Source organism: Peribacillus sp. YIM B13482 (assembly GCF_042787975.1).
In the GTDB taxonomy this organism is placed as follows: domain Bacteria; phylum Bacillota; class Bacilli; order Bacillales; family DSM-1321; genus Peribacillus; species Peribacillus simplex_A.
On sequence record NZ_JBHZPF010000021.1, the window covers coordinates 1 to 57671 of the forward strand.

Annotated in this window: 55 protein-coding genes, 2 pseudogenes and 1 riboswitch; of the genes and pseudogenes, 11 read left to right on the forward strand and 46 right to left on the reverse strand. The window is 39.3% G+C overall.

Annotated elements, in window-relative coordinates; genetic code table 11:
• Positions 1-194: 194 nt before the first annotated feature.
• From cuyA to speB, 17 genes and pseudogenes are all read right to left on the reverse strand, one after another.
• Entirely contained in the window at positions 195-1190 is a 996-nt protein-coding gene (gene cuyA / locus ACFX4L_RS11980) for a D-cysteate sulfo-lyase (protein WP_377384213.1), read from the reverse strand.
• 92 nt (positions 1191-1282) lie between these two features.
• A complete protein-coding gene (locus ACFX4L_RS11985) occupies positions 1283-1660 on the reverse strand; it encodes a RidA family protein (protein ID WP_089363567.1) in 378 nt (125 codons plus the stop codon).
• Between the two features lie 98 nt (positions 1661-1758).
• Entirely contained in the window at positions 1759-3237 is a 1479-nt protein-coding gene (locus tag ACFX4L_RS11990) for an amino acid permease (protein WP_061461815.1), read from the reverse strand.
• Between the two features lie 236 nt (positions 3238-3473).
• Positions 3474-4919 (reverse strand): sigma-54 interaction domain-containing protein, encoded by a 1446-nt coding sequence (locus tag ACFX4L_RS11995; RefSeq protein WP_377384218.1) that lies wholly within the window; start codon positions 4917-4919, stop codon positions 3474-3476.
• 62 nt (positions 4920-4981) lie between these two features.
• On the reverse strand, positions 4982-6163 hold the full coding sequence (locus tag ACFX4L_RS12000; protein ID WP_377384221.1) for a MalY/PatB family protein: 1182 nt from the start codon (positions 6161-6163) through the stop codon (positions 4982-4984).
• Positions 6164-6352: 189 nt separating this feature from the next.
• On the reverse strand, positions 6353-7786 hold the full coding sequence (locus tag ACFX4L_RS12005) for an MBL fold metallo-hydrolase (protein WP_377384224.1): 1434 nt from the start codon (positions 7784-7786) through the stop codon (positions 6353-6355).
• A gap of 38 nt (positions 7787-7824) precedes the next feature.
• Entirely contained in the window at positions 7825-9024 is a 1200-nt protein-coding gene (locus ACFX4L_RS12010; RefSeq protein ID WP_377384335.1) for an FAD/NAD(P)-binding oxidoreductase, read from the reverse strand.
• 125 nt (positions 9025-9149) lie between these two features.
• Positions 9150-9494 carry a thioredoxin family protein gene (locus ACFX4L_RS12015; RefSeq protein WP_377384227.1) on the reverse strand — a complete coding sequence of 115 codons (345 nt, stop codon included), beginning with the start codon at positions 9492-9494 and terminating at the stop codon, positions 9150-9152.
• A 524-nt stretch (positions 9495-10018) separates the two neighbouring features.
• A complete protein-coding gene (locus ACFX4L_RS12020; protein WP_377405258.1) occupies positions 10019-10405 on the reverse strand; it encodes a P-loop NTPase family protein in 387 nt (128 codons plus the stop codon).
• 304 nt (positions 10406-10709) lie between these two features.
• Positions 10710-11750: pseudogene (locus tag ACFX4L_RS12025) on the reverse strand (alkene reductase); the annotation flags it as partial.
• Between the two features lie 274 nt (positions 11751-12024).
• On the reverse strand, positions 12025-13452 hold the full coding sequence (locus ACFX4L_RS12030; protein WP_377384232.1) for an MDR family MFS transporter: 1428 nt from the start codon (positions 13450-13452) through the stop codon (positions 12025-12027).
• Positions 13453-13513: 61 nt separating this feature from the next.
• On the reverse strand, positions 13514-14086 hold the full coding sequence (locus tag ACFX4L_RS12035) for a TetR/AcrR family transcriptional regulator (RefSeq protein WP_284471676.1): 573 nt from the start codon (positions 14084-14086) through the stop codon (positions 13514-13516).
• Positions 14087-14351: 265 nt separating this feature from the next.
• Positions 14352-14444, reverse strand: a complete 93-nt coding sequence (locus ACFX4L_RS12040) for a putative holin-like toxin (protein WP_289320953.1) — start codon at positions 14442-14444, stop codon at positions 14352-14354.
• Positions 14445-14634: 190 nt separating this feature from the next.
• Positions 14635-15624: a D-2-hydroxyacid dehydrogenase gene (locus ACFX4L_RS12045; RefSeq protein WP_377405261.1), complete on the reverse strand. Its 990-nt coding sequence runs from the start codon at positions 15622-15624 to the stop codon at positions 14635-14637.
• A gap of 92 nt (positions 15625-15716) precedes the next feature.
• Positions 15717-16523: a class II aldolase/adducin family protein gene (locus ACFX4L_RS12050; protein ID WP_377384237.1), complete on the reverse strand. Its 807-nt coding sequence runs from the start codon at positions 16521-16523 to the stop codon at positions 15717-15719.
• Positions 16523-17962, reverse strand: coding sequence for a sodium:solute symporter family protein (locus ACFX4L_RS12055; RefSeq protein ID WP_377384239.1), 1440 nt, complete (start codon positions 17960-17962; stop codon positions 16523-16525). The genes ACFX4L_RS12050 and ACFX4L_RS12055 overlap by 1 nt, the downstream gene beginning before the upstream one ends.
• A gap of 100 nt (positions 17963-18062) precedes the next feature.
• Complete coding sequence (gene speB, locus ACFX4L_RS12060) at positions 18063-19061, reverse strand: agmatinase (RefSeq protein WP_377384241.1); 999 nt, start codon at positions 19059-19061, stop codon at positions 18063-18065.
• 310 nt (positions 19062-19371) lie between these two features.
• Here speB and ACFX4L_RS12065 point away from each other — a divergent pair, with 310 nt between their 5' ends.
• Positions 19372-20775, forward strand: coding sequence for a sigma-54 interaction domain-containing protein (locus ACFX4L_RS12065; RefSeq protein WP_377384244.1), 1404 nt, complete (start codon positions 19372-19374; stop codon positions 20773-20775).
• A 925-nt stretch (positions 20776-21700) separates the two neighbouring features.
• On the opposite strand, the gene ACFX4L_RS12070 is transcribed toward ACFX4L_RS12065, so the two are convergent.
• Together ACFX4L_RS12070 and ACFX4L_RS12075 are read right to left on the reverse strand one after the other, a co-directional pair.
• Positions 21701-21829 carry a hypothetical protein gene (locus tag ACFX4L_RS12070; protein ID WP_260398923.1) on the reverse strand — a complete coding sequence of 43 codons (129 nt, stop codon included), beginning with the start codon at positions 21827-21829 and terminating at the stop codon, positions 21701-21703.
• Positions 21830-22151: 322 nt separating this feature from the next.
• A complete protein-coding gene (locus tag ACFX4L_RS12075) occupies positions 22152-22331 on the reverse strand; it encodes an IDEAL domain-containing protein (protein WP_089363541.1) in 180 nt (59 codons plus the stop codon).
• A gap of 475 nt (positions 22332-22806) precedes the next feature.
• On the opposite strand from ACFX4L_RS12075, the gene ACFX4L_RS12080 reads away from it, so the two are divergent.
• Positions 22807-24105 (forward strand): MFS transporter, encoded by a 1299-nt coding sequence (locus tag ACFX4L_RS12080; protein WP_377384247.1) that lies wholly within the window; start codon positions 22807-22809, stop codon positions 24103-24105.
• Between the two features lie 90 nt (positions 24106-24195).
• Here ACFX4L_RS12080 and ACFX4L_RS12085 read toward each other — a convergent pair whose 3' ends face one another.
• Positions 24196-24891, reverse strand: a complete 696-nt coding sequence (locus ACFX4L_RS12085) for a YjjG family noncanonical pyrimidine nucleotidase (protein WP_284471682.1) — start codon at positions 24889-24891, stop codon at positions 24196-24198.
• A 116-nt stretch (positions 24892-25007) separates the two neighbouring features.
• Between ACFX4L_RS12085 and ACFX4L_RS12090 the strand changes: the two are divergent.
• Positions 25008-25139, forward strand: a pseudogene (locus ACFX4L_RS12090) (hypothetical protein); the annotation flags it as partial.
• Positions 25140-25336: 197 nt separating this feature from the next.
• Here ACFX4L_RS12090 and ACFX4L_RS12095 read toward each other — a convergent pair.
• From ACFX4L_RS12095 to ACFX4L_RS12135, 9 genes are all read right to left on the reverse strand, one after another.
• Positions 25337-26059, reverse strand: a complete 723-nt coding sequence (locus ACFX4L_RS12095; protein ID WP_377384249.1) for an anti-sigma factor domain-containing protein — start codon at positions 26057-26059, stop codon at positions 25337-25339.
• Positions 26060-26614 (reverse strand): RNA polymerase sigma factor, encoded by a 555-nt coding sequence (locus ACFX4L_RS12100; RefSeq protein WP_061465967.1) that lies wholly within the window; start codon positions 26612-26614, stop codon positions 26060-26062.
• Between the two features lie 78 nt (positions 26615-26692).
• Positions 26693-27163: a COG4315 family predicted lipoprotein gene (locus ACFX4L_RS12105; protein ID WP_377384252.1), complete on the reverse strand. Its 471-nt coding sequence runs from the start codon at positions 27161-27163 to the stop codon at positions 26693-26695.
• Between the two features lie 22 nt (positions 27164-27185).
• Positions 27186-27962 carry an extracellular solute-binding protein gene (locus ACFX4L_RS12110; protein WP_377405264.1) on the reverse strand — a complete coding sequence of 259 codons (777 nt, stop codon included), beginning with the start codon at positions 27960-27962 and terminating at the stop codon, positions 27186-27188.
• A 433-nt stretch (positions 27963-28395) separates the two neighbouring features.
• Positions 28396-29502, reverse strand: coding sequence for a GerAB/ArcD/ProY family transporter (locus tag ACFX4L_RS12115; RefSeq protein ID WP_377384257.1), 1107 nt, complete (start codon positions 29500-29502; stop codon positions 28396-28398).
• Positions 29503-29691: 189 nt separating this feature from the next.
• A complete protein-coding gene (locus ACFX4L_RS12120; RefSeq protein ID WP_377384260.1) occupies positions 29692-30792 on the reverse strand; it encodes a GerAB/ArcD/ProY family transporter in 1101 nt (366 codons plus the stop codon).
• Positions 30793-30848: 56 nt separating this feature from the next.
• Complete coding sequence (locus ACFX4L_RS12125; protein WP_250211754.1) at positions 30849-31052, reverse strand: hypothetical protein; 204 nt, start codon at positions 31050-31052, stop codon at positions 30849-30851.
• A 14-nt stretch (positions 31053-31066) separates the two neighbouring features.
• Positions 31067-32311, reverse strand: a complete 1245-nt coding sequence (locus ACFX4L_RS12130) for a Ger(x)C family spore germination protein (protein WP_377384263.1) — start codon at positions 32309-32311, stop codon at positions 31067-31069.
• Positions 32308-33900: a spore germination protein gene (locus tag ACFX4L_RS12135; RefSeq protein WP_377384265.1), complete on the reverse strand. Its 1593-nt coding sequence runs from the start codon at positions 33898-33900 to the stop codon at positions 32308-32310. Before ACFX4L_RS12135 ends, ACFX4L_RS12130 begins: the two co-directional genes overlap by 4 nt.
• 378 nt (positions 33901-34278) lie before the next feature.
• Between ACFX4L_RS12135 and ACFX4L_RS12140 the strand changes: the two genes are divergently transcribed.
• Positions 34279-36345: a Na+/H+ antiporter gene (locus ACFX4L_RS12140; RefSeq protein WP_377384268.1), complete on the forward strand. Its 2067-nt coding sequence runs from the start codon at positions 34279-34281 to the stop codon at positions 36343-36345.
• A gap of 432 nt (positions 36346-36777) precedes the next feature.
• On the opposite strand, the gene ACFX4L_RS12145 is transcribed toward ACFX4L_RS12140, so the two are convergent.
• The 4 genes from ACFX4L_RS12145 to ACFX4L_RS12160 all read right to left on the reverse strand — a co-directional run bounded on the left by ACFX4L_RS12145 (position 36778) and on the right by ACFX4L_RS12160 (position 40934).
• Positions 36778-37263: a PaaI family thioesterase gene (locus tag ACFX4L_RS12145; RefSeq protein ID WP_284471691.1), complete on the reverse strand. Its 486-nt coding sequence runs from the start codon at positions 37261-37263 to the stop codon at positions 36778-36780.
• Between the two features lie 310 nt (positions 37264-37573).
• Positions 37574-39367, reverse strand: a complete 1794-nt coding sequence (locus ACFX4L_RS12150) for a glycosyltransferase family protein (RefSeq protein ID WP_377384273.1) — start codon at positions 39365-39367, stop codon at positions 37574-37576.
• 38 nt (positions 39368-39405) lie between these two features.
• On the reverse strand, positions 39406-39729 hold the full coding sequence (locus ACFX4L_RS12155) for a hypothetical protein (RefSeq protein ID WP_284471693.1): 324 nt from the start codon (positions 39727-39729) through the stop codon (positions 39406-39408).
• Between the two features lie 20 nt (positions 39730-39749).
• Complete coding sequence (locus ACFX4L_RS12160; RefSeq protein ID WP_377384276.1) at positions 39750-40934, reverse strand: glycosyltransferase family 4 protein; 1185 nt, start codon at positions 40932-40934, stop codon at positions 39750-39752.
• Between the two features lie 605 nt (positions 40935-41539).
• On the opposite strand from ACFX4L_RS12160, the gene ACFX4L_RS12165 reads away from it, so the two are divergent.
• Complete coding sequence (locus tag ACFX4L_RS12165; protein ID WP_377384279.1) at positions 41540-42010, forward strand: YncE family protein; 471 nt, start codon at positions 41540-41542, stop codon at positions 42008-42010.
• 523 nt (positions 42011-42533) lie between these two features.
• Here ACFX4L_RS12165 and ACFX4L_RS12170 read toward each other — a convergent pair.
• The 8 genes from ACFX4L_RS12170 to ACFX4L_RS12205 form a co-directional block, all read right to left on the reverse strand.
• On the reverse strand, positions 42534-43016 hold the full coding sequence (locus tag ACFX4L_RS12170; RefSeq protein ID WP_377384282.1) for a GNAT family N-acetyltransferase: 483 nt from the start codon (positions 43014-43016) through the stop codon (positions 42534-42536).
• Between the two features lie 171 nt (positions 43017-43187).
• Complete coding sequence (locus tag ACFX4L_RS12175; protein WP_377384285.1) at positions 43188-43760, reverse strand: YdhK family protein; 573 nt, start codon at positions 43758-43760, stop codon at positions 43188-43190.
• Positions 43761-44081: 321 nt separating this feature from the next.
• The gene (locus ACFX4L_RS12180; protein ID WP_377405267.1) at positions 44082-44699 is read right to left on the reverse strand and encodes a hypothetical protein; all 618 of its coding nucleotides are present in this window, start codon (positions 44697-44699) and stop codon (positions 44082-44084) included.
• A 60-nt stretch (positions 44700-44759) separates the two neighbouring features.
• Positions 44760-45077, reverse strand: coding sequence for a hypothetical protein (locus ACFX4L_RS12185; RefSeq protein ID WP_089363514.1), 318 nt, complete (start codon positions 45075-45077; stop codon positions 44760-44762).
• 81 nt (positions 45078-45158) lie between these two features.
• Complete coding sequence (locus ACFX4L_RS12190) at positions 45159-45923, reverse strand: arylamine N-acetyltransferase family protein (RefSeq protein WP_377384290.1); 765 nt, start codon at positions 45921-45923, stop codon at positions 45159-45161.
• 144 nt (positions 45924-46067) lie between these two features.
• A complete protein-coding gene (locus ACFX4L_RS12195; RefSeq protein ID WP_377405270.1) occupies positions 46068-46352 on the reverse strand; it encodes a zinc-binding dehydrogenase in 285 nt (94 codons plus the stop codon).
• Positions 46353-46524: 172 nt separating this feature from the next.
• A complete protein-coding gene (locus ACFX4L_RS12200) occupies positions 46525-46911 on the reverse strand; it encodes an MDR/zinc-dependent alcohol dehydrogenase-like family protein (RefSeq protein ID WP_377405273.1) in 387 nt (128 codons plus the stop codon).
• Between the two features lie 323 nt (positions 46912-47234).
• Positions 47235-48077 carry a manganese catalase gene (locus ACFX4L_RS12205; RefSeq protein ID WP_377384299.1) on the reverse strand — a complete coding sequence of 281 codons (843 nt, stop codon included), beginning with the start codon at positions 48075-48077 and terminating at the stop codon, positions 47235-47237.
• A 301-nt stretch (positions 48078-48378) separates the two neighbouring features.
• Here ACFX4L_RS12205 and ACFX4L_RS12210 point away from each other — a divergent pair, with 301 nt between their 5' ends.
• From ACFX4L_RS12210 to ACFX4L_RS12220, 3 genes are all read left to right on the forward strand, one after another.
• A complete protein-coding gene (locus ACFX4L_RS12210) occupies positions 48379-48897 on the forward strand; it encodes a DUF2243 domain-containing protein (protein ID WP_089363512.1) in 519 nt (172 codons plus the stop codon).
• Positions 48887-49672: a cytochrome c oxidase assembly protein gene (locus ACFX4L_RS12215; RefSeq protein ID WP_377405276.1), complete on the forward strand. Its 786-nt coding sequence runs from the start codon at positions 48887-48889 to the stop codon at positions 49670-49672. The genes ACFX4L_RS12210 and ACFX4L_RS12215 overlap by 11 nt, the downstream gene beginning before the upstream one ends.
• A gap of 113 nt (positions 49673-49785) precedes the next feature.
• Positions 49786-50151 (forward strand): carboxymuconolactone decarboxylase family protein, encoded by a 366-nt coding sequence (locus ACFX4L_RS12220; RefSeq protein ID WP_377384304.1) that lies wholly within the window; start codon positions 49786-49788, stop codon positions 50149-50151.
• Between the two features lie 71 nt (positions 50152-50222).
• Here ACFX4L_RS12220 and ACFX4L_RS12225 read toward each other — a convergent pair whose 3' ends face one another.
• Entirely contained in the window at positions 50223-50852 is a 630-nt protein-coding gene (locus ACFX4L_RS12225; protein WP_377384307.1) for a spore coat protein, read from the reverse strand.
• A gap of 163 nt (positions 50853-51015) precedes the next feature.
• On the opposite strand from ACFX4L_RS12225, the gene ACFX4L_RS12230 reads away from it, so the two are divergent.
• Both ACFX4L_RS12230 and ACFX4L_RS12235 read left to right on the forward strand, forming a co-directional pair.
• Positions 51016-51159 (forward strand): hypothetical protein, encoded by a 144-nt coding sequence (locus ACFX4L_RS12230; protein WP_167555965.1) that lies wholly within the window; start codon positions 51016-51018, stop codon positions 51157-51159.
• 91 nt (positions 51160-51250) lie between these two features.
• Complete coding sequence (locus ACFX4L_RS12235; RefSeq protein ID WP_377405279.1) at positions 51251-51757, forward strand: DUF3231 family protein; 507 nt, start codon at positions 51251-51253, stop codon at positions 51755-51757.
• A 286-nt stretch (positions 51758-52043) separates the two neighbouring features.
• On the opposite strand, the gene thiC is transcribed toward ACFX4L_RS12235, so the two are convergent.
• The 3 genes from thiC to ACFX4L_RS12250 form a co-directional block, all read right to left on the reverse strand.
• A complete protein-coding gene (thiC, locus tag ACFX4L_RS12240) occupies positions 52044-53825 on the reverse strand; it encodes a phosphomethylpyrimidine synthase ThiC (protein WP_089363509.1) in 1782 nt (593 codons plus the stop codon).
• Between the two features lie 135 nt (positions 53826-53960).
• Positions 53961-54075, reverse strand: a riboswitch (TPP riboswitch).
• A 115-nt stretch (positions 54076-54190) separates the two neighbouring features.
• Positions 54191-54979: an HAD family hydrolase gene (locus ACFX4L_RS12245; protein WP_377405282.1), complete on the reverse strand. Its 789-nt coding sequence runs from the start codon at positions 54977-54979 to the stop codon at positions 54191-54193.
• A 175-nt stretch (positions 54980-55154) separates the two neighbouring features.
• A complete protein-coding gene (locus ACFX4L_RS12250; protein ID WP_377405285.1) occupies positions 55155-55688 on the reverse strand; it encodes a histidine phosphatase family protein in 534 nt (177 codons plus the stop codon).
• A gap of 102 nt (positions 55689-55790) precedes the next feature.
• Here ACFX4L_RS12250 and ACFX4L_RS12255 point away from each other — a divergent pair, with 102 nt between their 5' ends.
• Complete coding sequence (locus tag ACFX4L_RS12255) at positions 55791-56687, forward strand: PdaC/SigV domain-containing protein (RefSeq protein ID WP_377405288.1); 897 nt, start codon at positions 55791-55793, stop codon at positions 56685-56687.
• Between the two features lie 391 nt (positions 56688-57078).
• Here the strand turns inward: ACFX4L_RS12255 and ACFX4L_RS12260 are convergent, their stop codons facing one another.
• On the reverse strand, positions 57079-57537 hold the full coding sequence (locus ACFX4L_RS12260) for a hypothetical protein (protein ID WP_377405292.1): 459 nt from the start codon (positions 57535-57537) through the stop codon (positions 57079-57081).
• Positions 57538-57671 lie beyond the last annotated feature (134 nt).

Below are 57671 nucleotides of genomic sequence, written 5' to 3' on the forward strand. Positions count from 1 at the left end.
TGGAAAATCAACGGCCAAATTGTACAACTCATAAAAAATAGACAAACTCGATTTTCATCGAGTTTGTCTACAGTCTGCAGGGAGCCAAATTTATTGGCTCCCTCAGTTTGGAGTTTATTCCCTATAAGAGAGGATATCCCCTTGCCCATCTTTCTATTTGTTTTGATGGGTACACTATATAATATAATTATACTTCAATAAAAGAGGGAAGTATTGGCGTATAACGAAGAGGCGCCGCCAGAGTGTACGAATAGAATGTTATCCTCCGGTTTAAATGTGCCTTTTTTTACTAAATCAATGAGTCCCGCAGCCGCTTTACCCGTATAAACCGGATCCAGTAAAATCCCTTCTGTTCTGGCCATGAGCTTGACAGCTTCCACCATTTCAGGCGTAGGTAAAGCATAACCAGGTCCGACATACTCATCAAAACACACAACAGCCTCACGAGGGATTGAATTCGGAACGCCGATGTGTGCTGAAGTTTCTTTCACAAGCTGAAAAACTTTCTCTTCTTGTTCAGCTTTTCCTCTACTTACGTTTATTCCGATTACCGGTATTTTACTTTGATTTCCATAAAATCCAGTCACCAAACCTGCATGCATTCCCCCGCTGCCGCTTACACAAACAACAGCATTCACATTGACTCCTTGATCAAAGGACTGTGTCAAAATCTCCTGAGCACAAGCAACATATCCCGTTGCACCAATGGTATTCGATCCCCCTACCGGAATTATATAAGGTTTATATCCCTCTTCCGTTACCTCTTTAGCTACTTTCTGCATTTCTTTCATCAAGTCTGTTCCATTAGGAACAACCTTGATTTGTTCAGCGCCCAATAAATGATACAGAAAATAGTTACCGTTAAAATCCGGCTCTGAACTTTCAGAAAGGCCCTCTTCCAACACAAGGATGCAATTCATTTTCTCTTTAACGGCAGCGGCTAGTGTTAAGCGGCAATGATTTGATTGAATGCCCCCACATGTAATTAACGTATCCGCACCTTTTTCCATTGCATCGGCTACAAGGAACTCTAGTTTTCTTGTTTTATTTCCACCAGCCGTCAGCCCAAGTAAATCATCTCGTTTAATATAAATAGAAGGGCCCCCAAGTACTTCAGAAAAATGATGTAATTTCTCCATGGGTGTATTTGTTGGTGTATATCGACGTCTGGGAAATTGCGCTAAATTCATATTAATTCTCCTCCTGTATTCTCTGTCTAGGACTACCCTATGTAAAGTAAAGAAAAGAGAATATCAATTTGACGTTCTCTTTTCAATTATTATTAGATTATAGCAATTGCTTCGATTTCAATCAAAGCGTCTTTAGGTAAACGAGCAACTTCAATCGCACTTCTAGCAGGATAATCATCCAAAAAGAATTCTCCATATACATGATTCATTGCAGCAAAGTGACTCATATCGCTTAAAAAAACCGTTGTTTTTATTACCTGCTGTAAGCTTGCTCCCGCCGCTTCTATAACCTTCTTAAGATTCTCCAATGACACCCTTGTTTGCTCCTCAATATTATCAGGCATTTCTCCAGTTTCTGGATGAATGGGAAGCTGCCCAGAAGTATACACTACGTTTCCTACTTTTATACCTTGTGAATAAGGACCGATAGCCTTGGGGGCTTCATTGGTTATGATTGTTTCTTTTAACATATAAACCACCTCTTTTTTTTTTGTAATCCTATTAAAAAACGGAATTGAATTTAATTCTCCTTTGAATAAAACGCTTACATTCACACAAGCCTTCCCTCTTATTCTTTGCGCTCAAAATCACACTCCATCAGAGGAACTATTTTTGTTTTCTTAATGATTTTATAACCAAGCCAGAGAAGCAAGAAAATAGGAAGACCTATATACGTCGCTATAATTTCTGCCCAGCTAATTTGATCTCCGTAAAAAAAAGTCTGCCCAAAAATGAAAACCACAAAAAATAACAGTGTGATGACCGGGCCCAGCGGGTACCATTTGGCTTTAAACGGCAATTCATTGAGATCCCTGCCTTGGGCTACATAGGCTTTACGGAAGCGGTAATGACTAACGGCAATCCCGAACCATTTGATAAATCCGGTAAGGGCTGAAGCATTTATCAACCAAATGAAAACTGAACCATTTCCAAAAAGGGAAGCCAAAAAAGAGGCAAGTCCTATAAAAGCAGTTGTACAAAGGGCCCACATGGGAATTCCCTTTCTGTTAAGCCGTGCAAAGATTCGTGGTGCCTTTCCTTCTTTCGCCAGTGCCCATAGCATACGTGAAGAAGCATACATTGCTGAATTTGCTGCTGATAAAACAGATGTAAGAAGCACGGCATTCATGACGGAAGCGGCTAATGCCAACCCAGCTCTTTGAAGAACAAGCGTGAAAGGGCTGATAGATACATTTTGAACACCCGATTTAAGCAGGTTTGGATCCGTATAAGGAATAATTAAACCGATAACAAAAATCGTCAACACGTAGAAAATAAGGATTCGCCAGAAGATTGACCGAATCGCTTTCGGTACGTTTTTCGATGGATTTTCGGTTTCACCGGCTGCCGTCGCAATCACCTCAGTTCCCTGGAACGCAAAGCCCGCGATGAGCACTACACTAAAGATAGATACAAGCCCGCCATGGAAAGGAGCATCTCCTTGGGTAAAGTTACTGAACCCGACCGCATGTCCTCCCATAATTCCAAAAATCATGGCAACCCCAATAACGAGAAATACGATGATTGAGATGACCTTAATGCCGGCAAACCAGTATTCACTTTCCCCATATGCCTTGACTGATAAAACATTTAATATTAGCAACAAACCCAGAAATAGTGCACTCCACAAGATAGAAGGTGAGTCCGGAAACCAATACTTCATAATAAGAGTAGAGGCCACCAAATCTGCAGGAACCGTTATCGCGGTTGTATACCAATAGTTCCAACCTAACGCAAAGCCTAATGCAGGATCAATGTACTTTGAGGCATAGATGTCAAAGGCCCCCGGGAGCGGTAAGAAGGCCGATAGCTCTCCTAAACTATTCATAACAAAATAGACCATGATCCCTACCAGAATGTATGCAGCAAGCGCTCCCCCCGGCCCCGCAGTGCTAATCGTCGATCCGCTGGATACAAACAATCCAGTTCCAATAGCGCCACCTATAGCCATCATCGTTAAATGTCTGGATTGCAGCTTCCTTTGTAATGATCCTTTTGAATTTCGCTCTTCTAGGGTGTTACTTATCTCTGCTTCTAATTTCCCCATAGTGTATCCCCCTTTTTACTCATCGTTCAAATACAATTTGTATGAAAGGTTCATCTGGCTGTTATTTCAAAAAATTTCTTTATCAATTTTTTACAGAACTTTCAGTTATTTTATAAAATATTCTACCTTCCGCTTTTGTCCTCATCCTTCTAAAATTCAGGCGAGAAAATGATATGCACTCTCCCGCTTTTATTTTAAGAAACTTTAATTGAGAAAAATAGATATTTTCTATGAAGTTAACATAATTTATATTTTTCCAACTTGCGATAAAGAGTAGAGAGGCTAATCTGTAGTTCCCGGGCAATTTGTTCCTTATCATGCCGATATTTTTCAGCCAGGAAATAGCTCTGGATTACGTCTTTTTCATATTCAGAAATCATTTGTTCTAAACTTAACCCTCTACACTCTACAGAAAGAGGATCCTGTTGAAACAGATAGTCAGGTAAATCATGGAAAGATACGATATCTGATTCAGCCATATTTGCCATATATTCTACGGCGTTTTCCAACTGCCGTATATTCCCCGGCCAATCATAGCTTATAAGCCATCGTTCCAGCATGGGGTCAAATCTCAATGGGTGCCTTTGCATGATCTTACAATGTTTATGCATGAAATGTTCAAGATACAAAGCGATATCATCACGCCTCTCTCTTAAAGGTTTGGTATGGAGAGGGATGACATTGAGACGATAATATAAATCCTCGCGAAAAGTGCCGTTCCGCACCATTTCCTCCAGGTTTTGGTGAGTGGCTGCAATCACCCGTACATTAATCTGGATTGCTTTTTTTCCACCGATTCTTTCAAACTCTCTTTCTTGTAAAAACCGTAATAACTTTGGCTGCAAGAAAAGCGGCATATCGCCAATTTCATCAAGGAAAATGGTCCCGTTATGTGCTAATTCGAATTTCCCCATTTTCCCATTCCGCTTTGACCCGGTAAATGAGCCACCCTCATAACCAAACAACTCACTTTCCAACAAGCTCTCAGGAATGGCAGCGCAATTAACTGCCACAAATGAATGCATCCGCCGCTTGCTTTCAAAATGAATCGCTTTGGCTATTAATTCTTTCCCCGTACCGCTATCTCCCCTGATCAAAACAGTGGAAGGGCTGTTTATAATCCTTTTAGCTTTCTTAATAACATCTTTAAGCCCGGAATCTTTTCCAAGAATGTTTTCAAAAGTAAAAACCTTCGGGGGAATCGGAATCTCTTCTTGAATTTTGCAACCCGGTTCCTTCTCAGGGTCCAGCATTGCTAATTTATTGACCAACAATGTACTAACATAGCGTAAAAACTGTATTAGATTCTCTGATTCAATAATCATTTTCTCCTTTTGTTCATGGGAAAAACCAATCATGCCGATGACGCCAACTGGTTTGTCTTGCTTTACAATAGGAAACCCGATGGTAGCGAGTTCTTTGCATTGATTCACGAATTTACAACTCCTGCACTGCGACTCATCTCTTTTCACGTCGTAAACCACTCCAGGCTCCCCTGTTTCCAATATCATTCTGAAAAAGGAGCCTTCCGGAGCGGTTTTGCCAATGAGATCTTTATAGTAGCCAGTTCCGCTAATCCGAACGCCCTTTTCATCAAGCACGGTTATATCCAGACCAAGGATTCCTGCTGTGTTCTCCGCGTAATCTTGAATAAACTGCTGTATGCCGATAAAGCCTGCCATATTATCCTCCTCTGCTATAACGTTATATGCAATAATAAAATAATTTTATTATTGCATAAATTCTACGCTTTACACAAAGAGGAGATAGCTTTTTCTATGCCATCCAAAGCATTTTTCAACATCGAACGCGGACAAGCAATATTGAGCCGCATGAAGCCTTCACCTTCCATACCGAAAATGAGCCCTTCATTCATTGCAACCCTTGCTTTACGTAACATAAATTCATCCAATTCTTTAACTGAAAAACCCAGTTCCCGGCAATCCAGCCATACAAGGTATGTGCCTTCCGGCTGGATGACTTTAATTTGCGGGATGTTTTTGCTGAAGTAATTCAGAGTGAATTCCAAATTCCCCTGCAAATATTCAAGGAGCTGATCCAGCCATTCTTCTCCGTGTCGGTAAGCAGCCTCTAACGCAACAACGCCAAATATGTTCGGCGAACCAATGGATAATGTATTAAGTTCTCGATCATACCTATCGCGCAGTTGTTGATTTGGAATAATGATACTTGACGTCTGTACACCCATCAGGTTAAAAGTTTTGCTTGGCGCAATGCAGGTAAGAGAATGATTTGCAAACTCTTCTGATATAGAGGCAAATGGAATGTGAGTATGTGTCTTATAAACAAAGTCACAATGAATTTCATCTGCCACAACGAGAATGTTATGCTTCATGCAAATCTGTCCCAATCTCGTCAATTCTTCTTTGCTCCATACCCTTCCAATCGGGTTATGAGGACTACACAAAATCAGCATTTTTACCGTTGAATCTATCTTTGCCTCTAGGTCTGCGAAATCTATGGAATAATGTCCATTTTCAAGCTTAAGCGGGTTGTTTACAATTTCACGGCCGTTCGCTTGAATCACACGGGCAAAATGATGGTATACAGGAGGTTGGATAATTATTTTGTCCCCTGTCTGAGTGAAGGACTGAATCGCCAACGATAGGGCTGGAATCACGCCTGGGCTGTGGGTAATCCATTCTTTCTCAATGGACCATCGATGTCTTCTTTTTAGCCAACTTACAATCGATTCCATATACGAGTCCGGTCTAAGTGTGTAGCCATATACACCGTGCTCCACACGCTGTTTTAATGCTTCGATGATAGGTTGTGGAGACTGAAAATCCATATCGGCCACCCACATCGGTATAACATCCTTTACCCCAAATTGATTTTCAAGTTTATCCCATTTTTCACAATCAGTGTTCAGTCGACGGATTTCTTGGTCGAAATTATATTTCATCGAGTATCTCTCCTTCTCATGTTCGCTTGTGTACCTTGCCTCTTTATATATGCAATTGCCATGCCAACCTATTTCTTCTATAAAATTTCCTTATACCGCGGTAATTATTTAAAAAACTTTTCATCCTAAGCATTGGCACATTTGCAACTATGGTAAGTATTTTCGCATGTATGATAAAATTCAAAGAATTCATTTAGCATCTCTGGCAGGGCGCAACTTCTGCTGTTTTCTCCATTCCTCATATCCGCCTACAAGGCTTTGTACTTCTTTAAAACCATGAACTTGTAGAAGGCTTGCAGCGATGGCCGATCTTCCGCCGGTTTTGCAATAAACCAAAATTGGTTTATCATGCGGAATTTTGTGTGCCTGTTCTTGTAAATGACCAAGCATCACATGCTTCGCCTGCGGAATATGGCCTTCCTCCCATTCGCCCATGCTTCGGACATCAAGGACATATATACGGTCTGATTGAATAGCACCATCTATCTTGTCCATTGTCACTTCTTTATACTTCATTACACGCGAATCAATTTCTCCTGCCATCTCATTGATATATGGTTCCATTGTTGCAACGACGTGATCCAATCCAATGGACTGGAGATCATTCACAATAATTTCCACAACATCATTGCTTGCGAGAAGATATAAAGGTCGGTCATAGTCCAACAGCCATCCCGCCCAGGTTATAAATGATTTGTTATAAGGGATATTAATTACACCTTGTATATGCTTTTTAGCAAATTCACTGGCCGGACGTGTATCAATGACAATTCCCTGTTTCGCCCATTCCTGTACAATATCTATTGAAACCGCCATACGAAGTGGTGCTGCTATACTTCGAATTTGCTGCGGACCCTCTTTATTCAACCGCTTCATCATTGAAAAATAAGGGGGTGCCTCCGGCTGTCCAGCCAACAGCGCTTCTATAAAGCGCTCCTCATTATCATATTGCAGTGCCCAATTTGTCCGTTTTTCATATCCGATGGTTGATGATGGGATTGCTCCTAGCGCTTTTCCACAGGCACTGCCCGCTCCATGCCCTGGCCATACTTGCAGATAGTCAGGAAGATTTTTAAACTGCTGCAGAGACCGATACATCTTGCGTGCCATTTTTTCCGAGGACCCGTGCACCCCTGCGGCTTTTTCTAATAAATCGGGACGACCCACATCACCGACAAATACAAAATCTCCAGTAAATATCCCGAGTGGATCCTTGGTAACTGTACCCCCATCTGTTATAAGCAGTGATATATGTTCAGGTGTGTGTCCTGGTGAATGAATCACCTCAAAATGGATATTTCCAATCGTAAATACATCTCCATTTCTTAGAAAGCGGTGTTCATCCCCAGTAACGTACTCATATTTCCAGTCCGGCCCTCCCTCATCAGATAAATACAATGTTGCCCCAAGCCTTGAAGCCAGCTCCTGTGAACCAGACAAAAAATCGGCATGGATGTGTGTTTCCGTTACACCCACGATCCTCACACCATTTGCTCTTGCCGTTTTTATGTAAGGTTCTACATTACGTGACGGATCAATAATGATCGCTTCGCCAGTAGCTTGACATCCCACAAGGTATGAAGCTTGGGCCAGTTTCTCATCATAAAAATATTTGAGCAGCATAAATCTTCCTCCTTATTTTATGGATATCAGAAATGCTATTACATCATACCTTTAAGCATCCCATTCCAATACATAACGGGAAGCAAGTTTTTCTTCAATACATACATACTGAACCTCTCACGGGATTGATCGATAGGAAAGGTTTCTTGAGGCTGTAAATCATAATTGAATTCAGCCAGTATAAGCCGCCCGTATCCAGTAACAAGTGGACATGATGTATAGCCGTCATATTTATGAACCATTTGTTTGGCACGTATTCGAAGAAGTAAATTTTGCACAAGCACTGGTGCTTGTTTGCGAATAGCAGCCCCTGTTTTTGACGTAGGCAGGTTTGTACAATCCCCTATGCCGAATATATTGTCAAAGTGTTCATGCTGCAGCGTATATTTGTCCACTGCCAGCCAGCCATTACTAGCAGCAAGGGAACTATTCTTGATGAAATCCGGGGCGCTCATCGGCGGTACCACATGAATCATGTCATATTGCATATTCACGCGCTCATTTGTATTTAGATTTTCAAATGTCGCTCGTTTTTTATCACCATCAATTTCAATGAGATGATGCATAAAACATGTTGCGATTTCTTTTCGTTCAATTATTTTGTTTAGTGCCTGTTCATATTTTTTTACATTGAATATGGATGGGCTGCCTGAAACAAAAATAACCGAAGATTGCTGGCGAACTCCTGATTTTCTGAAATATTCTTCCGCCAAATACATAATTTTTTGAGGAGCACCACCGCATTTTACCGGAGTGTTCGGATTGGTAAAGATGGAAGTCCCGCCCTTGAAGTTTCGGATCGCCTCCCAAGTGCTATCAACATAATCATAAGAGTAATTACTACATACCCCATTCTTTCCTATACTCTCTTTTAACCCCTTGATTTCATGCCAGTTAATTTGAATCCCCGCAGCGACAACTAAATATTCGTAGTGCAGTTTGTTTCCGGATGCTGTTACAACAACGTTTTCATCTGGCTGAAATGTGGTAACCGCATCCTGTACCCATACGGCTCCTTTCGGAATAACAGATGCCTCCTCCCTTTGTGTCACAGTTTTGTCAGCTTCGCCTGCTCCTACAAGCGTCCATAAAGGTTGATAATAATGTTTCGTCGCAGGGTCAATGATGGCAATGTTTCCGCTCAGAGTGCGTGATTCACGGAGGAGACGTGCCGCGACCGTAATTCCGGCACTGCCGCCTCCTACAATCAAAATTTTGTAATGTGTCTCATTCTTCATCTTTGCCATTCTTAATCACCTCATATCAATTTTATAAAGAAGCTCATCAATTTAACGCTTCAGATTGGAAGCGGCGCCGAAATCTTTTTCGATAGGCGCCCTCCCAATTAAATGCCAGTAAATGATTATCTTTCTAATTTTTCACTTTCCACTACGATTTGATTGAGAAACTGTTCAACCTCCTCCTGGCTTTTTCCGAGTTTACTTACAAAGCGATTAAGTTCCTTCCCTTCTTGAAAAGCAATAAAGCTTGGGATTCCATACACATCTAGCTTCTCTAATAATTCCGGAAAATGGTCTCGATTTACTGCGATCATATCTATTTTTTCTTTATACGCTTCTTCTACAATTGGCATGAATAAATTGGTATTCTGACAGTCTGGGCACCATTCAACATAAAATTTGGCAACAACTGGTTTTGTTGATGAAATCGCCTCATCAAACTCTTTCTTTGTTTTTATCTCTTTCATAATTACAATCCTCCCTATATTTTGTTCTCAATGCTATACTGATTGTCTTCATTACTTGATCGCTCTTGCTTCAAGATATCTTTCGCAATCCAGAGCATCCATACATCCACTTCCTGCAGCAAACTCTTTCCAATAAAGCTTTAGTAATTGGCGATTCATCACTCCCTACTTTCTCTATTTACTCATCATTTATATCAAGCAAAAACCATGCCAACTAATTTCCTCCTGTAAAACCGCTTTGTTTGTACACTTCACTCTTTGGAAATTCCCATTTTTGCTATCATTTATATTAAAAAACCTTTATCATCAGGCTTAAAGCCTTCCTAGGACTAGGAAGGCTTTTTGCATCTGTGATAAACTCTTCGAACCAATTATTAAAGTGATTATCTAACATTTAAAGTTAATAAGTATTTTCCTTAAGTTTCGTATAACTGAAATTGACTAGCCTTTCCCTTTATTGCATAAGATAAAGAGCTGATTTCACAGCCTTTTCATGAACCATTGCATCTGTTGATCACCCCGGCTCAGTTTAACAAATATTCTTCAATTTCCTGCTTGCTTTTTAAAATAACCATTATCTTTTCAGGCTCACTTCTTTGAAGATCTTCAAGTCTTTTTTTCATTTTTTTCTTACGTGGAAAGTAGGTGGTCATTATAAATTTAACAAACTGCCAGTCTAATTTTTCATAACAGCCCTCACCCATATCAGGTCTTGTTTTCCCTATATAAGACAGCCAACGTTTTACAACACGGTAAAGGCAAACACGGAGAGGGAGTTCTAAATAAATAATCGTATCGGCATGCTTAGAACGTAAGTCAAAAGAATTACTATAATTACCATCCATTATCCACTTGCCATCACTCAATACTTCCTTCTGAGCAGAAATAAAATCCTCTAAAGGAGCTTCCACCCAGCCAGGCCTCCAGTAGAATGTATCCAAATGATGTACATCAATATTTAAATTTTAGTCTTCTTGCAAAAGTAGATTTTCCGACGCCCGCGGATACTCCTATAACCATAATACGTTCCATTGATATACCAGCTTTCTACTTTGGGTATTGGGAATGATTTGTTGTTTCATCATTCTTTCTTCCCTTTAGCTCCATAAGGAAAAGGCGACCCTTCTTAATGAAGAATCGCATCAGTAAATTGAAAGAAAAAAATGATTGGTATTTTGTACACTGACATTTAAAAAAGGCTATGTTTTTTCTCAATTAAATAAGTTGCCCTAAATGTTTCTTTGCCTCGTAATCAACAAGTTTTTCTTCATGCTTAATTCGTGCCAGATAATCCGGGTTGGCGATAAGCGGACGTCCAATCGCCGCAACGTCAATTGTGCCCTTTTCCAGTGCGGCTTCTGCTGTTTCAGGATCAAGCCCTCCCACACCAACTATAATTCCATCCCAGTGGCTGCGTACCAATTCATGCATGGTCAGTCCCCTTGCAATCGGTTTGGTAAATTCCATCGTGGACGGGTGAATCATTTTGACTCCTGTTTCATTAAACGCTTCAATAAATGTTTGGATCGCTGTTTCAGGGTCTTCCCACATGTAAGACGGCTGGTCAATTTTCAAAGCCGAGAAACGAATAAGGGTACGTTCCACTCCAACCGTATCAATAACAGCTTTTAGCACTTCCTTCATAAATGTCAGACGCTGTTTCAAATCACCGCCGTATCGATCCGCCCTTTTATTGGAAGTGTCAGAATTGAACTGGTCTATTAAGTAGCCATGTGCACCATGAATTTCAACGCCGTCAAAGCCAGCATCCATCGCATTCTTTGCAGCTTGTTTATATTGGTTCACTACTTCTGCAATATCCGTCTCTGTCATTTCTACAGGAATATCAAAAGGTTTTCCGAATCTTGAAACCTTTCCTTCAGCAGCGATAGGAGAAGGGGCCTGCGGAGGTCCTCCTGCAATTTCATGATGGCTTGCACGGCCAACATGCCAGATTTGCGCAATGATCGTTCCGCCTTCAGCGTGTACAGCTTCCGTTACTTTTTTCCACCCATTTATTTGCTCTTGAGTATAAATCCCGGGCACCCCAGGATTACCCTTTGCTCTAGGTGAAATCACGACACCTTCTGTAATGATAAGCCCGATTCCATCTTGAGCCCGTTTTCGGTAGTATTCTACGGTCAGGTCATTCACAACACCAGTTTCGTTATTGGCAAACGACCGTGTCATAGGAGCCATTGCCGTTCTTGTTTTTAAGTTCCATGCACCTATTGTTACAGGTTCCAACAGTTTAGTTATTTTTTTCATTTGAATTCCTCCTGTTAACCACTTTACCTGAGCTAACTTTTAGTAACTATTATTGTGTAAGATTATCCGATAAGTGGTTAATTTTCAAATAATTCACTCTGAATTTAATACCATTTGATAAAAAATGGTATTAAAGACCAATAAAAAAGCACTTATTCATTACCAATAAGTGGATGGTTCTAAATTGCTTTTTTCCAAACAAAAAAGCCAGTCAGAGAAAACCTTTTCCCTGCTGGCTAATGGATCTTTTTTCATTACCTTTTTAGTCACGTGCTGTTCTGATAAAAAACGATATGATCAAACCAATGATTGCAAGGACTAGACCGAAAATGAAGGCATCTTGAACGCCTGCAGTCAATGAACCGCTAATGGCTGATGGATCGAACGGATCTTCTGCATTTGCCATATAATTTTTTTGGGATGCTGACATGATGGTAATGGCAACGGTTGTCCCGATAGCTCCCGATACTTGTTGCAATGTATTCATAAGAGCCGTTCCATCCGGATAAAGATTTTTCGGCAGTTGATTCAGCCCATTTGTCTGGGCGGGCATCATGACCATCGAAACACCAATCATAAGGAGAGTATGCATGATGATTACCATAATGATGGATGTTTCAGTCGTTACGTTCGTCAAAGTCCATAACATGGCAATCATGATAATAAAGCCTGGAATCACTAGCCCTCTTGGTCCGAACTTATCAAATATACGTCCAGTAACCGGAGACATGATACCATTAAGCACTCCACCCGGTAAAAGTACCAGACCAGCTGAAAACGCAGCTAATGCCAGCCCGGTTTGCAGGTATAGCGGTAAGAGGATCATGGATGACATGATGATCATGAAGGTGATGAAGACGGTTATTAACCCTAAAGTGAACATGGGATATTTAAAAACGCGCAAGTCAATCATCGGTTTATCCATATTGAATTGTCTTACAGCAAACAGGAATAGCGCTATAAGGCCGACAATGAGCGAGGATAGAACTATCGCATTACTCCATCCATGTTCCCCAACAATACTAAAGCCATAAACAATTCCTCCAAAACCGATGGTCGATAAAATAATGGATGGTACATCGATTTTAGGTTTGGTGATTGTTGAAACGTTTTGCATATACTTGAGACCGAATAGTAAAGCAATCACAAAGAATGGCAAAGACACCCAAAAAATGTAATTCCATTTCAAATTTTCAATAATCAAACCTGAAACTGTCGGTCCGATGGCTGGGGCAAACATGATCACCAGCCCCATCAATCCCATCGTCGCTCCCCTTTTATGGATCGGGAAAATCAATAAAATGGTATTGAACATGAGAGGCAATAAAAGACCTGTTCCGATTGCCTGGATGACACGAGCTAGCATCAAGATGCCGAACCCAGGTGCAATTGCTGCAATGAGCGTCCCAATGATGGAGAACACCATTGATGCAATGAATAATTGACGGGTATTGAACCACTGAATCAGGAGTCCCGAAACGGGAACCAATATCCCCAATGTTAATAAATAACCCGTTGTCAGCCATTGCACGGTGGAAGGACTGACATTGAATTCCTGGATTAAATCCCCCAGCGCCATGTTTAAAGCCGTCTCACTGAATAACCCAATGAACCCTGCAATTAAAAATGCAATTAAAATGGGGGTAGTTCTAATGACTTGGTTTTGTTGCTGTGTTGCATCTAAAGACATAAAATGATTCCTCCAATTACTGACTGTTCGATGTAAGCATAAAATAATTTTTCCGTATGACTTATTTATTTATCAACAATAATGGTATCTGTTCCGCAATGGCTTGGAGAGGTTTCCCGTTTTTCGCCGTTAAGGATAAAAGGATACCGCCCTCAATTAAAGCATTAATTACGATACTCAATTCCTTTGCCCGTTTCTCACTGAATTTCGCCTCGAGTAATTTCTTCACATATATGGATTGCCAATCTTCTATCGCTTCTTGACAGGCCGTTCTTATCGGCTCACTCGTCGTATATGTTTCCGCCGCTATCGTCCCGATTGGCAGTCCTAATAGATTTTCACTTTCACCAAAAACCTCGGATAATTGAAAAATATGAGCCTGAATCGCTTTAATAGGGTCTTCGATTTCATCAAATCCCCGTTGAATTTCATCTATCACGAATTCTTTTGTATGAATAATCGCCTCTATCGCCAATTCTTCTTTGCCTTTCGGAAAATAATGATACAGCGAACCTTTTGGGATACCACTTTCCTCAATAATATCCTTAAGTCCTACACCATAATATCCACGTATGCGAAAAAGTCGGGAAGCAGCTTCAATAAGAATGTCTTTAGAGTTTCGTTTGTCTGCCATAGCTGGATCACTCCTTGAAATTATATCAACCAGTCTATTAGGACTATACTTGTATATTATTGTTTTGTCAAAGATGACTTCCAATGAATGGATGGGATTTGCTTATGAACGCATGTGAAATACTTATACAACAAAAAGAACACCTTATACTCGGTGTTCTCTGCAAGTTCGAGGAAATCATACCTTCTATTAAATCCCGGTATTTTTTAAAACGCTTCCATTATCAAACACAGCGGCCTGGCTTATCATAAACATATCGTTATCTTCAAGGATTCCTGTCATGATTTTTGAAACCAAGAATAGCAATTACAAACATGCCAAAGCTTAGCATTAGGGAAATAACTTCGAAAGTACCCATTCACACCGCCTCCTTACAACCAGCTTTTCCTGATCAGAGATTGTCCTATACAAGAAAAACATGAAGGCAGCACCTTTTATTCAAAAAAAAAGCAAACCCCAATCAAGGTCTGCCCTCCTACTCCATTCATATCATTGAAAGTTTGAAAGTTCCCATTCGTTGAGAGCTTCCTTTTCATAACCCATTCCTGTTAATAACCCAGTCTTTTTTCCACAACGTTCTTGAGCGGCTTACCGTCAGAAAACAGCTTTAAATTTTTCAGGAATAACTCCATTACACGATCTAGATGTTTGGCAGAGTTGTAAGCATTATGTGGGGATACCATGACATTTTCCAGCTGCCAGAAAGTGTGATCCTCAGGTAAAGGTTCTACTTCAAACACATCGAGCGCCGCTCCTGATATGTGCCCATTTTTCAATGATTCAATTAAATCTTCATCCACAATCGTATTACCACGGCCGACATTAATTAAATGGCTGCCTTTTTTCATTTTATTTATGCGTTCTTCATTTAAAAAATAAGAGGTATCTTTCGTAAACGGGAGTGCCAAGACTACAAAATCGGACCTAGAAAGGACCTCATCCACTTGATCCATACCCATTATCAAATCAGCAGGTTCATATTCTTCCTTCCTCTGGGCGGGATTTCTGCGGCAGCCAATAACGGTCATTCCTAGTCCTTTACATCTCTTTGCTATCTCAAAGCCAATATCACCATACCCAATTATCCCGACTGTTGAATTCTCAAGGTCTTTCACAGGGATTTCAACCCAATTTTTGTTTATTTGATTTCTGATCATTGTCGGCACACCCCTTGCTAACGAAGATAGCATCGCAATTGTATGCTCGGCTATCGGGACAGATGAGCAGCCTTTGACATTAGTGATGATGACATCGCTTTTTTTGATGTCTTCATTCAGCATGGCCTCCACTCCCGCACTGTCTGAATGTATCCATTTAATTTTTGGAGCTTTTTTTAAAATGCTAAGATTATCATGAAGTCCCAGCGTATAAAGGATATCAAACTTTGATAGATCCACTGTTGGCTGCGGTTCAGTTTCGCCGAATTCCCATGGTTCGATAACAACTTCAGAACAAATCTCCTTAAACTCATTGATGTATTTCTCCGGTATATCGACCCTGATATAAAGTGAAGGTGCTGTTTTCTTAGAATCGGACATTATTAAACCTCCTCAAGAACCTGCAATCCCTTTTTCCCTCTTTGATGAAAGCAATCCGTTTCATGTTTCGTGTCTATCCCCGTGCTTTATGATCACTTCAAGCAATCCGGTTGCTCTTCTCTAATTCTATCCCAAAGAGGCTGAAAACTCAGCCATCCCTCATATTCAGTTCCCGTTTGTTCTGCAGTTAACTTTGCATACTCCTGTTCTATAAAAATGGGCCTGCCTACAGATTCAGCCATTATCTGTGCTTGACATGAACGTTCCATCGTTATGAACCACCAAGCAGCTGAATCTACAGATTGGCCCACCGTTAACAATCCATGGTTGCGGAGGATGACAGCTTTGTATTGACCTAGAGCCCTGGCAATGCGTTTCCCTTCTTCAGATGCATAAACCACACCAGTAAAATCATCAAATAATGCATGGTCATTGTAAAATTGGCAGGCATCTTGCGTAATCGGATCTAACAGTCTCCCTAAAGAAGACCATGTCTTTCCATAGACCGAATGAGCATGTGCCGCTGCAACTGCATCCGGTCGTGCTTTATGAATTTCCGAATGGATGGCAAAGGCAGCACCATTCACTGAATGTTCACCCTCTACAATATCACCTTTATGATTAACCAATATAAGATCTGAAACGGAAATTTGACTAAAATGCATCCCAAACGGATTGACCCAGAAATGGTCTGTATATTTTGGATCACGGACCGTAATATGGCCAGCTATCCCTTCATCGAAACCAAACTTTGAAAAAAGCCGGAATGAAGCTGCCAACCGTTCTTTCCGGTGATTGCGCTCTTCTTCCATTGTATTGAATGTTTCGGGTTGCAGGGAAATTGTCTTTGTCATTTTTCTTTCCTCCTTGATTCTTTTTCTGTTTTTTTGGTGAACCATCAATTAGCCATGGTGTCCATGTCAGCTTTACCCTTAACATCTTGCATTTCCTCGCTTTTGTTCTCGAGATGATTTTTCGAACTTAGGAAAGTAAATGTAGTAATGACGACAAAACTAGTAGCGAGCCCGTACAGAATTGGTTGAGTGGAGGAAGGTCCATTTATCACCAATCCAACAATAATAACGACCATGCTGGCCAGGATGGAGTAAAATGCGGCTGTAGCCGTTACCCTCTTCCAAAAGAATCCAAGGATGATTGGAAAGAACACAGCACCAGATAAAATTGCGTAAGCTACATCCAATGCAACTAAAATATCCTGAATCCATATCGAAACGATAATGGTCAATACACCAATCGTTAAAGTCGTAATCCGGGATGTTTTTAAAAATTGATGTTCACTCATTCCTGGACCGATATATTTTTTAATGATGTCATTAACAACTAAAGTGGAAGAAGCAAGCAATGTCCCTGAAGCTGTGGACATTAGGGCAGATACCACACTCGCAATGACGACCCCCAATAGACCAGGAGGCAAAGTTTCCATCGCTATACTAGTAAAAGCGTTTTGTGGATCACCTAAATTAGGAAGGATAATAAAAGCGCACATTCCAATGATACTGATTGCTATCGCATAAAAAACACTATATATTCCCGCTCCAACCGTTCCGCCACGAGATATCGCTTTGGTTCGTGCAGTAAAAAGACGCTGCCAGATATCTTGGCCAACAACAACCCCTAAAGTAAATAGTAAGAAGTATTGAAAAATTGTCTCTCCGCCAATGTTGCCTAACTCGAAATGGGATGCAGGGAGATTTTCTTTAAGCGATCCCCACCCTCCTGCCTTAGAGATGCTCAATGGAAGCATGATAAAGAAAATACCGATCGTCATGATGACGAATTGCACGACATCAGTCATGGTGACTGACCACATACCTCCTAATATTGTATAAAATAAAACGATCCCACCCCCGACTATCATGGAAACCGTTAAATTCCAGCCAGCCAAAACATGTAATATCGTCCCCATCCCAATCACTTGCGTTACAGTCAGCATGAAAGTATAGATAACAGAGACAAGGGCACTAATCAATCTTGTTTGAGAATTGTAACGCTTCTCAAGCATTTCACTGATCGTCAGTACTTTTAAATCAAATATCTTATTTGTTAAAAATAACCCGATAGCGATAATGCCGAGTCCAATCATCACCACTAGCCAAATACCGGATATCCCAAACTGATAACCTAACTTTGCTGTACCTAGAGTGGAAGCCCCCCCTAATATCACAGCAGCTAAACAGGATAAATACATAAAATGCCCTAGATTACGCCCTGCTACAATGAAATCATCTGCCGTTTTTGCCCGTTTGGATCCGATTACTCCCACAATGATTAAAACAGAAAAATATAGAATCATGATCGATATATCCAAAATATGCATGTACACATCTCCTTTTGGGGTTGTTTTGTTTTTATCGCTTTGTGTTTAAAGAGGGAAGGATTGGATTTCACCGTTCCTCCCTTCAATTTATATGAGAGAACTAGTTGTTAAGCTGCGTTTCCAGATCTCCCGTTCTCTCTTTTTTCTCCAGTTTACCTTTTTTTGCGAGAGCGATGAGTGTGATGAATTCATAGACAATATTAGCTGCTGCGGCAGCCGTGATTTGTCCGTGATCGTATGAAGGTAAAACCTCAACAAGATCGAATCCTACAAAATCTATATTCGTCAATCCTCTTACAAAGGCTAAAGCATCATCAATGCTGGCCCCTGAAACCTCCGGGGTCCCCGTTCCAGGGGCATAGACGGGATCTAAAAAATCAATGTCAAAAGATAAAAACACCGGGCCCTTCGCGACACGTTCATGAATGACCTCTAGCATCTTTTGGACCCCGATGCGTTTATAATCGTTCGTCGTATAAACCCCCAAACCTAAATCCTGGGCATCCTGAAGATCTTCCGGTCCGTAAAGACCACCCCTCATTCCAATTTGAAGAGATCGCGATACATCGATGAGACCCTCTTCTATTGCCCGGCGAAAAACCGTTCCGTGATTATACTTTTGATCAAAATAACTATCCCAAGTATCGGAGTGAGCATCGAATTGAAGCAAGGCCACTGGTCCATGCTTTTTTACGATTGCGCGTAACTCCCCTAGAGTAATAGAATGATCGCCTCCTAATGAAATGGGGATGATCCCTTTTTCAATGACGGGGGTAAGCTCTTCTTCGATCTTTTTATATGTTTCAGAGATATAACCGGGAATGATCGGAACATCGCCATAATCAATTCCTGATATATAGTCAAAAATATTAATATCTTGTTCTGGATTATAAGGACGTAAAAGGATTGAAAAATCGCGAATGGCTTCTGGACCGAATCTCGCACCCGTCCTGAATGATTGCCCGGAATCAAAAGGAATTCCCGTAATGACAAAATCCATATGTTCATCTACCTGTTCAACAAATGGAAGCCGCATAAACGTACGTACTCCGCAAAAACGGGGTGATTTGAATGAGTCTTTCGGTTGATACTTCATCATGTAACATCCTCCTAAATTTCAACTATTATTTTCACTACATTGCAATTTCATGATGTTAAATGAACTTCCATCTTTTTTACACTAATAGAATGGAAATATATAGCACCCTTGTTTGGAAGTTCTCTTCTTACCTTTTACATAAGCAAGATTCACGCCAATTATTTCGCTGCGGTTTATAAGGCTTTTCGATATTCTGTTTCATCAAATGATCAAAGACTTAATCATTTTCTTATTTTTTAATTTAATTTTTGATTATTCTGACTCTTTGATTTATATTTTAATTAATCAACATCCCAAAGGAGCGGAACTCATGTATGACGATATGCTGGAGGAAGAACTTAATAAGATCATTGAAACATCGAATAATAACATCCTCATTACCGATCAAGATGGAATCATTTTATATTCCAATCCAAAGCTTTGGGAGATTTATGGTATGGAAAGTGATTCTTATATCGGTACCTCTGTCTATCAATTAGAAAGTGAGGGCCTTCTCACACCATCCATCAATGCGATTGTTTTAAAAGAAAAGAAAGCGAAGCGTATAATGCAACATACAAAAACAGGTCATGTTGTCATGTCGACTGGCTATCCCATTTTTAATAAGGACGGACTTCTCGTTAGGGTAATCAGCTATGGCCAGGATCAAACCGAGATTCTGCAATTGCAAGATCAATTTGAGCAATTACAACGAAAAGTAAAAGGCTATCAAACCGAAGTCGAGGATTTAAGAGAAAAGGAACTGGATTACCATGATATGATCGCTAGAAGTAATGAAACGAAGCAGATTTTAAAAACGATCCATAATGTTGCAAAAACCGATGCCACGATTCTCTTATTAGGACCATCCGGGGTAGGGAAAAGCACTTTTGCCCGTGCTATTCATGACCAAAGCAACCGAAAGAAAGAACCTTTTATCGAAGTGAATTGCAGCACGATACCTGATAGTTTGTTTGAATCCGAAATATTCGGCTATGAGCCGGGATCATTTACAGGGGCCGATAAACAAGGAAGGCAAGGCCTGGTTGAGCAGGCTGACAGCGGAACTCTTTTCTTGGATGAAATCGGGGAACTCCCACTTGCCATGCAAGCTAAATTACTGAAAGTATTACAGGAAAAAAAGATAAAGCGCATCGGCGGAAAAAAAGAAAACTATATTAACTTCCGCCTTGTTGCAGCAACTAATCAAGATCTGAAGGGGATGGTTAGTCAAGGTAAATTTAGATTAGACTTATTTTATCGTTTGAATGTGATTCCCATCCAAATTCCGGCTTTGCATGAACGTAAAGAAGATATACCTCTCTTAATACAACATTATTTAAAGAAAACGAATGATAAATACCAGAAATTCAAAAAAATCCATCCATCGACTTATGAAGTTTTGACCCATTATAATTGGCCCGGGAATATACGAGAATTAGAAAACCTAATTGAACGGTTAATCCTGACCATTGAAGTGCCAAATATATTTCCCGAACACCTTCCACAATCCATCACAGGGCAAATAGAACAGCCTGAAGACTCCACTTTCTTGGCAATCGAAAAAGAATGTGAAGAGAATTTCGATTTAAAGAAGACACTGGAAAAGGTTGAAATGCAACTGATTGCTAAAGCATGGAAACAATGTAAAACCACCTACGAAATGGCAGACCATTTGGGCATCAGTCAGCCGACGGTCATCTATAAATTAAAGAAATACAAAAAGTATTTTTAAATTCATCTGGATTAAAATCCCCTAGACACGATAGATGGTGGTCCTTAGCCTTTAGTAATGAAATGCCAGTTGCCATAAACCCAATAACAATAAAAAAGCCATAATACAAACAATCAATAAAAAAATCCACATTCAAGATGAATGGGATTCACAAATATCTTTTATAAGTAAGATTTCCAGGCTTAAATTAATTCAACGAATAATCGTCAGTGAGGCTCCTGCTGCTCCTCCTGTAAAGACAACTGTGGCCTCTAAATCAAATACATGAAGGAGATTGTATTCTCTGCTGATAAATTAACACCCACATCATTATTATAATTAGAAATTTAAGACTGCTGTTGATAATATGGAGCTGCGAATAGGCGAAGCACCCTTTAAAATCAACCTCGAACCAACAACAATTGTTCCAGTTGACCTGTTGTTGATCCTGTCGCCAAGTTAATCCCGTTGCTCCGGTTGTTCCTGTATTTTTCCTTTTTCTTTTTTTAGATATATCAAGACATTATTGCTGAATATCAGGTTTTTATGATTGGATTAATCTTGAATACATATATCAGAACGAATTTTTTCATTTCAACGGTTCCGCCTAAAAAACAAAAGATATTTTACTATATCAACAGAATAAGAATTACATATCCTAATCGAAGCTGAATACATCAAAAAAAGAGGCACCCATAATGGGAGCCTGAATTTTAGTGAAGGTAAAGCTATTGTATGTAAACTGAAACCTTTTCGCATCCCTATCCGATGTGATAGTTGAGAAATAAGATATTCCACCCAGTCACTTTAGAGATATCTCTTTAAGCCTTTTAATGCGTTTAATCAGGCTTTGACTTAAGGACACGGACTTAAAACTGGAAATGCAAAAAAATAAAAATGAATCAGGAAGTCATGCATAATTTCCCGATTCATTTTTGACATTCATTTACTTTTTATCTTTAATGCTTTTGGGAACATAGTCATTCAGTTTGTTAAATAAAGAAGTAATGTAGGAGTTGAGCTCGAATCGATCCTCCTGAATAAATTCAGCTAACGACACTCCATTCTTTTTCATATCTTCTCCCCCTTTTAGCATTCTATCCTGATGCATATACCTTCCAGCCTCAGCCTCCACTACCTGTGAATTCAGTCATTGGCGCACTTACAATATCTTCTCTCCATCGTTTTCTTTATTTGATTATCATGATTATACAAGAAAGCGCTTACAATGTAAAATATTATAATACTATAGATTCCTATTTACTTATGTTTCAGATTAAATAAAATTTCATCTTCATCATATTTATATTATCAAGCTGCACTGGCTTCTATGTGCGTATGAGCTTTTCTTTTCTTTTATTTCAAAGCTACTTGTCTTTTTTACAGTGTGCAAAATTTCATGAAATGCCCTTCAATATTTCAGTTAAACGTATGAACTCATCCTTATCATGATTCTTCAATGAATCATCGATCTCTTTTTCGATTTGTGCTTTCCGGTAATCACTAAGGGCCTTTTTCAAAACCAATTCAGCCATCTCTTCAGGTTCAAGCGATGTTCCTGGCAATTGCTTCTCCATACGAAACCAACTCCTTAACCTTTTTTCTATTATACTAAGTAACTTGGAGATTATTATTATTTATTAAAATCTTATCCTTTCCGCTTTTTTATTTCCTTATCCACATGATTTCCACATCGCCACTCTTCTATACATAAAAAATACTAAATAATTTTAAGTGAATGTTGTTCTCATCTTTAGTTAAAAATTTCCCCTTACTGGCTTCACCATTTTATCCGTTAAGGTCTGAATTTGTTTATTTCCATTACTTTAGAATTAATTATATTCGAATACAGCTGATAAGAGCTAAGTTAATTGATTCATTTTTTCTGAAAATTCAGAAATACATTGACTGTGATGTATAACCCCTCTAAAATAATCTAAATAATCCAGTTTTTTACTTATATTCCTAACCAGCGATTTTGTTCATTCAATGTAAGTGCTTTATTTATGACACCATTTTTGAGTAAAACTATGCATTAAAGGAGCATTATCCATGAAAAAAAGTCGAGTTCTTTTCGCTAGTTTAGCCGGTTCCGTTATCGAGTGGTATGATTTTTATTTATACGGGACAGCAACGGGCTTAGTTTTTACAACTCTATTCTTCCCCAATCATGATCCTGCCATTTCACTTCTTCTCGCCTTTGTCACTTTCGGGGCAGGTTACGCAGCCCGTCCAATCGGGAGCATCCTCTTCGGTCATATGGGTGATCGCATCGGCCGGAAGGCAGCACTCATGTTTACACTAATTGGCATGGGCGGGAGTTCAATGCTTATCGGTGTTCTGCCCACTTATGCCCAGGTTGGTTTGGCGGCACCCGCTATCTTGGTGGTGCTGAGGTTGATTCAAGGAATTTCCCTGGGAGGTGAATGGGGCGGAGCCATCCTATTGGCAACGGAATCTGCTCCAAAGGGTGTCCGTGGGTTATATGGATCCATTCCCCAACTAGGGGTACCCATCGGTTTAGTTGCCGGTTCGTTCAGCCTAATCCTTATAAGTTCCTTGACAACCGATGCCCAATTTTTAGCTTGGGGTTGGCGAATTCCTTTCCTTTTAAGCGGTGTACTGATTGCATTGGCAATCTGGGTAAGGAGTGGAATTGAGGAAACGACGGAGTTCCAGCAACAGAAAGTTAGCGGTAATCTTGCAAAAGTCCCCATTATTGAAACGTTGAAGCACGATTGGAGAAGTGTACTGCAAGTAATCGGACTAAAAATTGGGGACGGGTTCTTCAATGTATTCATCATGTCCTATGTTCTCGTCTTTACTACAATGTATTTTGGTTATTCACGAGATTCAGCCTTGACAGCTTTAACGGTTGGCTGTGCTACAATGCTAGTTACCATTCCAGTCATTGGTTACATTTCTGATTTTATCGGTCGAAAAATTATTTATTTTGGGGGCCTGATTCTCCTTTTCATCTTGGCTATCCCATATTTCACAATGATTGGGCAAGGGGTAGGCTGGTTCTATTTTATGCAGGCAATTGTGCTCGGAGTCGTCTGGGGAGCCATTTTTTCTACACAAGGAACATTATTCTCAGAGCTCTTTCCAGCAAAGGTCCGTTATACCGGATTATCCGTCGGATATCAGGTCGCGGCAGCCATTGCAGGTTTCGGTCCCCTCATCTGGACCACCATGGCGGAATCATATGGACCATCCCCTTTGGTATTTGGCGGATTCATGATGACAGGCCTCATAATCTCCCTAGCACTCTGTCTGCTATTACCGCATTCCAGTAGAATGATCGAAACGGATCAAACTCTTAAACCCAATGAGCTGGATTTGAACTGATTCTAAAATCCTTGGCATAAATAAAAACAAAGGCTGCATGTCCTATCACTTGGACAAGCGGCCTCTGTTTTTTAGAACGCAGATAACTCTCTAAACTTGCTTACTTCCTATAATCCCTAAAAGATCAGTCAGCTTCCGGATTTCATAGGTTGGCTTGATTCCTAGATTATTATCCTTTTGATGGGGATTGTACCAGCAGGTGTCCATTCCATAATTCAATCCACCCTGTATATCTGATGTCAAGGAGTCACCCACTATCAATGCTTTCGATTTATCTGTGATCTTTAACTTGGAAAATGCATAATCAAAAATCCCTTTATCAGGCTTCTGAAACCCAGCCTCTTGGGAAGCTATCAAATGCTCAAAAGTATGGCTAAGAGGAGAACCCCCGATTCTTGCTGTCTGCACTGACGTAAAGCCATTTGTTATAATAGCCAGCCGGCATCCTTTAAGCTTCTCGCAAACCTCTACAGCCCCTGGCATTAGATGTATTTCCTTTCCCAAATATCCCAGATACGCACGGCTGAATGAATCCGCATGGATATTAAGACCATGCTTAAGGAATAACCGCTTAAACCTTTCCACTCCCAGTTCAGTTAAATCAATAAGTCCCTGTTCCAGATCTCTCCATAATCCTCTACTGATTTCTTGATAGCCTACCACATAATCCTTTGCCCCTGTGGGCAAACCGTACTCCAAAAAGGCTTCATGCAGTGCCTTTTTTTCCGATATTCTAAAGTCTAGCAATGTATCATCAACATCAAATAGGATAATCTCGTATTTCATCGCTGCCTCCATAATCATTTTAGTCCAACTTAACACATTTCCTTTAAATACGTATTACTTATGTAGATTCATGATAAAGATATACTACAAACTTCGATAAAGCACTTGATGAAACGAAACGAATATTGATCAGGAAATCTTACCAAACATACAAATCATCAAGGAAAGTCGCGAAGGACCTCTCTATCAATCAAACGAAAGCTTCGGCATTGATCCGGGAGTACTGTTGGAATTTAATGAATAAATAGGTATCATGAAAAGGACAATATTTGTCTTACCTTAAACAAGTCCATTTGCCCCCAACCGAAACATGCTGGTTATTCGTTGCTAGTGATCGATAGTGAATGGTAAACACTTATATTCCAATTCATATTTCACTTAGCTATTAAATTCAGGTACGAACAGAAAATAAGAGACTTCCCCTTTGCGGGCAAGTCTCTTATTTTTATGAAGATCCAACTATTTTATCACCTCTCGGCTTTGTACTATTTGAATCTGGTTCTTTTGTGATGCCAATTTGATTGAATTGATCATTAATGGACAGTTTGTATGTCAACGATCCTGTGCCTGCTTCATCAGGCTTGAAGGTTCCTGCATTTGTCCGTTTTCCATCTTTCAGCAACCATACCTGATACACCTCGGACTCTTGAAGGCTAGGCAAATTCTGAATCTGAACGATTAACCTTCTTTCTTCACCTTGCTGCAAAATATATGCAGCACCATCCGTATTCATCCTTATAGCCGTCTTATCAGCAGGCTGCAAAGATAGTGACGTTTTAACCTCCATTGGCAGATTGATGGCTGCAAGTTCTTTTTTTAGTTGAATATTGGAATACAACAGCACAAATGACAAAACTAGAGTGACCAGCAAGATACCTGAAGTTACAGGTGTAAACTGCTTAAGGAAAAAACTACTCCATTTCTTTTCCTTTGTCACCGGAACTTCATCATCAGTCTCAAAGACAAAATTCATAACCTCTGATTTCATGGAAGAAGAAGGTTCGATTTCTTCGAAATCCCATTTCAATGAATTCCAGGCTTCCGTCATTTGTTCATACTCCCTAGTGCATTCAGAGCAGTGAATTAAGTGTTCCGTGAATGCCTTTTTTTCTTTTTCCCCCAGTTCACCCGATAAAAATGAAAGCAGGTTAGCGCATTTTGTATTCATTTACAAACCACCTACTTCCAAATGCTTTTTCAACAATTTAAGCGACTGATGAAGTCTGCTCTTGATGGTACCAACCGGTTCATTTTCAATTTTGGCAATTTCCGTTAACGAGTACCCTTTCCAATACAGTAAATCAATCAGCCTTTTTTGCGGCTTGCTTAACTTACTTTTTGCATTGGCAATTTCACTGTGTAATAGCCCATTTTCTATATCATTATTCGGATCTTCTATGTCAATTGGATGACTCATGTCCATGTGTTTGTTATTCCGGATATGAACACTGTCTTTACGGACATAATCGACACACACATTTCGTGTAACCGTCAAAAGCCAGCTTAAAAAGTGCCCCTTTTCGGAATTGTAGCTGCTTTTTGTGGTCCAGAGCTTTAAAAAGACCAACTGCACAATCTCCTTAGTTTTTTCAGCATTTCCATTTGTGAATTTAAAAATAAAACCATAGATTAATTTAATATGCCGGTCATAAAGTTCTTCAAGGGCAGGACGATGCTTTTTCATTACTAATGCCATCAATTCCTTATCAAGTTTTTCTTTCAATCGCACCTGCAACTCCTCACCATGTAAATTTGGAAAACGAACAACAGGAACGACCACCAGTGATCGTCCCTTTTTTTCTTATTTTGGAAAAACCGTCTCATTATTTACAATATACCAAACATTTTTCACTCCTTCACCATTGACATCTCCCGCTGCCTTATCATTCACAAAATAGTAGAGTGGAAATCCTTTGTACGTTACCTGTTCTTCTCCTGTATCTTCCCTTTTAATGGTTCCAAAGTTTTTTTCCTCAAATCCTTTTGGAACAGCAAAATCCCTTTCCATGAACGGCGGCCATTTCTCCAGACATTCATCCGCGCAATTGCTTTTACCGGATTTATCATTCTTGAAAAAATAAAGTGTCATTCCCTTGGAATCAGCCAAGTATTCGCCTGTTGTTTCACTTTCCAATAATTTTAGGGTTACTGCTTTTTCATCGGCAGTACCACTAACAACTTGATCCTTTTTGGGTGAATCATCAGCTTCATTTCCACACGCCGTCAAAACTAGGACCATCATAAAAACTGAAAATACCAACCACTTTTTCATATACTCTCACTCCTCATAATTTTTACTTCCATCCCCATTTTTGAAATACTTGATGGGATTCTTCCGTTTTAAGATAGTCAATGAATTGTTTTGCTTTTTTCTTGTTTTCGCTCTTACTTGTTATGCTTACCGGAGTTCCCCTATATAGCTTGTCTTCCTCAGGGAGTTGAACCAGGTCTGTCACATCCGATAGACGGTAATGCCAGGATTCATATGTTATCCAAGCATCGAATTTAGAATTTACCTTCCATAGCTCGATAGCTTCTGCACTGGACTTCACTGAAATGGCAATATTCCTGCTAATTCCAGGAATAAGTCCTTTTCTTCCCGCCAAATCTTCCCATAGCCCCAGTTGCCCGGCTCCATTAACATCCACAATCTTTACGCCCTTCTTCGTTAAATCCTCCAATGACTGTATATTCTTTGGGTTTCCTCTTCTAACCAGAATTCCAGCTGCCCTCGAGTACAATTCAGTACGGCTTTTTTCATTAATGATACCTGGATGGTTAAGCATGAAATCAGTTAGCATATACTCGGAACCTCCGTAAATGATATCGGCATCTTGCTTGGCTTGATCAATCCATTTTTCTTCGGGTCCCGCTGTTACCTCAACTTTTATTCCCGTTTCTTTGGTGAATTGCTTCGCTACTTCCTTGATTGGTCCAAGAGGGCCACCTGGACCGTATACTTTTACGACATCGTTGACTGCTTGCCCCGGTTTCGAATTCATTTCCGGTGAAAATCCTACAAGGACTAACATCAATGATATCCACCCAACAAAAATGACCTTTTTCTTCACTTCTTTCTTCTCTCCTTTCTAAAAAAAACTTTGTACTATAGATAACGGGACAAACCTCAAAACGGTTTGAAAAAGATTGTTAATTATTTTTAACTTGCTGCAAAGTACATCTGATGATCTCCAGTTTTTAAGTTTTTCACTCAACAAAAAAACCATTCGAAAACGGAATGGTTGCAGACTGTAGACAAACTCCATAATGATTGAGTCTTTCTATAATTTTTATAAGATTTTTAAAATTTTGCCGTTGATTGGAACATAGAGCCCTCGGCGCCATGCGCCTGCGGGTTCTCCCATGGAAGCGCTTTTCTAAGCAGGAGTCTCGAACCTTTCGTTCCAATCAACTTTGTTTTAACATTAAGATAGAGCTCCTTTTGCCTATTTTCTTGCCCATACTTTTTTCAATCATCTTAAATCAAAGAATTGGAAGAAAAGGTTAGCTTGAATTGCTTCCCTTTTTCTGTATTTTTCTTTTCCCAATCACAGCAATCACCAACAATAACAGAGGTATAATCGTTTGCATCAAAACTCCTTGATAAGGGAAGGCGATGATATCATATCGACTGACATCCATAGAGCTAGGATACGACCAAAAGCTGAATTCTACAATCAAAATCCCTATTGGCCATACAACCGGACGATAGCCGGAGAGATTCAGCCACTGGGCAGTACCCAATACAGCCGCATAATAAAATACGGAAATTTTGATTAACGCTCCTACTATCCATATGGCCATGACGGCTGACTCCAAATGTTCAAAAAAGTCGCCGATGCTGATGTATCGAGTTACATTCATCAGGGGATAAACCTTGGTGGCTGTTGTTGACCCGAGTACGAAAAGAACCGTAAGATTCACCACAATTAACGTCATCATCACGGCAAAAACAGTCATCATCCCGGATTTCATTCCTTTTTTCATATCAGCTACAAAAGGGAGGAGAAAAATGATCAGGAAAAACTCGCTGAACCATCCCCCCGGTACAATTGAACCCTTGATTGGAGGCATAATTCCATTTCCCAATACCGGGAATATATTCTTAAATTCAAGATCTGGGCCCAGTAGGACAATTAAAATGAGGATTGGAAAGATAAAAACAGGAACCAACAATTGGGCAGCTCTCCCCATCACCTCTATCCCTCCGCGTACCATAAAGGCACAGAGGAGTACCATCGATGCCATGATCACGCTAATCGGGGTTTTGACCAGAAAAGAGTCGACAATAAATTCTCCGTAACTTCTTAGGATTTGCCCTGTTATCGGGATATAAAAAAACAAGAATAAAAAACCGAGAATTTTCCCAGGAATCCGACCTATGATATGTTCACTGAATTGGATAACCGTTTGTTTCGGATAAAGTTTGTGCAGTTTATAAGTGATATATACCGTCGCATACCCGATGAGAGACGCCAAAATGGGGGAAAGCCATAAATCAGTTTTGGCATATTTCGCTGTGATGCTTGGAACACCGAGAATAGCCGTTGCCACAATCGTTGGATACATCAAGAATGCCATCTGTAGTGATGAAATTTTACCTTTCTCCATCATCTTCCTCCTTTCTGTGATGGTATGTAAATTTGGAATCACGTAGCCCACTGATAGATTTACTTTTTCATAAACTCTTCAAACGGCTAAAAAAAGAGATGCAATCCATTCAGTTAGTCCTGCCCTCTGCGCGAGTACGAACATAGATAGCACCTTTTTGATAGGATATTTAGCATAAAAAATGCCCAGTCAGCTGGTTTCGGTTCCTTTACGCTTTCTTTTCCTTACAACAGCTATCACCAATAATAAAAGCGGAATGATCGTCTGCATTAAAATTCCTTGAAAAGGGAAGACGTTGGTATCATTACGACTGACATCCATAGAGCTAGGAAACGACCAAAAACCGAATTCCACTATCAAAATCCCTATCGGCCATACAACAGGCCGATAGTCGGAGAGATTCAGCCACTGCGCTGTACCTAAAGCAGATACATAATAAAAAACGGAAATTTTCACAAACGCCCCCACTATCCATACCGCCATGACGGCGGACTCTACATGTTCAAAAAAGTCGGCCAAACTGATGTATCGAGATACATTCATCAAGGGGTAAAGTTTTGTGGATGTGGTTGACCCAAGTACAAATAGAACCATAAGATTCACCACAATTAACGTCATCATCACGGTAAAAACAGTCATCATCCCTGATTTCATCCCTTTTTTCATATCTGCCAAGAAAGGGAAAAGAAAAATGATCAGGAAAAACTCGCTGAACCATCCACCCGGTACAATCGCACCCTTGATTGGGGGCATTATACCATCCCCCAATACCGGGAATATATTCTTAAATTCGAGATCAGGAATCAGCAAGAGGATTAAGACAAAGATTGGAAAAATGAAAACAGGTACAAACAATTCAGCAGCTCTCCCCAACACTTCTATTCCCCCGCGTACGATGAACGCACACAGAATCACCATCGATATCATGATCACACTAATCGGGGTACGTACCAGAAAAGAGCCGACAACAAATTCTGCGTAGGATCTAAGGATTAGCCCCGTGTTCTGGATATAAAAAAGCAAGAGTAAAAAACCGAAAATTTTCCCCAGAATCCGACCAATGATCTTTTCAGTGAATTGGATCACCGTTTGTTTTGGATAAAGTTGGTGCAGTTTATAAGCGATATACACCGTCAGATACCCTATAAGCGCAGCAAAAATGGGGGAAATCCATAAATCAGTTTTGGCATATTTCGCTGTGATGCTTGGAACACCGAGAATAGCCGTTGCCACAATCGCCGGATACAACATGAATGCCATCTGCAGAGATGAAATTTTCCCTTTCTCCATCTGCTTCCTCCTTTCTTAATAGAATGAAATTAATCCCGCAACACCCACTAATAGACTCACTTTTCCATAAACTCTGCAAATGGCCTGAAAAGAGTCTCCACCCATTGAGTGGGCCCTGACATCTGTGGGAGATTGAACATGGACAGAACCAAGCCAGTGAGGAGCAGTGTAACAAATGCCACTTTATCTTTTTTAGGATTTTTTTTCATTTTCGGCCATTCATACAAAATGATTAGAATTACAATCACGGTTGTACACAAAAAAGTCCCCCATCTCACTTGTCCTTCACCTCATTTTCAGACAAACCTGCCGGTTTGATAATATAGCCCTGTCTTCGAATATAGGCCATAACATCGATTTCCACTTCCATTTCCGCGAATACCTCATCCCAGTGGTTTTTGACCTTATTAAACTGTTTAGGATATTTCCTATAGAAATCTTTACCTAACCCTAAAATGTCCGATTTCTTATGCTGAGTATTCAGAAAAGCCAGCTCGATGCGTTTTTCTATATCTTTTTGAAAGGCTCGTTCTGCCATTTTTAAAGATTTTGGACTTGAAAGGTCTAAATTCGTTCCATTTTGTATAACAGCTCCTTCTGTATTTACCTTCACCAACAATTTCCATTTGTCATTGATAATTTGCGGAATGATCTTGACTTTGGCTGTCACTGGATTTAAAGAAATCTCCCCTTTCACACCTTTTGGTTGTAATGTCACGGTATATGATTCTATTTCATCCCTTAACCACAATAGCCCTCTAGTTTCCTTTTCAGTCATCGTTCCAGTCATTTTATCTTTTTTGAACACGGCTGATCCGACAATGTAAGGAATCCCCTGTAATTTCGTTTGCCCTTTCCCTGGAGGTAATATTTTAATGAATGGAATTACGGCCGCTTGAGGCGTACCCGTTAACATTTCATCTAAATCCTGTAGTGTGACCAGCATCCCGATATGTAAATCAGATAGTTCTCTAAGCACTTCCCCTGAATAGTTTTCCAGGGGCGGCAAAGATTCAAGGATAGGCTTTGCTTTCCCTTTGCTTACATACACATTTGCTTTCTCTCTTGGCTGCGGATGGCGCAGCAAAAAATCCAGCTGCTCTTGAACTCCTTCCTTCGCTAACTTTTCACCGAATACAAATACTTTACAATGTCCCCAAAATACTTTTCGCGGAAGCTTGCTTTGAAGCCTAGACAATGCATCTGAAATATTGGAGCCTTTTTCAGATCTCACCAATGTCGTAACCGCACCCCCTCCTTGACTGGACCCTCCTTGACCTCCTCCGCTACTTATTGAACTTGGAATAAAGATTTGGACTGATAGTTCGATTTGATTATCATCCTTCTTATCGATGGCGGCGGCTGTGACAACCGCCAAATCAGTGATTTCCACTCGATCCCAACAACCGCTTAGAAAAGGGGTCGTTCCACAAATACCGAGCAAAAGAAGGACGCTTTTCATGAAATGACGCCTTTTTCCTTTCTCCAATATCCTTTTTCGCCTCCAGCTATTATTCACTCCGTTTCACTCCCCCTTTTTGGATTTGGTTTCAGTTCCGGGGCTTGACGGTATACATTAGAATCCCCTGTGAGACGCGGGCGTGAATCCATCATCCACCAAGGGGCTCTCCACAGCACATCTTTCAGCTCTTTACCTTTTAACGGTGCCAGTGGCGCCAAGTATGGAACGCCAAAGGAACGTAAGCTGCATAAGTGAATTACTATGGCGATGATCCCCATCATGATGCCAAGCAGTCCTAAGGTACCGGCAAGCAGCATCATTGGAAAACGCAGCATCCGGAAAGCAATTCCGGCAATATAACGAGGCATCATAAAAGAAGCGATCCCCGTAATTGCAACCACAATGACCATTGGCGCTGAAACCAAGCCCGCTTGTACGGAAGCTTGACCAATCACTAGCGCTCCAACAATGCTGACGGCAGAACCTACCTGCTTCGGCAATCGAACCCCTGCCTCTCTTAGTGCTTCAAACGTAATTTCCATAGCCAATGCCTCTACTATTGCAGGAAAAGGGACCGATTCCCGTGATGCTGCTACGCTTAGCAGGAGGGCGGTTGGGACCGCCTCATGATGGAACGTCAAAATGGCAACATAAAGTGAAGGAAGCAAAAGAGATAATCCCATAAAAAAATAACGCAACCAACGGATAAAAGTGCCTGCCATAAAACGTTGAGCATAATCCTCTTGTGATTGAATCAAAGAAAAGAAGGATATTGGTGCAATTAAAGTAAAAGGGGTCCCTTCTACAAGAATGACAGCTCGTCCCTCCAGCAAACTAGAACAGGCTACATCCGGCCGTTCTGTCGACATGATCTGAGGGAAAGGTGAAAACGGATTGTCCTCAATCATTTCCTCGATGTACTCGCTTTCTAAAATACCGTCTATTTTAATTCGTTCCAACCGAGTTGTAATCTCCTCAATCAGTGTTTTATCCGCAAGTCCATCAATATAAGCAATTGAAACATTCGTCCTGGTAAGAGTTCCGATCTTCATCGATTGTATTTTAAGGGCAGGACTTTTAATAATGCGTCGCAATTGGGACGTATTTACCTCTAGCGATTCAATAAATCCCTCTCGCGACCCCCTAACTCCACTCTCTGCCACAGGTTCTTCAATCGCTCGCTTTTCCCATTTGGACAATCCTAAAGAAAATCCATCGCTTCCCCCTTCATATAGAAGGATCGGGTTTCCAGAGGAAATCGATTCAATGCAATTTGCCAGCATACTCACTTTTACCACTTTAGGAACGGGCAATTTATGTTCAATAAAATCATTTAATGGTTGTGATTCTTTTGATGACTCCTGCATGAGTGGAGATAGCACATATTGCTCTATCGCCTCTATGTCTGAGAGTCCCGCAATGTAAATGAGCATCGCCCGCGTTTTTCCGAAAAGTAAGAACGAGCGAAACATGACATCCGAGCAATTATCATAAACAGAACGAAGTGTTTCTACATTTTGACTGAAATTCGCATCAAGTGAATCTGCAGGCTTGGAATCTAGGTAATCATTTTGCACCAGGGATTTTTTTTCTTTCTTTTTTCTTAACAATTTGCCAACATTACGAATCAAGCTGGTTACCCCCATTTTTTTGCAGGTCGCTCTAACTCCATTTTTCTATGTTTCTTCATTAAGGGTATTTTATACAGAAAATCCTGATTCCAGCATGAACTTATATTTAGAAGAATTAAAAAGCTATGTTATAAGCTGATATTGAATAAACCGTAAACTCTTGTGATATCCTGTTTGTAATTAATGACTAAGGGGTATATCAAAAACCGAGACTACATATTAGTGAAAAATACTGTCTCTGTTTAAGTATGGATTTTGACCAAGATATGCAAGACCATAAAGAAGATACTTTTTAAAGGATGGATATTCGCTTTAAAATACCTCTGCATTTTTATCTTTTTATAGTAGTTTCATGGACACTCAGAGTAAAACATTAGAAGATAGGGGGATTCTATGTCATTCTTAATCGCTTTGCTCGGATTATTGGTTGCCACAATAATTGCAACCATCTTGAATGCCATATGGCCTCGTATTCCGCTTCCAATATATCAGATAGTCATGGGAGCAGTGCTTTCATTATTGCCATTTCAATTATCGTTGGATTTTCATTCAGAATTATTCATGATCTGTGTCATTGCTCCGCTGCTCTTTACAGAAGGAAAAAATACGTCCCGTAAAGAAATGCTTGAATTGCGTAAGCCTATTCTGTTATTGGCCTTTGGGTTAGTATTCGTGACCGTTTTTGCAGGAGGTTTTTTCATCCACTGGGTAATACCCGATATGCCCATGGCTGTTGCTTTTGCTTTAGCAGCCACGATTACCCCTACGGATGCCGTAGCGGTACAATCGATTACAAAAGGATTGAAATTGCCCGGAAATATGATGCCCATCCTTGAAGGTGAATCACTTTTCAATGATGCTGCTGGAATCGTTGCTTTTAAAGTTGCCTTGGCAGCTGCCTTAACTGGAGTATTTTCTATAAAAGATGCTTCGCTTAATTTTATATTCGTAGCTTTAGGGGGTATCTTTATAGGTATCCTATTAGGTTATTTAATCGTTAAATTACGATTATTTTTACGGGTTCATGGACTTGAAGAAGTCTCCATGTCCATTGTTATTGAACTGATTACGCCTTTTGCCATATATATGGTAGCTGAAGAATTCCATGTATCCGGCATCTTGGCAGTGGTTGCTGCAGGTGTAATTCATGGCATCGAGCGGGACCGCCTTCAGAGTTCCACAACTAAATTGCAAATTGTATCAACTAATACATGGTCTGTATTAGGTTATGTTTTGAATGGACTTGTATTTGCCTTGTTAGGATTCATGTTGCCGATTGTTTATCAGGAAATTGAGTCCGGCTTAAATAGGGGTAATCTTTTTGGGATAAGTGTTTTGATTGTTCTTTTATTATTGGTGATCCGTTTTATTTGGGTATACATTCTGCATGATACTTTTACGAAAAACAGAGTGAATCCATTAGAGCAATTCATCATGTCAAGGGTTCATCCAGAAGATAGCCATGACACCGATGAGGAGAATGTTTCAAGATCACGATTTGCCTTCTTGACATCCGTTAGCGGCATTCATGGAACCATTACATTAGCTACAGCTTTATCCATACCATATTTTATGCCGGATGACACTTTATTCCCGATGCGTAATACTGTCTTGTTTATCGCAGCTTGCGTTATATTGTTAAGCGTCATATTGGCTACGGTTCTCTTGCCATTACTGGTGAAGACACCGATTGAATTCAAAGATGAACGCCTAACCCCTGAGGAGGCTTATAAAATTGTTTTAAATAAAACGATCAATCAGCTGAGCAAAGAAGCAACCATCGATAATCAGAAAGCTGTCCATCAAGTGATGGAAGATTTAAATGATCAACTGATAGATTTGGAGCGGGGAATAACAAATAGACCGGATAATCGAACCATACTGGAATTAGTGGAGCTAGGGGCCAATGAGGAATTGGAAGTCGTTTCTGGATTAGTCGAAAAAGGGATTATATCTGAAACAGCCTTTGAGCTTTATAAAGTGTATATTTCAAGAACGTTAAATTATATGCAAAAATCATCATTGCAAAGAGCTTGGATTAATTTGCAGGCAATCCTTTTCAAGAAAAAGCTCAATGTCAAATGGGATAAGAAATGGAAAGCGAAATTAGAGAACTCCATCGTTAAAAATGCTGACCTGATCCGGGAGTTCCGTAAAGCACAAAAAGAAGCTTCAAAGGAAGCTATTTCATTGATCAAACAACAAACTACAACTGAGAACCGTCATGAAGTCATGCTTGTCATTCAAAGATATAATCGTTATTTGAGTCCATTCGGAACATTAAGTGAAAAAGAAGCAAATCGCTTTAAAGAGATGGTGAGTCATTTTCAGTTGAATGCGATGCAAATCGAACGTGATATCATTCAGCAAATGGTTGAAGAGGAGCAAATATCCATGCAAACAGCGACTGAGCTTAGACAAAACTTAATCTATGATGAAATGTTAATGATACAAAATTGATAAATTATAAAGAGGCACCGATACAGCAGGAAGCGGTGTCTCTTTAGTAAATAAACATTTAATCTAATTGAACAATCCATTGTGTCCTCTCAATTTCTTCTTTTATCAATTCCGTTGAAAGATGCCCCGGATCAGCTTAACTCATCCAAGGTTGAAAATCACTAAGTAGGAAAATCGCACAAACTGATTACCTGGAAGACATGCTGCTTTCTTCTTTCCTGCCAACAAAACACGGTCTTTTCTTATCCTTAAAGCGCTCCATCTGTTCCTGCACTTCTGATTCCATTCATGGTTATGGATATGCTTGAAATGGATACTCAGATACACTAAATAACCGTCCAACTAGTTGGACGGCCCTTTGCAAAATCTTAATTCCCTTTTGAATGCGTTCATATTAATTAGCTTATTTAATGGCCTTTTCCAAGAGTTCGATCACTCTTTGCTTATAAAAGTACTTGGCATCACCACGGCGACAACCTCGCCTCGGGCGCAAAGTTTATCGATGGCAAAAACCTCTGTTTCGATTCTCCATTTCTTAGGATGAATTTCATGAACCGTCCCAACTGCCATTAATGGCACATCATTTGGGGTTGGCTTTACGAACTCCACTTTCAGTGAAGCTGTCACGAACCTGGGAGGCTCCACTCCATCTCCAGCTTCATGACCATTTTTACGATGCAATGCAATAGCAGCGGAACCTGTTCCATGACAATCAATTAAAGATGCAATCAAGCCGCCATAAACAAACCCTGGAATTGCGATATGCTCTGGACGTGGTGTATAAATTGTCCTTGTTTGCTCGCCTTGCCAACCCGTTCGAAAATGATGACCATCTTTGTTTAAGCGACCACATCCATAACACCATGCAAATGCATCTGGATAATCATCTTGAATCGCTTTTAGCACATTCTCCTCCATCAACTCTCCCCCTTTTTCAGAATATTATAACATCATTAAAGGATAATCGGTCTATTTGGATAATTGCTGAAAGATAGTTTTTTTGTCATTCCATGAATCTTTATTAAGCTTACGTCCAAGTTTTAATTTTCATGCAATAGTAAACTGACGCAGCTTTATATATACTGTGGAAATCGACAACATACATAAAAAGTTTGCAAGGATTCCTTGCTCCTTTACTCGATATAAATGCAAAGGCCCCTGTATGCTTGCAGCATTCAGGAGCTTTCCTTTGACTAATATATGTTAAGAAGTGTCTGCCATTGCATTTTTAAAAGTTAAGCCTTTTTCTTAAATCCCAATACTTAAATGTCATTTTACCCATTTTCGACTTCGAAAGTGAATCGTATTTACGTCCAAGTGTCAGGTTTTGTTTTTCTAACTTGGTAATTTTTTTAAGTTGAGCTTCGTTCAGTTTTTTTAATTGCTTTACTTGTTTAACAAATTCTTTATTTTTCACTTTCAAATCATTGTTTTTATTTTCAACAATGATCAGGTCTTTTATTGGAATTTCCATGTCTTTTGCTTTTAATTTAGGAGTGCCATTGGTTTCATATCCTATAGTTTTTAGATATGGCAAGTTATTTTGAAAATCTTGTTCAAAGCTTCCAATACTTTTATGGATTTGGAGGAAGGTAAAACACCCTGCTTTTTCTGCTGAAATGATTTGACCATACCCTGATAGTTTAAAAAGTTTTTCGCCCCGTTTTACTTCTTCAGGTATGTTTTTCACTATATAGGTAAAAACTTCCTCAACATTAAAATCTGCCGGCAATTTTTTTATCTGATTTGATGGTACATGCTTATTCAGTTCATCAAAGTCATCTTCATCAATATAAAAATACACATTTCCGCTTTGATTTACATAATCAGTTATACGTCTACTCCATAATAGCCCTTGCAATTTTTTTAATGCTTCCGAAAACAAAAACTGCCTGCTAACTTGATACATTCGTTTTGCCGCAAACTCATATATATCCTTATTGCATAAAGCTAATTTGACTGCGTTACGGAAATCCTTCTCTGTAACAGCATATAACGGGTAATCTTCGCCAAAAAGCTTTATATGCATTTTTGTTGGATTCATTATTACAGCCTTTCTTAATATTCCATACTCCAATAACTTTGTAGACAGTTCCAGACTGCTGTCCATTTCCTCACTTCTCCAGGTTATCCCAATATCACCGTTCACTATTAACTGTTGGGCATTCTCCCTTGTCAATGCCCCATACCATGTAAGCCCTTCTGTATTTTTAAGCAGGTATTCCGCTTCTTCCTTAAACTGTGAATCACCTTTAACCCATTTGAATTTATCCCCTGCGATATCAAGTGAAAGATTCGGAATCTCGCGTTTTAATTCTTTAAAGGCAGTAATGATAGGAATGGTCTTCCAATCAGGGTCGAACTTGCCTGTATACACAAGTTTGTGTTTTAAACGGGTCTCCCCTCCTGCTGATTCAACATTTGGTATCATCGGGGTAAGCAGGGAAACTTTGTTTTTGTCTTTATTCAAATTAAGAATCTCAATTACAAATTCGCACATTTCCTCTGTTTGACATAAGAAATACGCACATTGATCATATATATTTTTAATGCTCTCAAATTTTTCTTCATTAACATCCTGACCTATATGAGTCAAGCCTGTAGCATAAACTAATGTATTCTTTATGATATGCTTATGTTTTACTATTTTTTCAACAGTCTCAATACTTCTAACAAATAGCCAATCATATTCCTTTTGACTCCAATAATGAGAAATGAGCATTTCAGCTATATCAAAATCAATGACCCCTTTTTTTACCCATTCAGCATCGGTGGCAGTAAAAAAAGGATCAACAAAAGGATTTTTAATGGTTATATTATCAAATTTCTCAAGAGGTTGAATCAAGATATCGCGTTTGACCGGGCTTGCTAATAGTAAATCAACCTCGATGTTAGAGTCTAACGCAATGGTCGATGCTAAGGAAGATAAAAATACTGCAGATCCATCCATTGAATTCATGTCAATAAAGCCAAATAGAAGTACCTTCAATTTTCCTTTTTCCACTAGTTCATATGAATTCAAAGTTTTCACTCCAATGACTGAAATCTGATATGAAAATTTTATTTTTTTATTTGTTCTTTAATAGATGATTTAAGTGCAAGATATTTTAACGTGAATTTCCCTGCATATGTAACGTTGAATTTGTGTTCTAATAACTTAAGTCTCCGTATCTCTTTGTTAAGTTTAATATTTTCTTTTTGGGCTACCTTACTTTTTTCTAATTCTACTCGCAACATATTATTTTCTTTTGTAACGTTCTCAATAATGTTTTGTTTTTCCGTGTTATTGCTCTCTATGAGCTCCAATGTCATCGACATCATGTCTTTCATTTGCAATTCAAGTTCTTCATACATAGTTTTCCAATATTCGTTTCGTCCGTCCATATTGAAAAAACTCCCCTCCATTAACCTTGGATAAGCTCCAATTCTCTTTTAATAACAACATCTACGGCGCATTTATCCCGAATCGACTGCGATGCTTGTTTTGACACTCTTAAAAATACGTCCGAGTTGTAATATAAACGCTCTATTGCATCCGCAATATCGATAGGGGACTCAGGTTTTGTAAGAAGGCCAGAAACGTCGTGTTTAACGAATTCCGGAATTGCCGTGATATCTGTTGAAATCGGCACTAGCCCACTGGACATGGCCTCGCACATTGAAACACCTTGAGAGTCCAAACGGGTTGGGCAAAGGAAAATTCCATACTCCTTATGTAATGCAGCGATTCGCTCTTGAGATATGAAGCCTTTATGGATAGTTACATTCTCAAAATTCCGGATTGGCTCAACGGTTTGGTCGAACAATTTTCCATCACCATAAAAAGCAAATTCCAACTTATCGAAGCATGGTCTCTTTGATAGTTCCAGCACTGCTTTCACCGATAAATCATTTGCATATTTTCGTGAAGCGTATGGCCTGATTGAAAGGACTTTTGTCCGCATTTCAACTGGTTTTTCTACAAAGGCGAACAGATTGTCATCTATTACATTGGGAATGATTACAGAATTTTTCGAGTCCGCTCTCGCGTCACATTCCGCTATATGTTCTTTGAACCATTTGGAAATATGAACAAAGGTAGTATCCAATTCATTCGTTTGATAAAACCAATTCATAAAAGTAAGCTGTTCTACATAATAGTCGTCCGACATTTCAAGTATCTTCCGTAAGCTTTCAGGGCTTTCAAGAAAATTAAACCATCTTCTATGCCATGCCTCGGTTTCAAATCCATGTATCCATGTGATAATCGGTAATTCTGAGCTTGTTTCTTTTATCGCTTGTACCATTTTTGGATTAACAAAATGAATGAGTGCTTTTTTATGTACTTTATGATTTAAGAAAATGCGCAGATGCTGTTCAGTTCCTCGATAAACTGGCACATCTTCATACGTATACTTTTCTGCTTTTTTATAGGCAGGATGCAAAACAAAGACATCAACCTTCAAACCCTCATCCAGATAAGCCTTGACTCTTCGATGGATGAACCCATTCCGATATAACTGCTCTTCATGTGGATAAGCATTCGTAATGATCATATATCTATCTTTTTCACTAAATGTAAGCTCATTTAGATTTATAGATTGCTCCATTTTTGTTCACTCCTACTAGTCAGTCATCTCCAATCAGCCTGCTTACTCATCTGCAAATGAAAGATTTTTAGAAGACTCTTTTCCAATATCTTTTTAAAACCGTTAATCGATTATACCAAGCATGTATTACTGAATATTGACATCAATATAAGAAATCTGTAAATAAAAGTAAAGTTTTCATGAACTTTTATATGTTTTTGTAAAGGAAACATTGTAAACCAGCAAAAATAAAGAAGAACGATTCATTTACCAGAATCGTCCCTCATACATATAAACTATTGTATTTTTTGTGATTACAGTAGGTAGTATTCTGAAGCTATCAATGAGGAAATCACTTAAGATTAATGACATTAGAGAACATTGGCCAATGATACTTATGCAAATATTAACTTGGGAGTGTAGAGCATAAAGCCTATTTCAAAACGAATACACCTTTATAAACTTGTATAAAAAGAATAATGGTTTACACAACACTATTATGTTTTCCAAACTACATTTATATATATGGTGCTATTAAAAAAATCTATAGCTTGTCTATACCATTTTTTAAAAAATTCATACTTTATAAGAAAAGGAATTGTCCAAAAAAGGAGGTGCGACATTACATGATACCCATAGATGATTGTAAATTATTAATTTCATGCTGCAATCATAAAGGTGCTCTTTATTTAGTCCAATTTAAAAACCAAGAATATGAAATAAAAAAGGTTTTAAATGTTGGATGCACAGGTATTACAAAATACGGCAGCTCTTTTGTCGTACTTTCAAATTCTCATGGAATCTTTATTTTGGATGAAAACTTAAAGGTTATAAAGAATAAAACTTTATCTACAGAATTAGATTTACATGGTATAGCAATAGACAATGATAAAGCTTATATTATTGAAACCAAAACTAACTCAATTGGTGTTTATAATTTGGAAAACAATTTGGAAAGAATTGATGAAATTAGATTTTCACCTGAACATGACGATGTTTGCCACGTCAACGATTTGTATATCGTAAATGATAAGTTATATGTATCAATGTTTTCAAATCCTCCAAGGAAAAATTTGCTCTCTTTTGCATTTCCCTAATAAAACAATCCACAAAGGTGTGATTCTAGAATATTCTTTACAGGAAAGAAAAGTGGTTAAGATTTGTTATGATAAATTACTTCAACCTCACAGTGTACTTCATTATGATGATAAAATGTATTATTGTGTTTCAGGTGATTTCATAGTAAAAAGAAATGAGGAAGATATTTTTAAAAGCCTTGGTTATACTCGCGGTTTGGCAGTTAGAAATCAAACGATGTTTATTGGCCAAAGTGAGTATACAATACCGGTTATATTAAAAAAACATACGAACATATTGCTAGATTGCGGGATTTATGTTCATGATATCTCTACGAAACTTTCATCTTTTATCCATATACCGTCTGAAGAAATTTATGGAATTTTGGTTATTTGATGAACCACATGGATTTTCCCGACGGCTATTGATGTCACTTCGTTGGGGGAGTGGCTTTACATAGCTTGGTGAACTTATGTGAAGCATAACAAACCTATTTCATGACAATAGGTTAATGATACCTACCGGAAGTTATCTAAAGCTCCCTTAATCCAGAGAAAAATGGAAAATAAATTCCTCCCCATCTTCCCCGTTAAATCTGTATCCTTTGTCAACAAATCCAGCTTTTTTATATAAATTTATCGCTGGAATATTCGAATGATGCACCGTTAGAATAATCTCATTTTTATCTGGATGACTTAGTTTGATCATTTCAGGTAAAACTTTTAAAGCCTTAAAAGCTAGCCCCTTTTTCTGATGGCGTGAATCCAAGGAGAATGATTTTAGAAGAATGGCATTCTCATTACTTGTAAACTGATTTCCCGCTTTATCCGTATATAAGGCAAAACAACCAATCAAATCCTCATTTAAATATATGACCATGGGTAGGTTATATTTATCCTTCCTGAAGTCTTCGATAACTTTCAAGGGTAAAGAAGTATAGATTGCTTGTTCTATAGGTAAAGAATAGTTGATCAGTGCTGTATAATCATTTTCCATAAAAGGTCTAATATTTAATCCAGTAACCATACCTACACCACCATTTTTTAAGAACTTATAATTCTATATTAACAGATACAAATTCACAATCCCTGCCAAACAATAATTTTCAAGAACACATATTCAAAAAAAGGAATGGATTTGTTTGCCATTCCTTTTTTCTTCTTCTGAATTGAAAGCAAGTGCAAATATGATGCTAGATCATTCAGACGCTGATAATTCACTTTCCGTTACCCATTTATGATTCTTCACTTTTTCTCCTCCTGTAGTCGGAGTGAAATCAACCATGTAAACAGTCGTTTTTTCAGCAGATTCAATTTCAGCGACTGCCCCGTTCATCCCTTTCATATGAGAGGCATTTACTGTAACCTCCGCTCCGGGTTCATACGCTTTTTCACCTGCATCTTTGATCTCCTCGTGAATGATCCATTTATGATTTTCCACTTTTTCTCCGCCAGTTGTAGGCGTATACGAAATTGCATAAGCAGTCGTATCATAGGCACCCACTATTGTTGCTTTTGCCCCCTTCATGCTTTCCATATGACCTGATTCGATAATTGCTTGACTTCCAACCTCATAGGTTGGATTTTCTGCAGCTTTTAATCCTTTAGGAACATCTCCTGAGCCAGAATGGTTCATGTCCATTTCACCATGTTGCTTTTCTACTTTATTATCTTTGTTTTGATCACCGCTGTTGGAACAAGCGCCGAGGGCTAAAAGTAGGGCTGTTAATAATGATAAAATGATTGGCATTTTTGTTCTTTTTTTCAACATGGATAAAACCTCCTTTTCGAGTTAAACCCACCTTACCAATTAAATATGCAGAAATTGTGGAGAACACTCGAGATCAAAGAAATGGAGCCAGACATAATTTATGATTAGTCTTCCCCTTATATGAATGTGATCTGATAGCGTTGATCCTACATATCTTATGAGATGGAAAATTAAAGGAAATAAAAAAAAGACGAACTTTTCTATCGCAAATAGAAAAATCGTCTTTCATTTTATTAAGCTAAATTGCTTAGGGTTTTATTTATCCGCAAACGCACAACTTAAATGGCTGACTCGGGACAATTCCATCATCAGTAGGATTAATCACGAGCCCCCTTTTGATTCCTCGATTTTTTGTATGATATGTGAGAGGTTCATAGAAGTTTGCTCTTTATAATCCCTGCCGATGGATTTGAATAACCCTTTCGCTATACTCCTTAATAAGATTTTGGTATGCCCATCCGGGATAATGGAATTATTAGGGAGACTTGATTCAGCTTGCGCCCCACCAATCTTATTAGCTGTTTCCTTTATAAAATCAATGATTTTTATTTCATGGATTTTCCCTTCGATAATGGTTTTATAGATAATTTGATTTCTCCAAAGCTTTAGCTCAATCCTCTGTTTAGAGTAATCGAAGAGGTCTTCGGGAATATCAGCATTGCTTATTTGAATGGAATCTTTTATGGGATACAATTTCGGGTAAGGATTGATTTTCTTTATTAAGGAATGGTCAATGGTGACCTTTTCCCGTTTTATACGAGTATTTTTCGTCTCACATAGAATCAGCATTAACTGACCTGCAATTATATTGTTGAATTCTTCTAATTCAAAGAATTCAACTAGCATTACGCTATATTCCAAAATGGTGATCGCTTCATCGAATTTTCGTTTAGTACCAGCATTTGATCTAGTAAAAACCAACCGATTCTTCCTATCCATACCCTTTTCACCCCTCTGAATTCGAATCTAAAATAGGAAAAACATCCATAATGGATGTTTTTACTTATTAGGTCTGAACTTGATCGACTCCGATTTACGATTACCTTTTTCTCCTGTATATTCAATACTAATTACATTAGCCAAGTTGATATGTTTGCCACCGGCTTGCAGCCACGTCGCATTTTGGATTAATTGCAATTTCAGGATACTATTCGCTTCATCAGAATATTGTTCATTCGTCTCTAACTCTTCTGTCTCACCGTTCACATAATAAAATTTATATTTTGCATTACTCATTTTCATCAGCCTCTTTTCAACTACTAATTCAACAAGGACTGACACTTGTCCTGCTTTCAGCAAAATTAGATTGTCTTTCACATCAATGAAGTCCCGAAAGTGAACATACTAATCATAAAAAGACTGTCAAGCACGCCTTTGATATTCAGACCGTTTCTCTTATCAATCGAAGTGTTGTTTCATTAATTCTTTAAATCGTGTTCCATCTATTTCTTCTTTCGTCACTTTCCCATCGTCCCACTGTGTAAAGGATGTATCAGTTAAAGTGATGTTACCACCGTTTGTAAGACGGGTGATTAATGGATGCTTATTAAATGGCGATTGGGGATTTTCACTGATGATCGTTTGGATCTCATTAAGTTCCACTACATTTTCTACGGGTTTTAAAGAATCGAATGCATACCCGATTTTCCAATCGGGATCTTTATATTTCAGCTTTAATTCAAGGATATGATTCCCATGGTCGGTATTTTCTTTTTTTATCCTGAATTCACCATTTTGGGAAATGACGGTTTCTCCGTTCAACGGAACTGGTTTTAAAGGCAGGTTCCCACCAAATCCAGTATCGATTAAATATATTTGGCCCTCATGTTTCAAAAGAATAGTGACATGTGTCCTTCCTATGGTCATCCACCCTTGTTTATAGATGACACCCCGAACCAAGAATACATCAAAGTCATTTTCCAACAGGAAAAAATAAAGGGCTGTATTCAATTCATAGCATAATCCACCCTCATTCCTCACGAGGACTTTCTTCATGATATTCTCTTTATTGATATCACTCAAATGGGATGCCATGATTGATAAGTTTTCAAAAGGAATGGTTTTCGCTGTCTTATCAAGAATTTCATCTAATTCATCAAATGTCAGCTTCTCATCGTTCTGAAGCCCAATTCTTTTCCTGAATAATGCATTCAATTCATTCATTACGATTCCCCCTTAAGTCCGACACCGATGAAAAGTATCCTGACTCTGTATATATTCATTATACTTTGGCCTTATTTCATTCGCCCCATAATGTTGTTTTCTTTGGCAACCTCCTCCATTCACACACCAAGCAGCTCTCTTTCTTCATTCATTCACCTGTAAGATGATTTTACCTAAGTTCTTATTGGCTTCCATATGTTCATGCGCCCTTTTTATTTCTTCAAAAGGAAAGACATGACCTACGATTGCCCTGATTTCATTTTGGAAGAACAACGGCATGGCCTTTGTAGCGAATTCCGTTAACTCTTTTTTATATTCATCACTTCGGGGAGTTAATAGAGTCCCTTTTAATTGAACTCGTTTTAAGAGAAGTTCCATCAAATTCACCTTCTCGACTACAGTTCCACCTAGAATGCCTATCAGTATCATCTTCCATCAGTCCTTATGCTTTTAAGGTTTTTCTCCCAGTAAGAAGCACCGATGAAATCCAGAATGACATCCACTCCTTGATCATTTGTAGCTTTCAGTACTTCCTCATCGAGATTGTTTCTTATAGTTGATACAGATATCCGCTCCTAGAGAGTGACAGAAATCCAATTTGTCATTTGAACCTGCTGTAGTGTTGATTTTCGCTTTTGTCAGTTTTTTTGCCAGTTGGATAGCTGTTAGTGCCCACACCGCTTCCGTCAGAATGAATCAATACTATTTCTTGATACGTCAATTCACCTAACCAAAACAAGGTTTGGTACGCAGCCAAGAATACTTCAGGGATCGCTGCCGCTTCCTCAAATGACAGGCTATCCGGGATCTTCATCGCTCTATCAGCTGGCATCACAGCATATTCAGCATAACCCAATTCTATATTTGCTCCTTCCCCTGTTTCCCCCACATCCCCAGAAACTTCAATCCCTAATATAGGATTGGCCATATAACCGGATTTTCCTTCTCGTGAAACAATATCCGTTCTATTTATTGCAGAGGTTTTCACCTTAATTAAAATTCCCCCTTTTCCGGCATGGGCTTAGAAAAATTTTTAAATAGTAATTGTTCTGCACCACCCGGTTCTTTAACTACTACAGCTTTCATCTATCCCACTCCTTATTATATAAATAGAGACCGCCTTTGATATGGATTGTCTTGAAGTTGGAAACTATGCTACTCCAAAAAATTTCACAAGCAACTATTAAAGTTTTGAGCAACTATATACAGATAATGAAATATGTCCATCGATGAAACCGTAACCCTGGTAGAATAAAAAAAGCCGATGTCCCTTTAGGTCCATCAACCTTTTCTTGATGAGTTTTTATCTCTTTATCTATTAAGCGATTGATTTCTATCAAGGTCATTATGCAATTCTGCAGCCGGAACCTTTGGGTTAGGAATCTGCCCTTTTGCAACTGGTTCTGCTACATAAACAAAATCTCCTGTTCCATCTGGGGCACTTCCTGTTGCCCACAGGCCGTCTCCTGATTCATTGCCTTCTGACAAGTTCCAGAATTCGTACGCTTCCGGTTGAGATTCCATTTCCGCTTCAGGAGGGAATGACGCAGGAACGACTACGCCGTTTTTCTCTTCAAGTTCTGCAATGGCCGCCATCCATTGATATTGGTGGTAACGGTCACGGGCTAACATTTTACGGAACGTAGCACGGACCCCTTCATCTTTTGTCATATGATATAAACGGGCCACTTGAAGGCGTCCTTGACTTTCAGCATGCAGATTCGACCGCATGTCCGCTAATAAATTTCCGCTCGCTACAATATAAGATCCGTTCCAGGGAACCCCATTCGAGTTGGTTGGCAGTCCGCCTAGACCGCTTACGAGCAAATGCTGGGGATTGATTCCACCCATGATCGCTGCTATAGCAGGGTCTTTTGCGGCTTCTGCCTGATCTTCCGGAGAAGCGCCATCAAGCAATTGACTAATGAGCGTACAAAGCATTTCTACATGTCCAATTTCCTCTGTACCAATATCCATCAGCATATCTTTATATTTTTCTTCTCCCCGACAGTTAAAACCTTGGAAAAGATATTGCATCATGACAGTCATTTCCCCAAACTGTCCACCTAAAACTTCCTGGATTTGACGGGCCAGCATCGGATCTGGTCGATCTACCTTAACTTCAAATTGCAATTCTTTTTGATGACGAAACATATTAACTCCTCCTTTTATTGTAGTAGGTTTTTTATATAATACGGTTTTTTTTACCCGCTTGCCCATCCTTGAAACAAGATTTCAGTTATAACGAACAGGAATTAGAAAAAATTGTTATGTGGTTAAAAAAGATAACTGAACTGAAAGCTAAGGAATATCTAAATTCATGACCGTCTCAATAAATAAGTGTTATTAAAGGTCCATTTCCCCTGTCTAGAACCTTACAATACTGGGTAAAGTACAAAGAACCAAATAAAGGAAAAAAATACTGTATCTAAGAAAACTAAAAGGAGGAAGGAAAATGGATTTCAAGCCCAGAAATCAAAAAGATCAATCTATTTCAGAAATCCGCTATACTTATTCCGCTCGTAATCTATGGTCAGGTTTTCTATTCGGGATCGGACTGGTTGCATTCATCGATGAGGCCATCTTTCATCAGCTATTGCATTGGCATCACTTCTATGACAAGTCCACATCCAATATTGGGCTTGTCTCGGATGGTTTATTTCATGCTCTAAGCTGGTTCGCGACTGTCGGGTCTTTGTTCATGTTCGCTGACCTTCGCCGCCGAAAGGGTTTATGGCTGAAAAGGTGGACAGGGGGAGTATTGCTAGGGGCAGGTTCTTTTCAGTTATATGACGGTACCATCCAGCACAAGCTCATGCGTCTTCATCAGATCCGTTACAATGTCGATATTCTCCCATACGACTTGATTTGGAACATTGCAGCCACTGTCATGATTTTGATCGGCATTTCCCTTATCATTCGAACTCGGCGCAGCTTACTTAAAATGAAAGCAGAAGGCCGCTATGCACAGTAATGGTCATATTCAAAATGATAATGGAGCTCTCTTTGAATCGATTTTATTAATTCTACCCGCGCTTATTATAGTGATCTATATTGCAGCTGTCGTAATTTCGAGCCGCCGCTATCAAAAATGGCCCTTATACCGTACGTTCTTATGGATCCTTGGCATCATCTGTGCAGCTTCTGCAATCATTGGCCCCATAGCCAATCGCGCGCATATGGACTTCACTGCGCATATGGTTGGTCATTTACTGCTTGGAATGATTGCACCCATCCTACTCGTGCTTGCTGCTCCCATTACTCTTGCACTGCGAACACTTGATGTACAATCAGCAAGACGCCTTTCAAAGTTGTTGAAAAGTTGGCCGCTGCGTATTTTAAGTAATCCAACCATTGCTTCCGCGCTAAATATTGGGGGACTCTGGATACTTTATACGACTGGGTTATATGGGTTGATGCATCAAAGTGCCCTTCTACATGCATTAGTGCATTTTCACGTGTTCATAGCGGGTTATCTATTCACTGCGTCTATGATTTATATGGACCCTGCGCCCCACAGGTTCAGCTTCATGTTTCGAGCTATCATATTTACAATTTCACTGGCCGGCCATGATATCCTTTCTAAATATATTTTTGCCCATCCTCCAAGCGGAGTCACCAAGGAACAAGCGGAAAATGGAGGAATGTTAATGTACTATGCCGGTGATGCCATCGACGTTACACTTATCTGCATCCTATGCTATCAATGGTTCAAAGCCACCCGGCCTAAGGGATCACTTGCCTTGTAGGAAGGACGGTTCTATGATTACTTCGGTAAACTCCTGTGTTTCTGTTTAATCGTTCATTGTTTAGCTCATACTAATTTTTGATGAAAAAAATTTAGGATGGAGCTGAATGGAAAATGGAATTTGAAGCTAACAATTCTACTGAAAATGCTCTTCGTGATTATAAAGCTGGAATCGGTGCCTTTACGCATAAAATGCCTGATTTAGCTGAGAAATTCAATTCGTTTACGGAAGAGTGCTTTAAAGAAGGACAATTATCCAAGAAAGAAAAACAGCTTATCGCACTAGGAATAAGCTTATATTCGCAAGATGAATATTGTATTATCTATCATACTAAAGGATGTCTTGATCAAGGCTGTTCCGAACAAGACATTCTTGAAGCCATTGGTGTGACCGCAGCATTTGGCGGAGGAGCCACCATGAGTCAGGCTGTAACCCTCGTCCAGGAATGCATTCAGGAAATAAATCAGATGAAACAATGATAAAGAAGGGATAGGACAATTTGTCCTACCCCTTCTTTATGTTTGACAAAGGAATCCAAAAACCATGTCATTTAATGACTAATGTTGTTATTTCCTTGTGCGGGTGCATATGAATTCATCATTTGTTGCATATCCTGCTGTGCAAGCTGTGGAACTTGGTAGTAATGATGTTTGTTTTGATATAACGAAATCTCATATGCCATTTCAATGCAGTTCGGAACGGAATCTGCAAACACACGGCGAACCACCGGATTCGTTATTTCAAGCGCTGCCATCGCTTTCATGGATGCTGCAGACTTAACAGCTCCAAGCATCAAGCCTGCAATGCACTCATCTGTAATTTCCGACACGGATTGCAAAGGTTTCTTTGGCTGGGTTGGTGTCAATCCATATATAAAATCATTACCTTGATTCATTTTGTAGCTCTGGGTTGGTTTAGAAGGATCTTGACCCGTTTGGAAGCACTCCAATGAAATATTATATTCATCTTGGATGAACTGATATTGACGATCCAGAATGTCCATCAATTCCTGATCCTGAGCATGCTGACGCAAAAGCATGTAAGTGTTTAAAGTTCCAATCGTTCCCGACAACACTTCATGTACATCGAATACTTCGTGACCACCGTGATTCATTTGTGGGGGAATAGCACCCGTTTGCATGTTCTGGTGTACTTGACCTTGTTGATTTTGATTTTGCATTTTATTTCCCTCCTCGTTTCATCAATGATGTGAACAAGCTTAGTATGTTAAAAACCAACAGGATTATTCAATTTAAACTCTTCCGCCCTACATCATGTTGTCTGTATAAAAAAAGCCTGATGTTCTAAACTATAAACACTTTATATGTATGGGAGGATTTCAAATGACTCATAAATGCTTCTATTGTACTGATGACACGGAAGAAAAAAAAATCCATGTCGTAACATTTCAAGTTACTGACACGGATAGAAATGAAATGCTCTGTGATGAATGTTATCAAGAATGGCTACAAGGAATAAAAGGCTAAATTACCCTCTAACATTTCCAAACATTAACTCATGGATTCAGGATTAGTACAGGGTAACTTAAATGCGTAAAATAGTTCAAGGAGGATGGTTATGGGAATTTTAAGCGGAAACCCAAAAGAAGAGCCTATGCATTACGGAGAGGTATTTGGTACATGGGCATTTCTAACAACAAAAGGGTTAATTGCATGTCATCAAACAATGCTCAATCACACTGGTGACAAGGACCTGCATAAATTACTTGTAGAAGTAATAAATCAAGGGAAACAGGAAAATGACCAAATTGAATTATTATTAAAAGAAAATAACGTAGGACTGCCTCCATCACCACCTGAAAGGCCTAAAGCTAATTTAGAGGATATTCCCGTTGGGGCACGTCTTCAAGATCCTGAAATCTCTGCTTCAGTATCAATCGATATTAATGCAGGATTAGTTGCTTGCAGCCAGATCATGGGTCAATGCATCCGCGAAGATATCGCAGTGATGTTCGCACAATTCAATGCAAAAAAAGCAGCATTGGGTGCTCATTTCCTAAGATTAAATAAGGAAAAAGGATGGCTGGTCCCTCCCCCTCTTCATATTAATAAAACAAGTTTGTAATGAAATATCCCCTTAATCATGTTGACTTTATGATTGAATGCCCCACATGATTAAGGGATTAATTCCGATAACGAAAGGACGATTAAGGAATCACTACCATTGCAGACTTTCGATTAAGTAGCACTTTGTACATTGTTGACTATAATCATTTTTTACAAATTCATGATTACAATTCTCCCGAAAAATGTTCAGCTCTCTTTTTAGCTGTTCCAATTGAGTTTCCAACTGTTTCATTTCAACTTTTATCTGGATTACCCGATTCATCGAATTCTCCCTTTCGTCCGAATCATTGATAGATTTCTCCGTCCGTTTTCCTAAATTCATTCGCTTTTTCTTTAAGCCCTTCATCGATTACCGACTCAAAACCCAGGCCCTTTTCTTTTGCCAAATCACGGATGTCCTGGGAGATTCTCATACTGCAGAATTTAGGTCCGCACATTGAACAGAAATGGGCTGTTTTGGCACCTTCAGCCGGAAGAGTTTCGTCGTGATATTCAACCGCCCTTTCAGGGTCGAGAGAAAGATTGAACTGATCTCTCCAACGAAATTCGAATCTAGCCTTCGAAAGGGCATCATCCCGTTTTTGTGCATCCTTATGGCCCTTTGCAAGGTCAGCTGCGTGGGCTGCAATTTTATAAGTAATGACCCCTACTCGAACATCCTCTTTATTCGGAAGTCCCAAATGCTCTTTCGGTGTCACATAACATAACATGGCAGTTCCAAACCATCCAATCATTGCAGCACCAATCGCAGAAGTAATATGATCGTATCCAGGAGCTATATCCGTTGTTAAAGGTCCTAAGGTATAGAATGGAGCTTCTTGACAGACTTCCAGCTGCTTATCCATATTTTCTTTAATCAAATGCATCGGTACGTGACCGGGTCCTTCCACCATGACTTGAACATCGTGCTTCCAAGCAATCTTCGTCAGTTCCCCCAGTGTTTCCAATTCAGCAAATTGCGCCTCATCGTTTGCATCTGCAATGGATCCAGGACGGAGGCCGTCACCTAATGAGAAAGAAACATCATATGCCTTCATGATTTCACAAATCTCTTCAAAGTGAGTATAGAGGAAGCTTTCTTGGTGGTGGGCCAAGCACCATTGTGCCATGATGGACCCCCCTCGTGAAACAATTCCCGTAACTCGCTTTGCTGTTAAAGGGATGTACCGCAAAAGCACACCAGCGTGTATGGTGAAGTAATCGACACCTTGCTCGGCCTGCTCGATTAATGTATCCCGAAAAACTTCCCAATTTAAATCTTCCGCGACTCCATTCACTTTTTCCAATGCTTGATATATTGGAACCGTCCCAACTGGCACTGGTGAATTCCTGATAATCCATTCCCGGGTCGTGTGAATATTCTTTCCGGTGGATAAATCCATTATGTTGTCGGCTCCCCAACGTGTAGCCCAAGTCATTTTCTCCACTTCATCTTCGATCGATGAACTAACAGCTGAGTTTCCTATATTCGCATTTATTTTCACATGAAAATTACGTCCGATGATCATTGGCTCACTTTCAGGATGGTTAATATTTGCCGGAATGATCGCCCTACCGCTAGCTACCTCTTCTCTTACAAACTCAGGGGCAACATTTTCCCTGATTGAAATGAACTCCATTTCTGGGGTGATGATACCTTTACGGGCATAATGAAGCTGGGTTACGTTTTTCCCTTTCATTGCACGCAATGGCTTTCTTTTCAATCCCGGAAAAATTTCAGCTTTGGATTGTGACTCCACTTTTTTATACCCATTATCTTCGGGTTTTATTTCACGTCCTTCATACTCTTCAACGTCTTCACGTTCCAAGACCCAATTGCGTCTAATCGGGGCAAGGCCTTTATGAATATCAATGGGATATTCTGAATCCGTATATGAACCGCTTGTGTCATAAACCCGCAAAGGCGGATTCTCCTCTTCGCCGAATGCACCTGTAGTGGGACTTAGTTTAATTTCACGCATAGGTACTTTAATATCAGGTCTCGATCCCTCAACATACACTTTTTTACTCCCGGCAAAACTGGACATAATTGAAACGTTCATGTCATTTACTGAATTACTCATCATGATTTCATTTCTCCTTTTTAAGTTCATTTAAAAAGGACAAAATCCAATCCATTTCGCACGAAAAAACCGGATCTCATATTTAAGACCCGGCTAACGTTAGTATGACTACAGAAATGACCAAATGAAATGTCATTGTTTAGTAGATTCTAACTTCCCCACGCTGGTATGAACCAGATCAGGTCCTGAGGGTTAAGAAGCATAAGCGCTTCTCTCTCAGCCCAACTGTTATTGGACACCCCTAGTCTGAATAATTTAATTGATTACAGGGTAACTATATATCACCCTTTTCATTCTGTATATAATTTGAAAGTCCTAATACTTTAGGTCACTCTCTCCAAATTCGTTACTTGGAGAAGGATCACCAATTAATTTTCCAGGCTCTCAAGGATTGGGAAAAGCTCCTCTAAATGCTTGATTTCATAGGTTGGAAGCACTTCATTCCGTTCCTTATCATGGCGATTTATCCAAACCGACTTTATACCTACCCGTGATGCTCCAAGGATATCCGTCATTAAATTATCGCCGACCATCAATACTTCATCCTTATCAAGTTCCATGATCTCCAAAGCATGCTCAAAAATGGAGGCATCCGGTTTACCTCGTCCAAAAGCTCCAGAAATGACGATTTGATCGAAATAAGGAACTAGTTCAGGTGTAATTTCAAGTTTAGTATTTTGGAGTTCAGGAGAACCGTTTGTCAACAATAGCATTTTGTACTTCCCTTTTAATTCATCTAACACACGGAATGATTCTTCATAAATAAATGGCTTTTTACGTCTCTCTGCAGGGAAACGTTCTGCCAGTTCGAGCCCAAATGCCGGGTCATCGATCCCTAATGCCTTCAAGCCTCTCGTCCATGCTTCTTTCCGATAATTTGGTGCAATCACGGCCATCTTCCGGAATTCATCATGATCATCCTGAAAATTTCCCCACAGTCCTTCAAATGGGTTGATTCCGATCATTTGTGTAAATTCATAGGTATCGTAAGAAGAATAAAGCTCACGCGCTTCCTTCCGAACCGCTTCTTCAAACTCGTCGACATTTAAATCATATTTCTCCTTAGCCACTTCACATGTGGCCACAAAAGCCTCTTTTACACTTTTCTGATCCCATAGTAATGTATCATCTAAATCAAAAAAAACTGCCTTCACCAAATTGTCCAACCTCTTTCCCTATTATTGAATTCGTAAAAATTACACTATTACAATAATAAACCACAACCAACGGAAAAAGAATAACTAATCGGAAAAGGCCTGCATCTTTCTTAAGCAAAATGTTCAATATACCAGACTTACCTTCTATCGTGGGAAACCCTATATTTTTGACTTATCATCTTTCGAATACATACAGCTTTCCATTACCGGCAATCTTGAATTTTGGACCGGTGAACCCCCGTCGGATCAGCTCTTTCCTCATATAAACCATTAGGGCGGCATGACTCACGATCAGAACATCCCTTTCCCCCTTTGCAAAAACTTCATCCAATACTTTATTGATCCTTCGTTCGGCGATCTTAATTTCCGCCCTTGTCTCCTTGTTGAACTGCGAGCAGCAGCGAATCCAGATGGCCCAAAGGATGAACGGCAGCTTCACCTTCCCTTTGAGAGGGGGAGAAGGTATTTCCCGCAGCTCCTCCATCCGATGAACCGTACCTGGATAAATATGTTCCGCTGTCTTGACAGCTCTCGACATATCACTGCAATAACATTCCTGCCATTCCTCCACGCCAAGTAAAGTCGTTCCATAAATAATATCCGCTGCATCATAGTCCACAAACCATTGCTTCATATCATCCGCCGTCACAGATTTCCCAGTAGGGAATTCATGTGCCACCTTAAAATGCCGTACTAAACCAATTTTCATTTCTTTCTCCTCTTTAGCTTTTGAATTATAAAATTAACTTTCTATTTGATCCACCAACTTATATAATAGGTAATGTAAAAATTATACAAAGGTGGTAATTGAATGCTATCCAAGAATTTCACTAAGATTTTCCTTGCTGTCGCATTAACTTTTACATGCATCTCTTTTTTACTGATAAAAATCGACTTTGTCTCCGCAGCCACTACAGAAAACGCAACGGTAAACACGAAGAATTCCCCTTTATCTGTTAGAAGTGGTCCCGGCACCAGCTATAAAAAAGTAGGATCGTTGGAGAAAGGGAAAGCCGTAACCGTTTATTCGAAAACAAAATCCGGCTGGTCGGAAATTCGGTACAATGGAAAAAAAGCCTATGTATCTACTAAATATTTAAAATTTAGCAATGTGAAGATAACCAAGAAAAAGTATAAAAATATTAGTGACTTGTCGTATCCGCAAGTATCAGGACTAAAAAGTAAAGCAGCTCAGGATAAAATTAATCAGGTGTTAACTAAGCATGCCAAGGATGCCTATTCCTTTTATCTGCAAGCAAAAAAGGATAGGGAAAAAGATAAAAATGAGGAATGGTGCAAAGAATCCCCATACACTTGCCAGTATAGTTACAGTATTTCGTATAAAGTGAAATTCAACCAGGATGAAAAGCTAAGCATTCTTATTGACGATTACTCCTATAGCGGTGGAGCTCATGGAATGGGATACACAACATCCTATAATTTTAAAGTGTCTTCCGGTAAACAGGTGAAAATCAGTGAAATCCTCACATCCAAAGTGAAATATACGAAGGTGCAGAAATATGCTTTTGACTACATGAGGAAAAGAGATAGTTTTTATGTTAAAAAACAGAGCGATGTTCCCGTCAATAAGGATTCACAGTTCTATTATACAAATGGGGGGATCTATCTCGTATTCCAGGAATATGAAGTAGCTCCTTATGCATTTGGCCGCCCTGCAGTAAAAATCCCAAGTAAGGTTTATAAATAATTTAGTCGCACAGGGGCTAACTCCTGTGCTTTTTTAGTGCCTTACATTCAATATATCTAACAAATGATGAAAAATATAGAACCATATTTCACAGTCTGATGCGATTTCATTCATACTTACCATCGCATTCAAAAAAGTGGATTTTTTTAATAATAGATATTGGATGGGAATATGTTTTTAACCAATGCCGAACTTACTTTTATCTGATGTAAACATAATGCGAAGATGTTCTTAGTTAAAGGACGAGAATAAGGAGTGTATAGGGTTTACCTGATATGGATAGATGGGACCGAATACGAAGAAAAGAAGGCTTGTTATGCTAACCAAAACAGCTTTAATATGATCCAAGAATAATGAAAATAGAGAAGGCTTTTTACCTTCTCCATTTTTTTTACTTCAAAAATTGGAGTTCAGTAATCGTGCATCTTTTCCTGAATTTATATTTTCCGCTCAAATCACTGAATTGATAATCATTGAGGGCTTTTTCCAGCTGTTCTTTTAGCATATCCTCCGTGATGGGTACACCCACCACATCTTTCCAGTTTTCTTTTCCGATTAACTCTTCGAATGGAATGGTAGTTAGGACTTCATCATAAATCTGGATGCTTTGATCGATGCCGAAGCTGCCATATATACTGCCATTTTCATCAGCAAAAATATGCTCCGATTCCAGTTCTTCCACAAATACTTCTAGATATTCCTTTGACTTGACAGGCTTGATGGCAATCTCTGCTTCCGCCCTTACAGGCCCAAATCTCTTATCGACGATCTCTATCGTCATTTGGACGTGAAAGGAAGGGTACATTACCTCAATCCCATCACAAAGTTCCGCTGCCGAATTAAATACCATCTGAACACCCTCCTTTTATTTACTATCATTATATAATATAATACTTCATTGCCTTACTAATAACCCTTATTCAAGATCACTTAGCATCTTTGCTTTTTTGAAGATCAACTCATCTTTTTCCCTATCATAATAAT

Coding starts and splice junctions, on each gene's coding strand:
- cuyA (WP_377384213.1), bottom strand. CDS start 1,190: ATGAATTTAGCGCAATTTCCCAGACGTCGATATACACCAACAAATACA.
- ACFX4L_RS11985 (WP_089363567.1), bottom strand. CDS start 1,660: ATGTTAAAAGAAACAATCATAACCAATGAAGCCCCCAAGGCTATCGGT.
- ACFX4L_RS11990 (WP_061461815.1), bottom strand. CDS start 3,237: ATGGGGAAATTAGAAGCAGAGATAAGTAACACCCTAGAAGAGCGAAAT.
- ACFX4L_RS11995 (WP_377384218.1), bottom strand. CDS start 4,919: ATGGCAGGCTTTATCGGCATACAGCAGTTTATTCAAGATTACGCGGAG.
- ACFX4L_RS12000 (WP_377384221.1), bottom strand. CDS start 6,163: ATGAAATATAATTTCGACCAAGAAATCCGTCGACTGAACACTGATTGT.
- ACFX4L_RS12005 (WP_377384224.1), bottom strand. CDS start 7,786: ATGCTGCTCAAATATTTTTATGATGAGAAACTGGCCCAAGCTTCATAC.
- ACFX4L_RS12010 (WP_377384335.1), bottom strand. CDS start 9,024: ATGAAGAATGAGACACATTACAAAATTTTGATTGTAGGAGGCGGCAGT.
- ACFX4L_RS12015 (WP_377384227.1), bottom strand. CDS start 9,494: ATGAAAGAGATAAAAACAAAGAAAGAGTTTGATGAGGCGATTTCATCA.
- ACFX4L_RS12030 (WP_377384232.1), bottom strand. CDS start 13,452: ATGTCTTTAGATGCAACACAGCAACAAAACCAAGTCATTAGAACTACC.
- ACFX4L_RS12035 (WP_284471676.1), bottom strand. CDS start 14,086: ATGGCAGACAAACGAAACTCTAAAGACATTCTTATTGAAGCTGCTTCC.
- ACFX4L_RS12040 (WP_289320953.1), bottom strand. CDS start 14,444: ATGGGTACTTTCGAAGTTATTTCCCTAATGCTAAGCTTTGGCATGTTT.
- ACFX4L_RS12045 (WP_377405261.1), bottom strand. CDS start 15,624: ATGTCCGATTCTAAGAAAACAGCACCTTCACTTTATATCAGGGTCGAT.
- ACFX4L_RS12050 (WP_377384237.1), bottom strand. CDS start 16,523: ATGGTTCACCAAAAAAACAGAAAAAGAATCAAGGAGGAAAGAAAAATG.
- ACFX4L_RS12055 (WP_377384239.1), bottom strand. CDS start 17,962: ATGCATATTTTGGATATATCGATCATGATTCTATATTTTTCTGTTTTA.
- speB (WP_377384241.1), bottom strand. CDS start 19,061: ATGATGAAGTATCAACCGAAAGACTCATTCAAATCACCCCGTTTTTGC.
- ACFX4L_RS12065 (WP_377384244.1), top strand. CDS start 19,372: ATGTATGACGATATGCTGGAGGAAGAACTTAATAAGATCATTGAAACA.
- ACFX4L_RS12070 (WP_260398923.1), bottom strand. CDS start 21,829: ATGAAAAAGAATGGAGTGTCGTTAGCTGAATTTATTCAGGAGGATCGA.
- ACFX4L_RS12075 (WP_089363541.1), bottom strand. CDS start 22,331: ATGGAGAAGCAATTGCCAGGAACATCGCTTGAACCTGAAGAGATGGCT.
- ACFX4L_RS12080 (WP_377384247.1), top strand. CDS start 22,807: ATGAAAAAAAGTCGAGTTCTTTTCGCTAGTTTAGCCGGTTCCGTTATC.
- ACFX4L_RS12085 (WP_284471682.1), bottom strand. CDS start 24,891: ATGAAATACGAGATTATCCTATTTGATGTTGATGATACATTGCTAGAC.
- ACFX4L_RS12095 (WP_377384249.1), bottom strand. CDS start 26,059: ATGAATACAAAATGCGCTAACCTGCTTTCATTTTTATCGGGTGAACTG.
- ACFX4L_RS12105 (WP_377384252.1), bottom strand. CDS start 27,163: ATGAAAAAGTGGTTGGTATTTTCAGTTTTTATGATGGTCCTAGTTTTG.
- ACFX4L_RS12115 (WP_377384257.1), bottom strand. CDS start 29,502: ATGGAGAAAGGTAAAATTTCATCACTACAGATGGCATTCTTGATGTAT.
- ACFX4L_RS12120 (WP_377384260.1), bottom strand. CDS start 30,792: ATGGAGAAAGGGAAAATTTCATCTCTGCAGATGGCATTCATGTTGTAT.
- ACFX4L_RS12135 (WP_377384265.1), bottom strand. CDS start 33,900: ATGGGGGTAACCAGCTTGATTCGTAATGTTGGCAAATTGTTAAGAAAA.
- ACFX4L_RS12140 (WP_377384268.1), top strand. CDS start 34,279: ATGTCATTCTTAATCGCTTTGCTCGGATTATTGGTTGCCACAATAATT.
- ACFX4L_RS12145 (WP_284471691.1), bottom strand. CDS start 37,263: ATGGAGGAGAATGTGCTAAAAGCGATTCAAGATGATTATCCAGATGCA.
- ACFX4L_RS12155 (WP_284471693.1), bottom strand. CDS start 39,729: ATGGACGGACGAAACGAATATTGGAAAACTATGTATGAAGAACTTGAA.
- ACFX4L_RS12160 (WP_377384276.1), bottom strand. CDS start 40,934: ATGGAGCAATCTATAAATCTAAATGAGCTTACATTTAGTGAAAAAGAT.
- ACFX4L_RS12165 (WP_377384279.1), top strand. CDS start 41,540: ATGATACCCATAGATGATTGTAAATTATTAATTTCATGCTGCAATCAT.
- ACFX4L_RS12170 (WP_377384282.1), bottom strand. CDS start 43,016: ATGGTTACTGGATTAAATATTAGACCTTTTATGGAAAATGATTATACA.
- ACFX4L_RS12175 (WP_377384285.1), bottom strand. CDS start 43,760: ATGTTGAAAAAAAGAACAAAAATGCCAATCATTTTATCATTATTAACA.
- ACFX4L_RS12180 (WP_377405267.1), bottom strand. CDS start 44,699: ATGGATAGGAAGAATCGGTTGGTTTTTACTAGATCAAATGCTGGTACT.
- ACFX4L_RS12190 (WP_377384290.1), bottom strand. CDS start 45,923: ATGAATGAATTGAATGCATTATTCAGGAAAAGAATTGGGCTTCAGAAC.
- ACFX4L_RS12195 (WP_377405270.1), bottom strand. CDS start 46,352: ATGATACTGATAGGCATTCTAGGTGGAACTGTAGTCGAGAAGGTGAAT.
- ACFX4L_RS12205 (WP_377384299.1), bottom strand. CDS start 48,077: ATGTTTCGTCATCAAAAAGAATTGCAATTTGAAGTTAAGGTAGATCGA.
- ACFX4L_RS12210 (WP_089363512.1), top strand. CDS start 48,379: ATGGATTTCAAGCCCAGAAATCAAAAAGATCAATCTATTTCAGAAATC.
- ACFX4L_RS12215 (WP_377405276.1), top strand. CDS start 48,887: ATGCACAGTAATGGTCATATTCAAAATGATAATGGAGCTCTCTTTGAA.
- ACFX4L_RS12220 (WP_377384304.1), top strand. CDS start 49,786: ATGGAATTTGAAGCTAACAATTCTACTGAAAATGCTCTTCGTGATTAT.
- ACFX4L_RS12225 (WP_377384307.1), bottom strand. CDS start 50,852: ATGCAAAATCAAAATCAACAAGGTCAAGTACACCAGAACATGCAAACG.
- ACFX4L_RS12230 (WP_167555965.1), top strand. CDS start 51,016: ATGACTCATAAATGCTTCTATTGTACTGATGACACGGAAGAAAAAAAA.
- ACFX4L_RS12235 (WP_377405279.1), top strand. CDS start 51,251: ATGGGAATTTTAAGCGGAAACCCAAAAGAAGAGCCTATGCATTACGGA.
- thiC (WP_089363509.1), bottom strand. CDS start 53,825: ATGATGAGTAATTCAGTAAATGACATGAACGTTTCAATTATGTCCAGT.
- ACFX4L_RS12250 (WP_377405285.1), bottom strand. CDS start 55,688: ATGAAAATTGGTTTAGTACGGCATTTTAAGGTGGCACATGAATTCCCT.
- ACFX4L_RS12255 (WP_377405288.1), top strand. CDS start 55,791: ATGCTATCCAAGAATTTCACTAAGATTTTCCTTGCTGTCGCATTAACT.
- ACFX4L_RS12260 (WP_377405292.1), bottom strand. CDS start 57,537: ATGGTATTTAATTCGGCAGCGGAACTTTGTGATGGGATTGAGGTAATG.